General features: G+C 40.0%; 57 protein-coding genes, 2 tRNA genes and 2 pseudogenes (1 of these 61 cut by a window edge). 30 read left to right on the forward strand and 31 right to left on the reverse strand.

Going from position 1 to position 57,671, the window contains the following annotated elements:
* Positions 1-463 precede the first annotated feature (463 nt).
* From FTU02_RS16305 to atzF, 4 genes and pseudogenes are all read right to left on the reverse strand, one after another.
* Positions 464-874 (reverse strand): annotated as a pseudogene (locus FTU02_RS16305) (guanosine-3',5'-bis(diphosphate) 3'-pyrophosphohydrolase); the annotation flags it as partial.
* Positions 875-1,033: 159 nt separating this feature from the next.
* The gene (locus FTU02_RS04240; protein WP_180076839.1) at positions 1,034-1,720 is read right to left on the reverse strand and encodes a GntR family transcriptional regulator; all 687 of its coding nucleotides are present in this window, start codon (positions 1,718-1,720) and stop codon (positions 1,034-1,036) included.
* A 2-nt stretch (positions 1,721-1,722) separates the two neighbouring features.
* Entirely contained in the window at positions 1,723-5,322 is a 3,600-nt protein-coding gene (gene uca, locus FTU02_RS04245; protein WP_180156006.1) for an urea carboxylase, read from the reverse strand.
* Between the two features lie 19 nt (positions 5,323-5,341).
* Positions 5,342-7,156 carry an allophanate hydrolase gene (atzF, locus tag FTU02_RS04250; RefSeq protein WP_180156008.1) on the reverse strand — a complete coding sequence of 605 codons (1,815 nt, stop codon included), beginning with the start codon at positions 7,154-7,156 and terminating at the stop codon, positions 5,342-5,344.
* Positions 7,157-7,455: 299 nt separating this feature from the next.
* Here atzF and FTU02_RS04255 point away from each other — a divergent pair.
* Positions 7,456-8,389: pseudogene (locus FTU02_RS04255) on the forward strand (IS5 family transposase).
* Positions 8,390-8,872: 483 nt separating this feature from the next.
* Here the strand turns inward: FTU02_RS04255 and FTU02_RS04260 are convergent.
* Positions 8,873-8,948: transfer RNA gene (locus FTU02_RS04260), tRNA-Arg, on the reverse strand.
* 188 nt (positions 8,949-9,136) lie between these two features.
* On the opposite strand from FTU02_RS04260, the gene FTU02_RS04265 reads away from it, so the two are divergent.
* The 7 genes from FTU02_RS04265 (at position 9,137) to FTU02_RS04295 (ending at position 15,623) form a co-directional block, all read left to right on the forward strand.
* Positions 9,137-10,072 carry an ABC transporter ATP-binding protein gene (locus tag FTU02_RS04265; protein WP_180156010.1) on the forward strand — a complete coding sequence of 312 codons (936 nt, stop codon included), beginning with the start codon at positions 9,137-9,139 and terminating at the stop codon, positions 10,070-10,072.
* Entirely contained in the window at positions 10,069-10,842 is a 774-nt protein-coding gene (locus tag FTU02_RS04270) for an ABC transporter permease (RefSeq protein WP_180156012.1), read from the forward strand. Before FTU02_RS04265 ends, FTU02_RS04270 begins: the two co-directional genes overlap by 4 nt.
* Positions 10,842-11,660 carry an NADPH-dependent 7-cyano-7-deazaguanine reductase QueF gene (queF, locus tag FTU02_RS04275; RefSeq protein WP_111883994.1) on the forward strand — a complete coding sequence of 273 codons (819 nt, stop codon included), beginning with the start codon at positions 10,842-10,844 and terminating at the stop codon, positions 11,658-11,660. The genes FTU02_RS04270 and queF overlap by 1 nt, the downstream gene beginning before the upstream one ends.
* Positions 11,661-11,677: 17 nt before the next feature.
* Entirely contained in the window at positions 11,678-12,328 is a 651-nt protein-coding gene (locus FTU02_RS04280) for a hypothetical protein (RefSeq protein WP_078191986.1), read from the forward strand.
* A gap of 784 nt (positions 12,329-13,112) precedes the next feature.
* Positions 13,113-14,114 carry a lytic murein transglycosylase B gene (gene mltB / locus FTU02_RS04285; protein WP_078191987.1) on the forward strand — a complete coding sequence of 334 codons (1,002 nt, stop codon included), beginning with the start codon at positions 13,113-13,115 and terminating at the stop codon, positions 14,112-14,114.
* 286 nt (positions 14,115-14,400) lie between these two features.
* A complete protein-coding gene (locus FTU02_RS04290; protein WP_078190310.1) occupies positions 14,401-15,015 on the forward strand; it encodes a septal ring lytic transglycosylase RlpA family protein in 615 nt (204 codons plus the stop codon).
* Between the two features lie 152 nt (positions 15,016-15,167).
* A complete protein-coding gene (locus FTU02_RS04295) occupies positions 15,168-15,623 on the forward strand; it encodes a DUF962 domain-containing protein (RefSeq protein ID WP_180156014.1) in 456 nt (151 codons plus the stop codon).
* A 253-nt stretch (positions 15,624-15,876) separates the two neighbouring features.
* Here FTU02_RS04295 and FTU02_RS04300 read toward each other — a convergent pair whose 3' ends face one another.
* The 3 genes from FTU02_RS04300 to rpsB all read right to left on the reverse strand — a co-directional run bounded on the left by FTU02_RS04300 (position 15,877) and on the right by rpsB (position 18,326).
* Positions 15,877-16,386 carry a DUF3465 domain-containing protein gene (locus FTU02_RS04300; RefSeq protein WP_180156016.1) on the reverse strand — a complete coding sequence of 170 codons (510 nt, stop codon included), beginning with the start codon at positions 16,384-16,386 and terminating at the stop codon, positions 15,877-15,879.
* Positions 16,387-16,560: 174 nt separating this feature from the next.
* Positions 16,561-17,436: a translation elongation factor Ts gene (tsf, locus tag FTU02_RS04305; protein WP_180066391.1), complete on the reverse strand. Its 876-nt coding sequence runs from the start codon at positions 17,434-17,436 to the stop codon at positions 16,561-16,563.
* Between the two features lie 143 nt (positions 17,437-17,579).
* Entirely contained in the window at positions 17,580-18,326 is a 747-nt protein-coding gene (gene rpsB / locus FTU02_RS04310) for a 30S ribosomal protein S2 (RefSeq protein WP_078190314.1), read from the reverse strand.
* Positions 18,327-18,533: 207 nt separating this feature from the next.
* On the opposite strand from rpsB, the gene map reads away from it, so the two are divergent.
* From map to FTU02_RS04325, 3 genes are all read left to right on the forward strand, one after another.
* Entirely contained in the window at positions 18,534-19,361 is an 828-nt protein-coding gene (gene map / locus FTU02_RS04315) for a type I methionyl aminopeptidase (protein ID WP_078191991.1), read from the forward strand.
* A 270-nt stretch (positions 19,362-19,631) separates the two neighbouring features.
* A complete protein-coding gene (locus tag FTU02_RS04320; protein ID WP_180156018.1) occupies positions 19,632-20,858 on the forward strand; it encodes a pyridoxal phosphate-dependent aminotransferase in 1,227 nt (408 codons plus the stop codon).
* A gap of 322 nt (positions 20,859-21,180) precedes the next feature.
* Positions 21,181-21,615 carry a PaaI family thioesterase gene (locus FTU02_RS04325; protein ID WP_180156020.1) on the forward strand — a complete coding sequence of 145 codons (435 nt, stop codon included), beginning with the start codon at positions 21,181-21,183 and terminating at the stop codon, positions 21,613-21,615.
* 50 nt (positions 21,616-21,665) lie between these two features.
* Here the strand turns inward: FTU02_RS04325 and FTU02_RS04330 are convergent, their stop codons facing one another.
* A complete protein-coding gene (locus FTU02_RS04330) occupies positions 21,666-22,124 on the reverse strand; it encodes a hypothetical protein (RefSeq protein ID WP_180156022.1) in 459 nt (152 codons plus the stop codon).
* A gap of 251 nt (positions 22,125-22,375) precedes the next feature.
* Here FTU02_RS04330 and FTU02_RS04335 point away from each other — a divergent pair.
* A tRNA-Asn gene (locus FTU02_RS04335) sits at positions 22,376-22,451 on the forward strand.
* Positions 22,452-22,539: 88 nt separating this feature from the next.
* Entirely contained in the window at positions 22,540-23,613 is a 1,074-nt protein-coding gene (locus tag FTU02_RS04340; protein WP_180156024.1) for a hypothetical protein, read from the forward strand.
* 56 nt (positions 23,614-23,669) lie between these two features.
* Here the strand turns inward: FTU02_RS04340 and FTU02_RS04345 are convergent, their stop codons facing one another.
* The 12 genes from FTU02_RS04345 to FTU02_RS04400 form a co-directional block, all read right to left on the reverse strand.
* Complete coding sequence (locus tag FTU02_RS04345) at positions 23,670-24,494, reverse strand: DUF4198 domain-containing protein (protein ID WP_180156026.1); 825 nt, start codon at positions 24,492-24,494, stop codon at positions 23,670-23,672.
* A 136-nt stretch (positions 24,495-24,630) separates the two neighbouring features.
* Complete coding sequence (locus FTU02_RS04350) at positions 24,631-25,284, reverse strand: tRNA-(ms[2]io[6]A)-hydroxylase (protein ID WP_180003242.1); 654 nt, start codon at positions 25,282-25,284, stop codon at positions 24,631-24,633.
* A 16-nt stretch (positions 25,285-25,300) separates the two neighbouring features.
* The gene (pdxJ, locus tag FTU02_RS04355; protein ID WP_180101967.1) at positions 25,301-26,026 is read right to left on the reverse strand and encodes a pyridoxine 5'-phosphate synthase; all 726 of its coding nucleotides are present in this window, start codon (positions 26,024-26,026) and stop codon (positions 25,301-25,303) included.
* A 9-nt stretch (positions 26,027-26,035) separates the two neighbouring features.
* Positions 26,036-26,752, reverse strand: coding sequence for a DNA repair protein RecO (gene recO / locus FTU02_RS04360; RefSeq protein ID WP_180126509.1), 717 nt, complete (start codon positions 26,750-26,752; stop codon positions 26,036-26,038).
* 8 nt (positions 26,753-26,760) lie between these two features.
* Entirely contained in the window at positions 26,761-26,955 is a 195-nt protein-coding gene (locus FTU02_RS04365) for an NF038104 family lipoprotein (RefSeq protein WP_078192000.1), read from the reverse strand.
* Positions 26,956-26,986: 31 nt separating this feature from the next.
* Entirely contained in the window at positions 26,987-28,015 is a 1,029-nt protein-coding gene (gene era / locus FTU02_RS04370) for a GTPase Era (RefSeq protein WP_067765139.1), read from the reverse strand.
* Positions 28,015-28,713, reverse strand: coding sequence for a ribonuclease III (rnc, locus tag FTU02_RS04375; protein ID WP_111883979.1), 699 nt, complete (start codon positions 28,711-28,713; stop codon positions 28,015-28,017). The genes era and rnc overlap by 1 nt, the downstream gene beginning before the upstream one ends.
* Positions 28,685-29,056 (reverse strand): DUF4845 domain-containing protein, encoded by a 372-nt coding sequence (locus FTU02_RS04380; RefSeq protein WP_078192003.1) that lies wholly within the window; start codon positions 29,054-29,056, stop codon positions 28,685-28,687. The genes rnc and FTU02_RS04380 overlap by 29 nt, the downstream gene beginning before the upstream one ends.
* A gap of 20 nt (positions 29,057-29,076) precedes the next feature.
* Entirely contained in the window at positions 29,077-29,904 is an 828-nt protein-coding gene (lepB, locus tag FTU02_RS04385) for a signal peptidase I (protein WP_180156028.1), read from the reverse strand.
* Positions 29,905-29,925: 21 nt separating this feature from the next.
* On the reverse strand, positions 29,926-31,743 hold the full coding sequence (gene lepA, locus FTU02_RS04390) for a translation elongation factor 4 (protein ID WP_111883977.1): 1,818 nt from the start codon (positions 31,741-31,743) through the stop codon (positions 29,926-29,928).
* Between the two features lie 195 nt (positions 31,744-31,938).
* Positions 31,939-32,388: a thioesterase family protein gene (locus FTU02_RS04395; protein ID WP_180003252.1), complete on the reverse strand. Its 450-nt coding sequence runs from the start codon at positions 32,386-32,388 to the stop codon at positions 31,939-31,941.
* 119 nt (positions 32,389-32,507) lie between these two features.
* A complete protein-coding gene (locus FTU02_RS04400; protein ID WP_111883975.1) occupies positions 32,508-33,890 on the reverse strand; it encodes a Do family serine endopeptidase in 1,383 nt (460 codons plus the stop codon).
* 228 nt (positions 33,891-34,118) lie between these two features.
* On the opposite strand from FTU02_RS04400, the gene nadB reads away from it, so the two are divergent.
* Positions 34,119-35,765, forward strand: coding sequence for an L-aspartate oxidase (nadB, locus tag FTU02_RS04405; RefSeq protein WP_180156030.1), 1,647 nt, complete (start codon positions 34,119-34,121; stop codon positions 35,763-35,765).
* 54 nt (positions 35,766-35,819) lie between these two features.
* Here the strand turns inward: nadB and FTU02_RS04410 are convergent, their stop codons facing one another.
* The 6 genes from FTU02_RS04410 to pabC form a co-directional block, all read right to left on the reverse strand.
* Positions 35,820-36,686 carry a histone deacetylase gene (locus tag FTU02_RS04410; RefSeq protein WP_180156032.1) on the reverse strand — a complete coding sequence of 289 codons (867 nt, stop codon included), beginning with the start codon at positions 36,684-36,686 and terminating at the stop codon, positions 35,820-35,822.
* A gap of 11 nt (positions 36,687-36,697) precedes the next feature.
* On the reverse strand, positions 36,698-37,666 hold the full coding sequence (locus tag FTU02_RS04415) for a hypothetical protein (RefSeq protein WP_180156034.1): 969 nt from the start codon (positions 37,664-37,666) through the stop codon (positions 36,698-36,700).
* A 195-nt stretch (positions 37,667-37,861) separates the two neighbouring features.
* On the reverse strand, positions 37,862-38,281 hold the full coding sequence (locus tag FTU02_RS04420) for a PaaI family thioesterase (RefSeq protein ID WP_180156036.1): 420 nt from the start codon (positions 38,279-38,281) through the stop codon (positions 37,862-37,864).
* Positions 38,282-38,350: 69 nt separating this feature from the next.
* Entirely contained in the window at positions 38,351-38,956 is a 606-nt protein-coding gene (gene tmk, locus FTU02_RS04425; protein ID WP_180156038.1) for a dTMP kinase, read from the reverse strand.
* Between the two features lie 9 nt (positions 38,957-38,965).
* On the reverse strand, positions 38,966-40,018 hold the full coding sequence (gene mltG / locus FTU02_RS04430) for an endolytic transglycosylase MltG (RefSeq protein WP_180156040.1): 1,053 nt from the start codon (positions 40,016-40,018) through the stop codon (positions 38,966-38,968).
* 1 nt (position 40,019) lies between these two features.
* Positions 40,020-40,829, reverse strand: coding sequence for an aminodeoxychorismate lyase (gene pabC / locus FTU02_RS04435; RefSeq protein ID WP_180156042.1), 810 nt, complete (start codon positions 40,827-40,829; stop codon positions 40,020-40,022).
* 161 nt (positions 40,830-40,990) lie between these two features.
* Here pabC and FTU02_RS04440 point away from each other — a divergent pair, with 161 nt between their 5' ends.
* The 8 genes from FTU02_RS04440 (at position 40,991) to FTU02_RS04475 (ending at position 49,061) form a co-directional block, all read left to right on the forward strand.
* The gene (locus FTU02_RS04440) at positions 40,991-41,998 is read left to right on the forward strand and encodes a sulfate ABC transporter substrate-binding protein (RefSeq protein WP_078190339.1); all 1,008 of its coding nucleotides are present in this window, start codon (positions 40,991-40,993) and stop codon (positions 41,996-41,998) included.
* A gap of 176 nt (positions 41,999-42,174) precedes the next feature.
* A complete protein-coding gene (locus tag FTU02_RS04445) occupies positions 42,175-43,188 on the forward strand; it encodes a sulfate ABC transporter substrate-binding protein (RefSeq protein WP_111883967.1) in 1,014 nt (337 codons plus the stop codon).
* A 33-nt stretch (positions 43,189-43,221) separates the two neighbouring features.
* Complete coding sequence (locus FTU02_RS04450; protein ID WP_180007628.1) at positions 43,222-43,827, forward strand: alpha/beta hydrolase; 606 nt, start codon at positions 43,222-43,224, stop codon at positions 43,825-43,827.
* A gap of 85 nt (positions 43,828-43,912) precedes the next feature.
* A complete protein-coding gene (cysT, locus tag FTU02_RS04455) occupies positions 43,913-44,746 on the forward strand; it encodes a sulfate ABC transporter permease subunit CysT (protein ID WP_078190342.1) in 834 nt (277 codons plus the stop codon).
* Positions 44,743-45,630 (forward strand): sulfate ABC transporter permease subunit CysW, encoded by an 888-nt coding sequence (gene cysW / locus FTU02_RS04460; RefSeq protein ID WP_078190343.1) that lies wholly within the window; start codon positions 44,743-44,745, stop codon positions 45,628-45,630. The genes cysT and cysW overlap by 4 nt, the downstream gene beginning before the upstream one ends.
* An 11-nt stretch (positions 45,631-45,641) precedes the next feature.
* A complete protein-coding gene (locus FTU02_RS04465; RefSeq protein WP_180156044.1) occupies positions 45,642-46,703 on the forward strand; it encodes a sulfate/molybdate ABC transporter ATP-binding protein in 1,062 nt (353 codons plus the stop codon).
* Positions 46,704-46,759: 56 nt separating this feature from the next.
* Positions 46,760-47,683: a CysB family HTH-type transcriptional regulator gene (locus tag FTU02_RS04470; RefSeq protein ID WP_078190345.1), complete on the forward strand. Its 924-nt coding sequence runs from the start codon at positions 46,760-46,762 to the stop codon at positions 47,681-47,683.
* Between the two features lie 163 nt (positions 47,684-47,846).
* Positions 47,847-49,061, forward strand: a complete 1,215-nt coding sequence (locus FTU02_RS04475; protein ID WP_180156046.1) for an outer membrane protein transport protein — start codon at positions 47,847-47,849, stop codon at positions 49,059-49,061.
* A gap of 58 nt (positions 49,062-49,119) precedes the next feature.
* Here the strand turns inward: FTU02_RS04475 and carO are convergent, their stop codons facing one another.
* Positions 49,120-49,830, reverse strand: coding sequence for an ornithine uptake porin CarO (gene carO, locus FTU02_RS04480; RefSeq protein WP_078190346.1), 711 nt, complete (start codon positions 49,828-49,830; stop codon positions 49,120-49,122).
* 375 nt (positions 49,831-50,205) lie between these two features.
* On the opposite strand from carO, the gene dapD reads away from it, so the two are divergent.
* The 5 genes from dapD (at position 50,206) to FTU02_RS04505 (ending at position 53,567) form a co-directional block, all read left to right on the forward strand.
* The gene (gene dapD / locus FTU02_RS04485) at positions 50,206-51,027 is read left to right on the forward strand and encodes a 2,3,4,5-tetrahydropyridine-2,6-dicarboxylate N-succinyltransferase (protein WP_180083942.1); all 822 of its coding nucleotides are present in this window, start codon (positions 50,206-50,208) and stop codon (positions 51,025-51,027) included.
* Between the two features lie 113 nt (positions 51,028-51,140).
* The gene (gene queE, locus FTU02_RS04490; protein ID WP_180156048.1) at positions 51,141-51,851 is read left to right on the forward strand and encodes a 7-carboxy-7-deazaguanine synthase QueE; all 711 of its coding nucleotides are present in this window, start codon (positions 51,141-51,143) and stop codon (positions 51,849-51,851) included.
* A 29-nt stretch (positions 51,852-51,880) separates the two neighbouring features.
* Positions 51,881-52,552 carry a 7-cyano-7-deazaguanine synthase QueC gene (queC, locus tag FTU02_RS04495; RefSeq protein ID WP_078190349.1) on the forward strand — a complete coding sequence of 224 codons (672 nt, stop codon included), beginning with the start codon at positions 51,881-51,883 and terminating at the stop codon, positions 52,550-52,552.
* 13 nt (positions 52,553-52,565) lie between these two features.
* A complete protein-coding gene (locus FTU02_RS04500) occupies positions 52,566-52,973 on the forward strand; it encodes a hypothetical protein (protein ID WP_078190350.1) in 408 nt (135 codons plus the stop codon).
* Positions 52,974-53,108: 135 nt separating this feature from the next.
* Complete coding sequence (locus FTU02_RS04505) at positions 53,109-53,567, forward strand: peroxiredoxin (RefSeq protein WP_180156050.1); 459 nt, start codon at positions 53,109-53,111, stop codon at positions 53,565-53,567.
* 59 nt (positions 53,568-53,626) lie between these two features.
* On the opposite strand, the gene FTU02_RS04510 is transcribed toward FTU02_RS04505, so the two are convergent.
* Complete coding sequence (locus tag FTU02_RS04510) at positions 53,627-54,226, reverse strand: LysE/ArgO family amino acid transporter (RefSeq protein WP_180156052.1); 600 nt, start codon at positions 54,224-54,226, stop codon at positions 53,627-53,629.
* A 138-nt stretch (positions 54,227-54,364) separates the two neighbouring features.
* On the opposite strand from FTU02_RS04510, the gene FTU02_RS04515 reads away from it, so the two are divergent.
* Positions 54,365-55,252: a LysR family transcriptional regulator ArgP gene (locus FTU02_RS04515; protein WP_180156054.1), complete on the forward strand. Its 888-nt coding sequence runs from the start codon at positions 54,365-54,367 to the stop codon at positions 55,250-55,252.
* 17 nt (positions 55,253-55,269) lie between these two features.
* Here the strand turns inward: FTU02_RS04515 and FTU02_RS04520 are convergent, their stop codons facing one another.
* Positions 55,270-55,836, reverse strand: coding sequence for a YceI family protein (locus FTU02_RS04520; protein WP_180156056.1), 567 nt, complete (start codon positions 55,834-55,836; stop codon positions 55,270-55,272).
* An 86-nt stretch (positions 55,837-55,922) separates the two neighbouring features.
* The gene (locus tag FTU02_RS04525; protein WP_180156058.1) at positions 55,923-56,492 is read right to left on the reverse strand and encodes a nicotinate-nicotinamide nucleotide adenylyltransferase; all 570 of its coding nucleotides are present in this window, start codon (positions 56,490-56,492) and stop codon (positions 55,923-55,925) included.
* 106 nt (positions 56,493-56,598) lie between these two features.
* Between FTU02_RS04525 and FTU02_RS04530 the strand changes: the two genes are divergently transcribed.
* Together FTU02_RS04530 and FTU02_RS04535 are read left to right on the forward strand one after the other, a co-directional pair.
* Positions 56,599-57,399 (forward strand): enoyl-CoA hydratase-related protein, encoded by an 801-nt coding sequence (locus FTU02_RS04530; RefSeq protein WP_078192396.1) that lies wholly within the window; start codon positions 56,599-56,601, stop codon positions 57,397-57,399.
* Between the two features lie 95 nt (positions 57,400-57,494).
* Positions 57,495-57,671, forward strand: the 5' end (the start) of a protein-coding gene (locus FTU02_RS04535) for a nitroreductase family protein (RefSeq protein ID WP_180120733.1). The gene runs 597 nt beyond the window's last position; the window shows 177 of its 774 coding nt (coding positions 1-177); the start codon lies at positions 57,495-57,497; the stop codon falls past the right edge of the window.

A 57,671-nucleotide genomic window follows, 5' to 3' on the forward strand; every position in this document is an offset into this window, starting at 1 on the left:
CGCTCAGTAGCTCAACATTTAGATAAAATTCATCAATCAATGGTGACTTTATATTGTTGTATTGCCGATACAGTCTACAGTTTCTGTCTTAAGTTTCCACGCGATAAAAATGATTTTGCATAAAGACGCCAAACATAGAAGCAAATAATTGCCGATCTTGTTCAGCTTGAAAGATGCCCCCGAAATAGTCCCGATCTGTGGTTAAAATTAAATCTAAGAATGTTGCCTGCTTGGGAACGGCACCCTTTCTTTGGCAATATGCAAAATATGCACTGACATCTTCAAATAAAATCCACCACTCATGTGGACTTCCAATCTGAACGCCACCTAATGAATGCTCTAGATCAAACATCGCATTAAGCAGATATTGAAAATTTTGCTTTGAACTTTGAAATTGAAATCTCGGATAATCTGTTGTTAGATTTAAATCGATCAAATGTAAATGGACGCTCCGAGCACGCTCTAATCTACTTTTAACTTTTAAATATTGTTGATAACGACGTCGATCTTTTGCTGTGACCAAAGTTAAGCGAGACAAATCCATATTGTCGTGTAAATCACTGAGTTTTACTTCACACGCAATTGCATTTTTAGCAGTACGCTGCGCAGCTTGAAATCGGTTCTCACCGGCTGTTTTAGTCAGTGCTAGTATCGCGTCGATAATATGGGCTTGAAAACCCATAGCACGAAGCTCATCCGTCGTTGTCGCAGTATCTTCTAAAATGTCATGTAATACAGCGACGATTTTAGCATCGGGATGTTGCACATTTTGCATCACACGAAGTGGATGCTGAATATAAGCTTGACCCGCTTTATCGACTTGTTCGAAATGGCGTTCAGTCGCCAATGAAATCGCGTTTTCTAAAGTTGAAATAAAGAATCTCCCCTTCGTGGTCTTTTTTATTTTTCTCCATCATATTAACCAATGAATACATCTATTTATAGCTCTAAGTACGCCCCTAACGACACAGATTGACTCGTAAAATACATATCTACCGTGAATTATCGTGAGCTAGATCTTTTGCAAATAGTTCTATGCCATTCGCGCCAACATTTCCAAAGTAATTTTTTTCACCTCTTCTTTACTTTGCTGAATATGGCTGCGCATTTTCTCTAATGCCGCTGTCACATTATGCCCAAGGATCAATTGTAAAATCTGTTGATGCTCTGCATAAGTGGCTTCAATTCGATAATCTTTAGAAAAATCTAAACGGCGAATAATACGGATTTTTTCACTGACGTCTCGATGCACCTTTGCCATTTCACTATTACCGATTGCTTCAAGCAATTGGCAGTGAAATGCTTCATCTTGCATCGATAAAGTTTTTAAATCATGCAAAAACTGCTCAGGCGGAATACACCACACATTTACTAAGTCCTGTAAAGCCTGTTTGAGCTGCTCTGATTCCATTTTACAGAGCTGCTCAATGGCATAGCATTCCAGCAAAATCCGTAAATCGTACAGTTCTTCGTAGGCTTTAAAATTGAGTGGCTTCACTTCCCAACCGCTGCGAAAATGCACCCTTACATAACCATCTTGCTGTAAACGGTATAAAGCCTGCCGTACGGGTGTACGGCTGACTTCATACAATTCTGCAATTTCAGATTCGGTAAAACGTGCACCAGGTTTGAGCTGAAAATCAAAGATATCGTTTTTTATTTTTTGGAAAACCAGCTCAGACAAGTTGTCTGAGCTTTTCCCAACAATAGCTGAGCTCATGTTTATTCCATATAAACTAGCGGTTCACCGCTATGTACCGTTTGTCCTGCACGGCAAATAATCGCTTTCACGATACCATCATCATCGGCATAGACTGGAAGCTCCATTTTCATCGCTTCAATAATGGCTACAGTCTCACCTTTCTTCACAGACTGTCCAGCTTCGACAAAAATTTTCCAAATGTTGCCGGTCATCGATGCATTTAAAGCTGCATACTGGCTATAGTCGGTATCATCTTGCAGGATTTCCATTTCCGCAGGTGCATCAAACTCATCTTTCCAGCGTTCAACTTCAGTTGTAAATGCCTGCTGCTGCTGTGCTTTAAATTCGGCAATACTGTCCTTCTCTGTTTCCAAAAAGGCTTGATAGGCTGCAAAATCAAATTCAGTTTCTTCAATTTTGATTTCCGCCACACCATTGGCAAAGTCGGCACGGAATTGATCCAGTTCAGCTTCGGTTACTTCATAATATTTAATTTGATCAAAGAAGCGTAAGAACCATTGCTGATCGCCAAACTGTTTGTTCTTTTTAAACTTATTCCAAATAGGCAGTGTACGGCCAATCAACTGATAACCGCCCGGTGAGTCCATGCCATAGATACACATGTACATACCGCCAATACCCACTGTGCCTTCTGCAGTAAAAGTACGTGCAGGGTTATATTTCGAGCTGAGCAAACGATGACGTGGATCAATTGGCACTGCACAAGGTGCAGTTAAATACACATCGCCCAAACCTAAAATTAAGTAATTTGCATCAAAAAGAATGTCTTTGACTTGCTCACGACTGTCTAAGCCATTAATGCGCTGAATGAAATCGACGTTATTTGGCAACCAAGGCGCTTTGGCACAGACACTTTCTTGATAACGTTCCACAGCACCTAAAGTGGCCGAGTCCTCAAATGCCATCGGCAAGTGAATAATACGGGATGGAATCTTGATTTGGCTCAAATCTCCCATCTCATTTTCGAGTCCTAATAAGAACTGGATTAAATTCGCTTGGCTGAAACGCAATCCATCATATTTAATTTGCAGTGAACGTACACCTGGTGAAAGCTCTAAGATTCCATCAATATTCGCTTCACGAATGAGCTGCATCAGTCTATAAACACGTAAGCGCAATGCAAGATCGAGGACATTTTCGCCATATTCCAACAAGATATAACTGTCACCTGCCTGACGATAGACCGCTTTTGGCGCATGTGCATCCGCTTCACGCACAGCCAATATCCCTTCAGGCTTGCATTCAAAATTGACCAACGCTGACTTTTCAGGTGCTTGAGCAAAGTTTTGGATATCGGCAATTTGCTGAACTTCCAATGCATTGGCTTGTTCAACACTCATCGGATAGAAACTAATACTGTCATCTGCCTTAAGTTGACCAATTTTCCAAAGTTCAGCTTTGGCAATCGTCACTGGGCAAACAAAGCCACCGAGGCTTGGGCCATCTTTAGCCAAAATCACAGGGAAATCACCGGTGAAGTTAATCGCCCCAATAGCATATTCACAGTCATGCACATTGGATGGATGCAAACCTGCTTCACCACCATTTTCACGTGCCCAGCTTGGGGTTGGGCCTGTTAAGCGAATGCCTAAACGGTTTGAGTTAAAGTGTACATTCCATGTTGAAGCAAAAAATTCTTCAATATATTCAGGTTTAAAGAAATCTGGTGCGCCATGCGGGCCATAGAGCACACCAATTTTCCATTCTTTGCCATAGCTTGGAATACGGTCTGCAGCTAAAGCTTGCGGTGCTGCTGTTGCAATTTCCAATCCATCTAAAGGCAAGCTTGGATTGACCATTTTAATCATGTCACCTGCACGCAGCACTCGCCCTGCATGACCGCCAAAATTACCCAATGCAAAGGTTGAGCGGCTGCCTAGATATTCAGGTACATTTAGCCCGTTACGGATCGCAAGATAAGTACGGCAACCCGACTCAACTTGTCCAAGTACTAATGTTTGCCCTGCTTTGATGCTGATCGGTTGCCAAAAATCGACATTCACACCATCTAGAGTCGCGCTACATGGCGCACCTGCAAGGGCTACAATGTTGTCTGCATGAAATTTTAGACTCGGCCCTTGTAAGGTAAACTCAAAGCCTGCTGCCGATTTTGGATTACCGACAATTTGATTGGCCAACTGAAATGCATAATCATCCATCGGGCCTGATGGCGGTACACCAATATCCCAATAGCCCACACGCCCCGGATAGTCTTGAATCGAACTTTGCGTGCCCGGTTGCAGCACTTCAATTACATTTGGCACGTATTTAAAATCATCCAGTAGACGTGTCCAGATTTGCATATTTTCAAAGCGTGCATCTGAAACTACGGTATGTGCATAGTCTAAGTTGGTACTGATGCCATTCAGGCGGGTTTCAGCCAAGGCTGTTTTTAGCTTAGCAATCGCACTGTCTCGGTCTGCTGCATGCACAATAATTTTGGCAATCATCGGGTCAAAATATTGTGAAATTTCTGTGCCTGTTGACACCCAAGTATCCACACGAATATCTTCAGGGAAATATACATCCGTGAGTACACCCGGACTTGGCTGGAAGTTTTTCACTGGGTCTTCCGCATAGATTCGCACTTCAATGGCAGCGCCATTGGGCTGAATATTGCTGAGTTTGTCCCAATCTAAAGCATCACCTGCCGCCACTTTCAGCATGCATTCAATCAGATCTAAACCCGTCACCATTTCCGTTACAGGGTGTTCAACCTGCAAACGGGTATTCACTTCAAGGAAATACACTTCATCACGGGCAGCATCATAGATAAACTCAACTGTGCCTGCGCTGCGGTATTTCACCAATTGACCAAGCTCTACAGCAGCACGGTGCAATTTTTGACGTGTTGCTTCTGGTAAGTGCGGTGCAGGTGTTTCCTCCACCACTTTTTGGTTACGACGCTGCAAGGAACAGTCACGCTCACCAAAAGCAGCGACTTGACCTAAACCATCACCAAAAATTTGTACTTCGACATGACGAGCTTTATCGACAAAACGTTCGAGAAACACGCCCGCATCTTTAAAGAACTGCTCGCCTAGACGCTTTACACTTTCATACGCATCTTTTAATGATTGTTCATCATCACAGCGGGTTAAACCAATACCGCCACCGCCAGCGGTGCTTTTCAACATGATTGGATAACCAATCTCTGCAGCAGATGCGAGCGCTTCATCCAAACTGCCTAATAATCCTGTGCCCGGTGTCATCGGCACATTGGCTGCCGCAGCCAATTCACGTGCACGATGCTTCAAACCAAACTCTAAAATTTGTTCAGCCGTTGGCCCCATAAAGGCAATGTTATTTTCTTCACATGCACGGGCAAAGTCGGCACTCTCAGATAGAAAACCATAACCGGGAAATATTGCTTCAGCGCCAGTTTGTTTAGCTGCTTGAATCAATTTTTCAATACTTAAATAAGTCTCTGCAGGTTTGATGCCCTCAAGTGAAACCGCCACATCTGCATCTAAAACATGTTGTGCATAACGGTCTGTCTCTGAATATACGGCAACCGACTGAACACCGAGTTTCTTTAATGTACGAATCGCACGAACAGCAATTTCACCACGGTTTGCAATTAAAACTGTTTTAAACATGATTATTTCCCCGATTTTTTTAATTTGATTTTGCTGTTGTTGCTTGCAGTGATTGGATATAGGCGCGCCAGCCGCCAAATTCACTGATATTTTTTGCACCGTTTAGGCCATAAGGTTCACAAATAAAGCCTTTCACCCAACGTCCATCGGCAAGCTCGATATTGCCCATACCCAGTGGTGTTGGAATTTCGGCGACAAATTCACCAAAGCGTGCTTTTGGAATATCCCAAAGCTCGACAATAATTTTTTGACCCGCTTCCTGACGCGCTAAACCTGGTTTCGGCGGTACAGTGCTTGGCAATGCATAGAGGGCGTAATCAGCAGAAGTGGTTGTGGTTTCGACATGCACGGCTTGGCGTGTTGTCAGTTGGAAATTGAGTGGCATGCCTGTGAGATGTGCGCCTACGACTGCAACTCGAAAATGTTGCGCGGATGGTGCAGACATGACTGAATTTGCTTCAGGCAATGTTTTAGCTACTGCACCGAGTGGTAATTTCAAATGCTTTTGCCATTTTTCGGCAAAATCTGCTAAAGCCGTATCGTGCCAAGCCGGTGCAATGAATGTGATTCCAAAAGGCAGCCCGTCGGCACGAAAGCCTGCAGGTACAGCGATGGCACTCAGGTCTGCTAAATTGGTAAAGTTGGTATAGGTGCCAAAGTGGCTATTATTTTCAATTGGCGATTCAGCCATTTCTGCAAGTGTGTGTATGGTTGGCGAGCTTGGCACCACTAAGGCATCAAATTGCGCTAAGGTTTGCTGAATGTCTCGAGCCAATTCTTGCTTTAAATATTCGGCGTTATAAGCATCCACCGCAGTGTACTGCTGGCCTTTTTGAATAATTTCCAAAACTGTTGGATCAAAGTCTTGTACCGATGTTTCTAATAAATCTGCAACTGCAGCAGTACGCTCTGCGACCCATGACCCTTGGTAAAGTTGGCTCGCCAATTGACTAAAAGCACTGAAATCAATTTCTGTTAGTTCTGCGCCTAAGTTTTTTAATTCAGTCAGTGCTTGCTGGAATGCATCCGCCGATTGAGCATCACCAAAAAATTCTAATTGTTTTGGAATGGCTAAATTTAATTGTGCGCTGAACTTTGCAGGCGCTGTAGCAGGATTCACACGTGAATAACTGTCGGTTACATCAAAACCTTCCATAACTTCTGCCACTGCAGTTGCATCAACGACAGTTAAAGCAAAAATTGAAATGCAATCTAAGCTTTTACACGCAGGCAGTAAGCCAGTATTTGAAAAGCGACCTTTGGTCGGCTTTAAGCCAACAATATTATTAAATGCTGCGGGTATACGCCCTGAGCCTGCTGTATCTGTACCGAGCGCAATCGGGACTAAACCACGCGCCACCACACTGCCTGAACCTGAACTTGAACCACCGCTTACATAGTCAGGATTAAAAGTATTTGCCACTGTACCAAATGGTGAACGTGTACCGACCAATCCTGTGGCAAATTGATCTAAATTGGTTTTGCCAACAATGATGGCACCTGCTTGTTTTAATCGTTGCACCACAAAGGCATCTTCAGTTTTTATGTCCGTAAATAACTTAAATGCAGCGGTAGATGCAAAACCTACCACATCTATATTGTCTTTCACTGCAATAGGCACACCAAATAAAGGTAAGGCCGCAGAATTTTCAATTTGTTTTAAAGCGTCAATCTGTGCAGTTAATTGTTCTATCGATGCAATGGATATCCATGCTGGGTCTGCATGGTCAAATTGCTCAACCATGGCATATAAGTCTTCGAGTTGAATTATGTTATTCGCGTAGCCCGCTTTCCATTCCGCTAAGGTCCAGCCTAAAGTTTTTATTGAGTTCATTGATGTGCTCATTCTTGTATCCAAGTTTGAATACTGTGTTGCACACATCATGCCAACTCTAATTATTATTTATTTTTCAATATCTTAATATATTTTATCAATCATTTGCCTATTTTATTTAGCCAGTACAAAAGGATAAATGTTCTATTAAGTTTCCCATCTCCACTATTTTGGTGCATGACTTTTATAATCGTGTTTTCAATAGATTCTTTTCATTTAGATGCAGTATAAATATAGTGAACTTTGGCTTTGTTGCACAAACCTATCGTTAAGGGCTTATTCCACAATATAATTTTCAAATGAATAAGCCCACACTTAAAATTTACTGTACTCTCAATTGGTCTACATACAACCGCGCACTTATTAATCGTGGAAAATATTGCCATTTGGTTTGATTCAAAAACTCAGTGGTATGCACAAGCAAAGGGCAAACAAGGTCGAAATCAAACTTATTCTGATATAGCAATCCAATGTTGCCTAATGATTAAATCCCTATTTCGACTCTCTTTACGCATGGTTACAGGTTTTGTTCAAAGCCTGATTAAGCTTTGGGGATTAGATTGGACAGCTCCGGATTACTCCACCCTTTGTCGTAGACAAAAGCATATTGATATTGCGATTAGCTATCAAAAAAGTAGTGATGGGCTACATCTACTCGTAGACTCCACTGGCTTGAGATTTCTAGGTGAAGGTGAATGGAAACGTAAGAAACATGGACCTGAATATCGTCGTCAATGGCGCAAGCTACATATTGCTATAGATGCTGAAACCCTTCAAATACGTGCAGTACAGCTTACTACAAATAATGTGAGCGATTCGCAAGTACTCGATGATTTACTTTCTCAAATTCCCTTGGATGAACGAATTGATTCGGTCTATACTGATGGCGCATATGACACAAAGCTCTGCCGACAAGTCATTTCAGATCGAGATGCACATGCGGTGATTCCACCTAGAAAAAATGCGAAGCCATGGAAAGATAAAAAGACCAGCTCGCTAGAGAGAAATGAATTACTTCGTACTGTTAAACATCTAGGTAGGACGCTATGGAAAAAATGGGCAGGCTACCATCGTCGAAGTTTGGTTGAAACCAAGATGCATTGCATCAAATTATTGGGCGATAAATTAACAGCAAGGAGTTTTCCTAGTCAGGTGAATGAGATTCATGCACGTGTAGCAGTTTTGAACAAATTCACAGAATTAGGTCACCCTCATACCCAAGTTGTCACTTAAATTTGAGTTACTTAGAGAAACTCTATCTTTAAAGCCTTTATGCAACAAAGCCGGTAGTGGACAACTCTAGAGGTAATAAAGTAATAAGTTATTTTAAGTAATTGAATTAAATGATAAAAATACATTACATTTAAAGGTAATTTTTGAGGTAATATTTTATAAGATATTGATTTTATTAAAGTTAAATATTTATAAATATCACCTTTTTTCACAGTAATAAATTACTTAAATATTACCTCTAAATTACTTTTTAAAAATGATATAAGTTATTGTATTAAATAGGATTATAGAAAAATATTACTTTATTACTTCAAAAAAACGCTAGTCCCCAAATATTTTTTATTTTCCATAAATAGGGGGTTTTATATGTTTTTCACTTTGCTCTTATTATTTTCATGGGAGTGATATGGGAATTTCTTCCCTCAAAAACCAATTAAAATACACCCACAAATAAATTCAAGTTATTGATAAATAACAATAAAATGGTGCGCTCAGCGGGACTCGAACCCACGCCACAGGCTTCGGAGACCTGTACTCTATCCAGTTGAGCTATGAGCGCTTATTTTGGATTGCGCACATCATAACAAAAAAAACTGTAAGGTAAAGCAACTATATAGATGTTAGGTATTTTTCTGCTTAAGCTTTATACAACGTTCTATTTTTAAAATGCAGAATTCCATACGATTTACTTGGTTTATTTGCCCCGATATCGCACAATACTCACACTATTTATAGAGTGAATTATTTATGACTGATGCACTAACGTTAAAGCAGCTGTCAAAAACCTATAAAAATGGGTTTCAGGCGCTTAAAGGTATTGATTTAACAGTACCCGAAGGTGAATTTTATGCACTTTTAGGTCCCAATGGTGCAGGAAAATCTACCACGATTAGTATTATCAGTTCACTAACCCGTAAAACTTCAGGTTCTGTTGAAATCTTTGGGCACAATTTAGATACCCATCCCTCGCATGCAAAGCAGTGTTTGGGCGTTGTACCTCAAGAATTTAACTTTGGTCAATTTGAAAAAACATTTGATATTTTGGTGACTCAAGCTGGTTATTACGGTATTTCTAAAAAGATAGCAGAGAAACGTGCAGAGGAATATTTAGAAAAGCTTGGCCTTTGGGAAAAACGTAGCACCCAAGCACGCATGTTATCGGGCGGTATGAAACGCCGTTTAATGATCGCTCGTGCCATGATGCATGAACCTAAACTGCTGATTTTAGATGAGCCGACTGCTGGTGTTGATATTGAACTACGCCGTTCGATGTGGGATTTCCTCACTGAAATGAACGAAAAAGGCACATCTATTATTTTAACGACACACTATTTAGAAGAAGCTGAAATGTTGTGCCGTCGAATCGCAATTATTGATCGTGGTGTGATTAAAGAAGACACCAGCATGAAAGGTTTCCTCAGCCAGTTGAATGAAGAAACATTTATTTTCGATCTAGCCGAACCCATTGAACCGATCCATATAGAAATTATTGGTGTCCGTTTCAACTTAGTAGATCCTGTCACCTTAGAAGTCACTATGGATAAAGGCCATACCTTGAATGATTTATTCCAACTCATGGAATCTCAAGGTATTCAAGTTCGAAGTATGCGTAATAAATCTAACCGACTAGAAGAACTGTTTGTCCGTATGGTCGAAAAAAATCTTGAAGGTGCAGCACAATGAATTTTAACCAACTGTGTATCGCCCTCTACACCTTAGTGTATAAAGAAATTCGCCGTTTCATGCGTATTTGGCCGCAAACTCTTCTCCCACCTGCGATCACCATGAGTTTGTACTTTGTGATTTTCGGTAATTTAGTCGGTTCACGCATTGGGCAAATGGGCGGTTTTAGCTATATGCAGTTCATCGTGCCCGGCTTAATTATGATGGCGGTCATCACCAACAGCTATGCCAATGTGTCATCAAGTTTCTTTAGTGCAAAATTTCAAAAAAGCATCGAAGAATTAATCATGAGTCCAGTGCCGTTACACTTGGTGCTTTGGGGTTATGTGATCGGTGGCGTTTGCCGTGGTGTTTTAGTCGGCTTTATTGTTACTGCGATGAGCCTATTTTTTACTGAATTACACCTAACCAATATCTTCGTAACTATATATACAGTTCTCATTACTTCGCTGCTGTTTTCTCTTGGCGGATTTATTAATGCTGTTTATGCAAAATCTTTTGACGACATTTCGATTATCCCGACTTTCGTCCTGACTCCGCTGACTTATTTAGGCGGTGTTTTCTATGCCATCTCATCACTGAGTCCTTTTTGGCAAAATCTCTCTTTAATCAACCCTGTCGTGTATATGGTCAATGCTTTCCGCTACGGTATTTTGGGCCATAGCGATGTGAATGTCGGCATTTCACTGACAGTTATTACTGCATGTTGCGTTGTACTTTATGGCGTGGCGTATCATTTACTTTCTCGTGGTTCAGGAATGCGTGAATAATGAGTGTAGAACAATCCCTTTTAGGTAAAGACACCAACTACCCAACAGAATATCAACCCGATATTCTGTTTCCGATTGCACGTGCCACTGCACGTGAACAATATGCCCATGTGGAAGGCATCCGCCAAGGTACAGACTGGTGGCATGTTTTTGAAATTTCTTGGTTAAATGCTTCTGGTGTGCCTCAAGTCGCTATTGGCCGTTTAACTTTGCCTGCAAGTTCAGACAACCTCATCGAATCGAAATCTTTAAAGCTCTACTTTAATAGTATGAACTTTACCAAATTTGATTCTCAGGCAGCGTTTAAAGCAACCGTTGAAAAAGACTTATCTGCTGCAGCCAATGCCGCTGTGACTATTGATCTATTTCATGTTGATGAAGTTGAAATTTCAAAACCGCAAGGCATCTGTATTGATGACTTAGAACCCACCCAGTTAGAAAATCATCCAAATGCAGCTTTACTCTCTTTAGATGAAGATGCAGCGCAAGAAGAAGTTGAAATTCAACTTTATTCACATTTATTAAGAAGTAACTGTCCAGTCACGGGTCAACCTGATTGGGGAACGGTATTTATACGGTATAAAGGTACTAAGCCTTGTTATCGTAGTATTCTGGCTTATATTATTTCTTACCGTCAGCATAATGGTTTCCACGAACAATGTGTGGAGCAAATGTTTGCCGATATTTGGCAACATTTAAAACCAAGTCAGCTGATGGTATATGCTGCCTATACACGCCGTGGTGGATTGGATATCAACCCTTGTCGTGTATCGGATTTAACATGGATGCCTCGCCCCATTCGATTGGCGCGACAATAAAAAAATTGAGGTTAGTGATGCCATTTTTTGGTTTTATTCCTTCTGAGGAACTTCTAAGCAGTATCCAAAATGGTCACGCGAAAAAAAATTCGAGTGAACCCCTTTATCCTTTACGTGATAAAACAGCTTTGCTGATTAATGAAGAAATCATTGGTGCAACTATATTAGCTCCTGTTCATCTGTTTCCTGCAAGCGATAAGCGCGACACAGCAGAAAAACTGGCTGGCTATGTCAAATCAACAGTCGCTGTATTGTTAAAGCAGCTATTGGGTAAATCTCCGAATGATGTGGTGAAACAATCCATTGAATTTTCAGAACGAAGTTTATTTCAAGACGCGACTGGCACTTATCGTGTTGGTCTGAGCTTAGATGCAGGATTGGTCACTAACCTTAAGAACAGTTATGCCGAAATTAAATCGGGCGCAGATATAAATAAAGCTGCTTTTGGTGAACTGTATAAACAGTTTGCTGAAGCTGCAGTGCGTCATTTTATGAATGACTTTAATAAAACTCTCGATTTAGGCATGATTAAACGTAAAGCAGCCGATATCGGTTCTTCTGCTGTGATTAAAGCTATTCATATTGCAATTGATAAGATTTTCCCAAATTTAACCAAAGAAGAGCTAAGTGCCCTTGCAGAAGCACATGATGCGATGTTTAACAAATAAATCTCGCTTTTCGTCAAAACCTAGCTTTGGCTAGGTTTTTTTATGGCTAAACGCATAAAATCGAATCCCGATACAATGACTATATATAGTCATGCAAACACAGTTCTAGAATTGAACAGATTTTTATTAAAAGACAGTGCATTTAATGTACTATTTTTAAAAATACACACAGAAAAGAAAGAACCTGATTACAGATCATATTTTAATGTTAGCTGTCATTTTGGCTTAAATTTCAATGCGTCCATTTTAATATTCAATCTCTTTCTTTTTTATCATTCAGTCTATATTTCTACTTTATATAGCAACGTTTTCAACAGCATTGAAGCGTTAGCGAAAAAAACTATGTAATGAATAAACCACTGCTTGCATATGGGTGTTTTAGACCGGTACCTTTTTAATCCTATCCCTTTATTTTTAGATATAACATTGCAACTTTTGTAGCTTCTAAACAGTATTTCGCAACGCGATAAAGTTTACTCGTTCTGCGTTTTTATGACGCATGAGTTTTAGAGTCATCTTTATTTCAAATGATTTGTGAATATTTGCAAGTTATGTAAATGAATATGTCACTTTTCAATATGTTAACTGCGAAAAAACCCTTTGCTTTGTCTTTTTTTGTATATCTATTTATGAAAGCATGCGCTGTCAGTGGTATCTTAGTTGCTATTGGTAACGTTTACCTTTAATGAGCTATGAAACCAGAAGGTCATCACAATTTTCAGGATCTTTTCCCCTCGAAATTTTGTTCATACTCATCGCTAAAGCAACTGGAAATTTTTTATTTATGCTAAATCGAAATTTTTATAAAAAACTATCACATATTGCCATTATGGCCGGTTCAATTTCACTGACCAGTTTTTGTCAGGCTAACGACTTCCAATCTCATCCGGCATATGCAAGCTTTAAACAAAATGCAATGCAAACCTATGGTCTGAGTGAAAATCAAATTGATTGGGCAATGCAAGGCAGTAAAAACCTACCCAACATTATTAGCATTATGAATAGACCTGGTGAATCAAAGCCTTGGTACCAATACAAAACCAATTTTTTAGCTGAAAGTACAATTCAACGCGGCGTTCGCTTCAAAAATCAATATGCCGACACTTTAAATCGTGCAGAACAACAATTTGGTGTGCCTCAATCCGTGATTTTAGGCATTTTGGGTGTTGAAACAGGCTATGGCAGCAATAAAGGTAATTTTATCACCCGTGATGCTTTGGCGACCCTTGGTTTTGGCTATGAACGCCGTGCGCAATATTTCCAAGATGAACTTGCTGCACTGATTGCTTGGTCATATAAAGATGGTGTTCCAACCAACTCTGTCGTCGGTTCATATGCAGGTGCTGTGGGTTATCCTCAATTTATGCCAAGTAACATTCCAAAATTTGGTGTGGACTACGATGGCAATGGTCATGTTGACCTGCGTAATTCAGCTGTCGATGCCATTGGTTCAATTGCAAATTATTTAGCAAATTATGGTTGGCAGCGTAATCAACCGATTGCTTTTGCTGCTCGCTATAGCGGAAACAACCCAGATGCTATTATTGCAAAGGATTTAAACCAGCCAACACCCTATGGTGTACTCAAGGCTCAAGGTGTAACCCCTATGAATCCATTGGTAAAAATCGATGATCTCGATTTAGTCAATGTCATCCAATTGCAAGATAGTTATGGACCAATTTATTACATCACTTATCCAAATTTTCAGGTCATTACAACCTATAACAAAAGCCGTATGTATGCGACTGCACTATGGCTTTTAGGCACTGAAGTTACCAGTCGATAAGACTGGTTTTTTCTTATAGAGCAAAAAAGTCAACAAATATTTTCACCAAAATGAGCATTTATTCGACATTTTACACACATTGTTACATTATTGATTATTTTTTAACCAACTATTGTTAATTTTTTAGACATTTTCAAAGTATTTTAATTAAACACTAGACAGCCTATTGATGGCATGAATATTATCCATCTCGTTAAATATAGTTGCAAAAGTGAAATATCAGACGTGTTTACATGGATATCAGCGACTTAGTTGAACCAGTAAATATGCCATTGGGAGATAAACAATGCAGTCATCAATTATTAAATATGCCTTAGCGGTTGCCACGGCAGTTGCGCTAAGTCAGTCACAAGCTGAGATGGTTCAGTCATCATCATTCAATCATGATAATGACAACTCGCGTCTTGCAGCTCGTGTATTGAATAAAGAAGCTCAAAGCTTCAATTCAAACTTTACGAATTTAAGTAGCCTTTCAATCACTGAGCGTTCTGGCGATAAAATTCGTCGTCAAACAATCGCTGCTAAAATCGAAATTCCTGAAGATGAGCCTTCAGTGATTGAAAAGTTAAATACTGTTGCATCGAATACTGTTCGTAAGTTCACTCAAACAGGTACTGCTTCTTGGTACGGTCGTCAATTCCACGGTCGTAAAACAGCAAGTGGTGAAACGTTTGACATGAACGCACTTACAGCAGCACATCGTAGCCTGCCACTTAATTGCTTTATTCGTGTTACGAATCGCAATAATGGTAAAAGCGTCGTGGTGAAAGTAAATGACCGTGGTCCATTCCATGGCAATCGTGTTCTCGATTTATCTTATGGTGCTGCTAAGCAACTGGGTATTACCAGTGCGGGTACTGCAAATGTGAGCATTGAGCGCGTAGACGGTCCAAATTCTTAATTCTCCCATGAAGTGACTGCATTTAACAGACCACGCCTAGCGTGGTTTTTTATTTGAAGCCTCTTAGTCTTTCAAATCATCAGTAATCCTGATTTTGACCCTTCCCGCATTCTTGTTTATATTGGAGTCCTTCCCCATGATTAAGGACTATCATGAAAACAATCAACGAATGGTTTGATGAATACAGCGAAAGTCATCAAAATAAAACCAATAAAATGATTCACTGGATTTGCGTACCCACGATTTATTTTTCAATCGTTGGCATATTGGCGCATTTTAGCGCGCTACTTACTGCTGTCTTACTTGCCTTAGCATTTATCTTTTACGCACGTTTAGACATTGTGCTTGCTGTTGCAATGGCCGCGTTAACGTTAATCATGGCATGGCTAATTTGGGTGTTACCAGTTGGATATGGCTTTTATATCGCACTCTTTGTATTCGCATGGATTGGTCAATTTTATGGTCATAAAATTGAAGGTAAAAAGCCCTCTTTTTTCAAAGATCTCCAATTCCTCCTCATTGGCCCTATTTGGTGTTTAGATACATTTGCAGGCAAAGTACTTGGTAATTGGAAAACACGCCATAAATCGCAAATAAAGAGCATTTAAAGCATGATTAATTTCATAGATCTCTTTTTCACTTCTTCCACATCAGTTTTCTTCATATTCGATGCTTAAAACCCTATTGTTTATAGGTGTATTTATCTTTAGTTTTTCCAATCATTTTTTCTATTTATACGACCAAAAAGCCAGTGTTTAAACACTGGCTTTTACTCAATATGATTAATCCAATTTTATGTTGATAGCATCATCTGAATCATGATCATTTAAATGGCTAAAGTTAAAAATGACTACGTGATTTTTATTGATACGTTTTACCTTGATGCTTTAACCAACCATCCTGATGACGTCCATTCGGATCGTGATGTGTCCAATGCATCACACCACCCTTATCTGAATATTCGTATTCACCGTAAAATTGAACTGTATCGCCTTTTTGCAAGTTATCAATTCGTGGGGCTAGATCGATATTATGTGCAACTAAAAGGGTTTGACCATTATTTAAGGTCAAAATGAACTTTTGATGGCGACTACCTTCATTATCATCTCGAAGTACCGCTTTCACTCGACCTGTACCCTCAACCTGAACATTACTGAGTTTATTTTTAAATGCATGCGCAATAACATCTTCAGCACTCTGCCCTTTTTGTTGAGCATCTACAGGTTGTACTGATTCTATTTGTGGCTGTGCGTTTTGTTCCGCTGTCGTCTGAACTGGTGCAGATTTTTGTTGTTGTAAATCGATTCCGAAATAAGCGGCTGTAAGCGCAACAATAATTCCGCCGATGGTTAAATTTGTTTTGTTTGCCATAAGATAGTTTAAATCTAAATTTTCAACTCATTATAGTCATTAATATGGATAAAAATAGAATCTATGCACAAGAATGCACACAATATAAAGTTTAAATAGCTTTGAAATCAGTAAAGCTACAACCATAAAAAAAGCCCTCTAAAACGAGGGCTTTTTTCTACAAATAATCAGAGATTATTTTGCAGCAGCTTGAGCAGCAGCAACTTCTTCAGCGAAAGAAAGTTCAGCTTTTTTCTCAATACCTTCACCAACTTCGAAACGTACGAAGTTAGCAACAGTAGTACCAGTTGCTTTAAGAACTTCTGCAACTTTCTTATCGTTGTCGATAACGTACATTTGGTTCTCAAGAACAACTTCGTTCAAGTATTTCTGAACTGAACCAGTTACCATTTTTTCAACGATGTTTGCTGGTTTACCAGATTCAATTGCTTTCGCTTCAGCAATTTCTTTTTCTTTAGCGATAAGTTCAGCAGAAACGCCAGCTTCGTTTACAGCAACTGGGTTGAATGCAGCGATGTGCATAGCCAAACCTTTACCAGTTTCAGCATCACCAGCGTATGCAACTACAACACCGATTTTTAAACCGTGTTTGTAAACTGCAAGGTTGTCGCCTTCAACGATTTGAGCACGACGTACTTGGATGTTTTCACCGATTTTTTGAACAAGCGCGATACGAGCTTCTTCAACAGTAGCACCATCTTCAAGTTTCAATTCAGCAATTTGAGCAACGTCAGTTACACCAGCAGCAAGCGCAGCAGCAGCAACTTTAGCAGAGAAACCAGCAAAGTTTTCGTCTTTAGCAACGAAGTCAGTTTGACAGTTAACTTCTAAAAGAATTGCTTTATTACCTTCTTGAGCGATAGTGATCGCGCCGTCAGCAGCAATGTTACCTGCTTTTTTAGCAGCTTTAGCTTGACCAGATTTACGAAGGTTGTCGATCGCTAATTCGATGTCACCGCCCGCTTCTGTTAATGCTTTTTTACATTCCATCATTGCAAGACCAGTACGATCGCGCAATTCTTTAACCATGCTTGCTGTAACTGCAGTCATGTTAATCTCCTAAATACGGTAGAAAATGAATTCTTTTTTTAGAACAGAAACGGCCCAGAGCTGTCTCTTGGGCCGTCTGCATACATGACGCTTACTTTGCCACCATCACGTGTCGCAAAAATGACAAGCTTACGTCAAACGCATTAAGCCTCAGAAGCAGGAGCTTCTTCGCCTTTAGCTTGTGCATTTGCTTGTGATTGAGCATATTCTTTACCAGCAAGAATCGCATCAGCCATAGCAGAAGCGTAAAGAGTAACTGCACGGATCGCATCGTCGTTACCAGGGATAACGTAGTCTACGTTGTCTGGGTTAGAGTTTGTATCAACGATACCGATAACAGGAATACCAAGGTTTTTAGCTTCTTTAATTGCAATTGCTTCGTGATCAACATCGATTACGAATAATGCGTCAGGTAAACCACCCATGTTTTTAACGCCGCCAAGAGCGCGTTCAAGTTTTTCCATCTCACGAGTACGTTCTAAAGCTTCACGTTTAGTAAGTTTAGCGAAAGTACCGTCAGTAGATTGAGTTTGAAGGTCTTTTAGACGGTTGATTGACTGGCGAAGAGTTTTCCAGTTAGTCAACATACCACCCAACCAGCGGTGATCAACATATGGTTGACCTGCACGTTGAGCTTGTTCACGGATGATTGCAGAAGCTGCACGTTTTGTACCAACGAACAAAACTTTGTTCTTTTTGCTAGCCAAGTTGTTAGCAAAGTTCAAAGCATCATTTAACGCAGGAACAGTGTGCTCAAGGTTGATGATGTGAATTTTGTTGCGCGCGCCGAAGATGTATTCGCGCATTTTTGGATTCCAAAAACGTGTTTGGTGACCGAAGTGTGCGCCTGCTTGAAGAAGGTCGCGCATGCTTACGTTGTAATCTGCCATTTTCTTTACCTTAAAGTTTGGGTTAGGCCTCCATATACCCGCATTCTCCACCTAAAAAGGCACCCAGAGAAATGTGTCGATATATGTGCGGATTTTATTGCCCCATCGCACAAAGCTCGTGAAAGATATTCACGAAAAAGCATTTGATAAAATGGGCGGCTATTTATACCATAGTCACATACAAATTTCCAAAAGTTTTTAGAGATCATGAACAGTACTTACGAAGCTCCACGTCGATTAATTAAAACGCCTGACGAAATTGAAAAAATGCGCGTCGCGGGTCGACTGGCGGCAGAAGTTTTGGATATGATCAAACCGCATATTGTTCCAGGTGTGACTACCCTCGAACTTGATACGATTTGTCATGACTATATTGTCAATAAACAAGAAGCTATTCCTGCATGTCTAGGTTATGGCGCTGCGCCAGGTCGTCCAGCATTTCAGCACGTAATCTGTACTTCAGTGAACCATGTGGTGTGTCACGGTATTCCATCTGAAAGCAAAAAGTTAAAAAAAGGTGACATTTTAAACATCGATGTCACTGTGATTAAAGATGGTTACCACGGTGATACCAACATGATGTATATCGTGGGTGGTGAAACATCTATTTTAGCGAACCGTTTATGCAAAGTTGCCCAAGAAGCCATGTACCGTGGTATGGCGGTGGTAAAACCAGGCGCAACCATGGGTGATATCGGCCATGCTATTCAACAATATGTTGAATCAGAACGTTTTGGTGTTGTACGTGAATATTGTGGTCATGGTATTGGTACCGTTTTCCATGACGAACCACAAGTTTTACACTATGGTCAACCAAATACAGGCATGATCTTAGAAGAAGGCATGACATTCACGATTGAACCAATGGTGAATGGTGGCGACTGGAAAACCAAACTTCTTGGCGATAAATGGACTGTCGTGACTAAAGATCATAGCTTGTCTGCACAGTACGAACACACGCTACTTGTAACAAAAAATGGTGTAGAAGTGCTAACTGCTCGCCCTGAAGAAGATTTATCGCGTTTTGTTCAATAAGCAAAGTATTTGAAGCACAAAATTTTATTAAAAATGGTCACACATGTTGTGGCCTTTTTTATGCCCTATTTTTGTCCGTGACTTTAAGAATTTGCTATAAAATTTGATTAAAAATTTAAGTAACTCAATGTAAATTTTCTCAATTATAGGGTTAGGATGGAATATCACACTTTTTTGCACATTGTTGATTTTGCCACTCCCCATTACTGTGCATTTAAGCTAAGATAGTGTGCTTTTTATTTTTTAATCCCTATAAGAAGGAATACTGCCGTGGACGTACGTCTGTCTGATCGTGTAAATAGCATCAAACCGTCCCCTACACTTGCTGTTACTAACAAAGCTGCTGAATTGAAAGCTGCTGGTAAAAACGTAATTGGTTTAGGCGCAGGTGAACCGGATTTCGATACCCCACAACACATCAAAGATGCTGCAATTGCTGCTATCAACAATGGCTTCACTAAATATACAGCTGTTGACGGTACTCCAGGTCTTAAAAAAGCAATTATTGCTAAATTAAAACGCGACAATAACCTTGATTACGCTGCAAACCAAATCTTGGTTTCTTGTGGTGGTAAACAATCTTTCTTTAACTTGGCACTTGCTTTGTTAAACAAAGGTGACGAAGTAATTATCCCTGCTCCTTACTGGGTAAGCTACCCAGACATGGTGATCATTGCTGAAGGTACTCCTGTAATCGTGAAATGTGGTGAAGACCAACGTTTCAAAATTACGCCTGCTCAATTAGAAGCTGCAATCACTGACAAAACTCGTTTAGTGGTTCTAAACAGCCCTTCTAACCCAACAGGTATGATCTACACTAAAGAAGAATTGCTTGCTTTAGCTGACGTACTACGTAAATACCCAGAAGTTTTAGTTGCTTCTGATGACATGTACGAACCAATCCGTTGGGACGACGAATTCTACAACATCGCAACAGTTGCACCAGACCTTTACGATCGCGTAATCGTTCTTAACGGTGTATCTAAAGCTTATGCAATGACTGGCTGGCGTATTGGCTACGCAGCGGGCCCTGCTAAACTGATCGCTGCGATGAAAAAAATCCAATCTCAATCAACTTCAAACCCAACTTCTATTTCACAAGTTGCTGCAGAAGCTGCATTAAATGGCCCTCAAGACGTTCTTGAGCCAATGATTGAAGCATTCAAACGTCGTCACGACTTAGTTGTAAAAGGTTTGAACGACATCAACGGTATTACTTGCCTTCCAGCTGATGGTGCATTCTATGCATATGCAAACATTCGCCCATTGATTCGTGCGAAAGGTTTAAAATCTTGCACAGAATTCTCAGCATGGTTATTGGAAGAAACTGGTGTTGCCGTAGTTCCTGGCGATGCTTTCGGTCTAGGTGGTTACATGCGTATTTCTTATGCAACTGCAGACGAAGTGCTTGTAGATGCGCTTGCACGTATCAAGAAAGCTGCTGATTCAATCGAAGGCGTAGATGCTGCGATTGCTTCAATTGCTGCTGAAAAATAATTTGATCTAAAGATCAAATCAAAAAAACCCGCGATATTCGCGGGTTTTTTATACTCATCAAAAGAATAAATACGCTTCACTTCAACATGCTTTTGATCAATTTTTTTTCGCGGCTCAAACTAAATAACAAAGCTCATCCAGCCCATTTGACTCCCTTCAAATCGACTTAAATATTAAAAAGCCAAACGATAAAACCTAAAACTAACCTTCATATTCAAATCTTTGGTTTGCATTCTTTTTACGTTTTCAGCTATGTTATTTAAATAAGTTCCATTTTAGAACCCAAAATAACCACAAAACTAACCTATCCAGAGATCTACCAATGAACATCAAAGAAATGACTGGACTAGAAATTTTAAAGGCAATGATGCAAGGCCAAATTCCACCTGCAAGCATTAGTGAAATTATTCCAATGCAACCCAAAAAGATTGAGCAAGGTAATGTAGAGTTTGTTGTAAAAGCCGATCAGCGCCATTTAAATCCCCTTGGTGGTGTGCATGGTGGCTTTGCAGCAACAGTCTTAGATACAGTTACAGGGTGTGTCGTACACTCGGCATTAGAAGCTGGTATAGGCTATGGCACCATTGATCTCAATATAAAAATGTGTCGACCTATCCCTAAAAATCAAGATTTAACCGCAATAGGCCATTTAATTAATATCAGCAAAAATTTAGCAATTTCAGAAGGCAGAATTATGGATAACAATGGAAAGATATATGCTCATGCAACAGCGACAAGCATGATTATACGTCCTTAATATTTTGTTTTTCTGCTCGCAATTCAATGCGAGCAGATGATGGTTCAAACTTAAATTGCTGAATGTAAGGCGCGAATTAATTGGCCTTCACTTAGATCAATGCGATTACTGCCCTTTTGAAAGCAGTAATATTTTAAAGCACTTTCTAACTCAACACGAAGTTCTTGTTGTTTTGAAATAGACCATACTTTAGAACGATTTGAGCCTGATAACGCATTACCTGCCAATTGGTATAAATACAAATCTTGCTTGCGTTGCAAAGGCACACGACGGCCATCATCTTGATGTTCAAAACGTAAATGACATGGCGTGTTGATCAACCATTTTTCACTAAACCACAGTTGTAATAAATCACCCAATGCCAAGTCACGTCGACCCAAAGGCCAAACGTCAACGTATGCACCTTCGACAGGTGTTTGATATTGCTCTTGGTTACTAATAATGGAAAGATAGTTTTCTTGGTAAAAAGAAAAATTTGAAAAAATCTGAGAAATAGTCAGCGTATTCATTCGCTTTCTCCTGTTTAGCCATTTTAGTGCTGGCAAGTTGGGTTTAAATCCACACTGTTTAAACATATGTTTAAACGCTCTTTTGTTGTATTCAGACTATCAATTGAATTTTTTCTTTGCAAGCCTAAGATTCATTTTTTCTAAAAAATCCTTCTTTTTGTTCAAATAAAAAACATCTATCACGCATTTCTCCTCATATTGGTATTTTTAGCTTGACCCTCTTCAAAATCTGCTTATAATCGCATTCAGATTCTCCAATAGCTCAGTCGGTAGAGCGACGGACTGTTAATCCGCAGGTCCCTGGTTCGAGCCCAGGTTGGAGAGCCAAATTCTAAAGCCCATTTATTTAAATGGGCTTTTTTAATGCCTATGATTTACATATAATCTATAAGTCATTGTCATTAAAATAAAAAAAATGTTCATTCAAGTTGATGCTGAATCAAATAAAACTGCCTTAAAACACTATCTCACTGCATTCATTTTTCTTTTAATTTTTATCAGCCCATTTGCAATTTATTTGGTGAGCTGCACACCCGAAAGTGAAATTGAGCAACATTTCAAAACGCCACCCAATTTATATAATAGTGAAACCAACACCCTTCTTGACAGCAGCCTACAATGGTTGATTCCACCTCAGCAGATTCAAAATCACAATACTATTCCGGAAATATCTGAATCTGTATTGAACGAGATGACAGAAGGACAATATTGGGCGAGCACACCGATTACACTGCAAAACCAATCTGATCAACTGTATGTTCGTATTGATTTTGCAGGTCAGCAACAAACACGAAAAGATCTTGAAATTTCAGTACTTCCGTTATGTATTGTTCACGAAAAAGAAACACCATGTATGAAAGCTGGGTTAAATGCAAGTGGACAACTCTTTAACATCTCAACTCAAAAAAATACGCAATATCACACATTGGAAACCAATAAGTCTTGGATGTTTTATGGCCATGATTTCCAAGAAAATTATATTATTCCACCGCAAGCCACACTCAAATTTTTAGGTAAAGCCAACACCCCTGAACACTTAACCCTTCAATGGCTTCGCCTAAGCATCAGTACTAGCCCCATTGTTGAGAAACAGCAGAATTATATGCTCATGACGCAAAACAGTATGAAAATAAAATATGCACTTGCTCTATTGCCACTCTTCATTTTAGCTTTGATGCACATTTTTCAAGGGTTTGAAAGCCTTCGTAATTTATCTATCGGCGCACTTTCAGCACTTTTATTTGTAATCAACACCATCATTTGGGATATCCACTATATGGTGATTGGTTGTCTGATTTTATGTTTTGCAAGTGTCTGTTATTGTTTTGAGAGCCGATATTATCGATTGCTTTATTTAACGGGTTATTTACTAATTGCAGGCTATTCGCAGCAATATTATGGTGGTTTTAATAAACACTTCTTCACCCAAACCAGTTTAATTTTATTGATAGGTTTATCGATGTTTTATCTTGAACCTAAAGATAGCTAAATCATTTTCATAAAAAAGCTCTGCAAATCGCAGAGCTTTTTCTCATTTAACTACCCTTAGATTACATTAAAGCTCAAAGTATATTTATATCGTTTTAATGCGTCTCCCTTCATTTCAAAAGGCTGCTGATAGTCAATTTTCAGTAAATACTGACCACGATCTGCTAGGTTTAAATTCAAGTTTCCTTCTTGATCAGTTTTAAGCGTTTTATAAACTTTTCCTTCACGGCTGTAATCCGTTGTTTGCTGCAAAATTTCAATCTGCAAACCCGCAACCGCTTTTTTCTGATCTAGCACTTTCAGTTGTACTGGCTCATTTTGCATAATGGCATTCGGATGGGTTCTAAATTGCACATCAAAACCATCATGCAAATAATTCACTACATTTGTAGACGTTACACGGCGCGATACAAAAGTTTCAATGATTTCTTGGGTTTGAATACTTTTGATTTGCGACTTTTTAGTCAACTCGGCTGTATAAATGACATTTGCATTCGCAGTTTTTTGAGGATCACGTACACCATTGATTAACGCTTTCCACTGCTTTTGATCATAAGCAAAACGCGCTGTACTTCCCTGCTTTTCACCACGAATACGATACGTGCCATCCTGCTTATTTTCTAAACTATAACTGCTGACTGTTTGAGTTTTTGCCCAATCAGCATCCGTTAAATGCAGCTTTTCACCTGACGGTGTATGTACATGGAAATTAAAATTTTTAATGGCTATTTCAGAAACAAACGGATTGTCATAAAAACCAGAAAGAATGGCACTATGATTATTAAATGTTTGATAGTTTAGAGGTGCAACATAAGGATAATGCGCTTCAGCCTGACCAACCGCACACAAAGCGATACAGAGTAAAGTGAATTGTAATTTCATATTGAATAAGTGAGCTTAAATTGTTTGATTCATAGAGATCGTTTCATTTTAGATTCACCCAAGACAATTGTAAATAATTCTTATTATCGTTTATTTTAAGTGCATAAAAAATCCCCCATTTTGGAGGATTATTTTATCAAGCTGCTTTGACTGGCACACCACTATGAAAGCGGAATAAATCATCTGGGCTGCTAATCAGATTTTTTTCAACTTCACGAATATGCTCAATACGCATCTGAATATCTTCTTTCGGGTTCTTTAGCTTATTGGTCATCGCCACATCCATGGCTAATGCCAAATAGTCCTCATAATGGCGTGATTCAGACTTTAGCAAATAGCGGTAGTAACGCCCCAACTCTTCATCCACATGTGGTGCAAGCGCATAGAAACGCTCACATGACCGTGCTTCAACAAATGCGCCAATCACTAAGATATCAATTAACGCTTCTGGCTCATAAGTCCGCACTTCTTTGCGTAGACCACCTGCATACCGACCTGCACTGATTGCAGTCCATTCCTGACCACGTTTTGCCATCAGTTCCAGCACTTGCTCATAGTGCAGCATTTCTTCACGTACTAGCTGTGCCAGTTTGATTTGTAAATCCGAGAAAAAACTATAACGAAACATCAAATTCATTGCTGTACTTGCTGCTTTCTTTTCACAATTGGCATGATCCTGCATCAGGATATCCAAATTATTTAAAGCTTCATCTAGCCATGCTTTTGGTGTTTCACACCCCAAGAAGCCAATGACTGGCTTCATTAGGGCATCATAATCAATATTTGACATATACTTTACTTAAAAATTAACGTGCAGATTTAATCGCAGCTTTCATTTGTTTTACAGACTGTGCCAATCCAATAAATACAGCATCAGCAATAATCGAGTGACCAATATTCAATTCATGAATTTGAGCAATGCGCGCAATCGGAGTGACATTGTCAATATTTAAGCCATGGCCAGCATTCACAATCAAACCTTTAGATGCGGCATATTCTGCACCTTGAATAATGCGTTCCAGCTCTACCTTCTGCGCTTCAGGTGTTTCAGCATCTGCATATGCACCTGTATGCAACTCAATCGTAGGCGCACCACAGGCAATCGCTGCATCAATTTGAGCAAAGTCAGCATCAATAAATAATGAAACTTCGCAACCAATCGCCGCGAGTGCTTGAGTCGCGTTTTTTACATCTTCAAAATGCCCAACCACATCTAGACCGCCTTCAGTCGTGACTTCTTCACGCTTTTCAGGAACAAAGCATACATGATGCGGCTGAATCTCTTTGGCAAATTCAACCATTTCATTGGTCACTGCCATTTCAAGGTTCATATGGGTTTTTAATACAGAACGCATACGACGTACATCATCATCTTTAATATGGCGACGATCTTCACGTAAATGCAGCGTAATCCCTTCCGCCCCCGCTTGCTCACAAATAATTGCGGCATTCACAGGATCTGGATAAGTTGTCCCACGTGCATTTCGTAGTGTTGCCACATGGTCAATATTTACACCAAGCAAAGCTGCCATAATTCTTTCCTAATGACGTTGAGTTTGATAATTCTGTATCCACAATTGACGACTTTTTAATGGACGATCGCCAAGCAAGGAAGTAATCATTTGTCGGTACAACTTAGACAGTAATTGTAACTGTTCAGAATTAAATTCCCCACCTTTTTCATAATCACACATACTTAAAATATGTTGACCTGACAATGTTGCGCGTGAGGCTTTAATGACAGGTTGAAAACCTTCGTTTAAATGAAATTGATAATTTTCATGAGGCTGAATTTGCTGTTGATTTGCATCAGTTGAAAAATCCAACGCAAAACCCAACTCTTCAAGCAGCACATGCTCAAATTGTCTAAGGATTTGCCGTAAGAATAGATCAGGGTTGGCCTGGACAGACATGCATTGAAGTTGTTCCAAGGTGTGTGCATATTGAGCAAATGTCTCATGCATCTCAACCTCTAACGGACATAGCCTCAATAAGACTTCATTTAGATAAAATCCTGAAAAAAAAGCATCCCCAAAAAAGAAAATCGGTTGATTTACAATTTCGAGTTTACTAAAGTTTTTAAGTTCGGACTTACCAGATGCTTGCAAGCAAATTGGTTGATACTGGGGAGGTGGCGTTTGCCTGAGAATACCATCAATTCGACCATGCTCCTGAGTAAACAAGTGCACAATATGACTTTTTTCACGATATTTACGATGGTGAATTAAATAACCATGCAGTATCTCATTACGCATGATTTGAAATATTAATCCTTGTCTTTCTTTTTCTTGTCGTCTTCATCTTCATCCCCATCTGGAATGACTGCACCCACAACTGCAGCAGTACCTTTAACCACGCCTTTTGTGGTTTTATAAGCCACTTTGACAGGAACAGTAACGATTTTATGAATACACCCTTGTAGAAACAAAACACATGCAACTACGGCCAATACTTTCATCATTACTCTTCCCTCAAAGTTTGTTATTTAACGATTAGATATCGCTATAACCTAAGCTTTTCAATGCACGCTCATCATCAGACCAACCGCCTTTGACTTTCACCCAAAGCGTCAACATGATCTTTTGCTCGAACATTTTTTCCATATCCACACGTGCATCCATACCGATTTTCTTCAGTTTGGCACCCTTCTCACCAATAACAATGGCTTTTTGGCCAGAGCGATCGACAAAAATCGTCGCATCAATATAGGTACACGCCGCTTTAGGACGACCAGTTTTTGGATTAACTGTTGCTTCTTCTGTTTTAAACGACTCAATTTGAACGGTTAGATCATAAGGAAGCTCTTCCCCCAATTGACGCATGATTTTTTCACGGATAATTTCAGAGGCAAGGAAACGCTCTGAACGATCAGTCAATTGCTCAAGTGAATACAGTGGTGGTTGAAATGGTAAATATTTCTCAATCGTGCTGCGCAAATGATCTAAATTTGCACCGCGCAACGCTGATACAGGAACAATTTCTGCAAAATTCATCAATTTTGCACGCTCTTGTATCAAGGGTAATGCATGGTTTTTATTTTCTAGCGTATCAATTTTATTGATCACAAGAATAACCGGCATATCGGCATTTTTTAGCTTTTCTAACACTAAATCATCATTCTGTGTCCATTTGTCTGCATCAATCACAAACAAAACTAAGTTCACATCACGAAGTGCAGAATGTGCCGCACGGTTCATCATTTTATTGATGGCACGGACTTCTTTTTTGTGCATCCCCGGGGTATCTACAAATACCGCTTGAGATTTTTCGCGTGAGTCAATACCCACAATTTTATGACGTGTGGTCTGTGGTTTACGAGAGGTAATGGAAAGTTTTTGACCCAAAATATGGTTCATCAACGTTGATTTACCCACGTTTGGACGACCAACAATCGCCACAAACCCACTTTTAAAATCGGCAGGAATTTCAGTGCCTTGTGCACTAAAAAACTGACTAATTAAATCGTTACTGTCGCCTTGCGACTCGTGATCAGCATCTACGTGATCGGAATGAGTAGTCATTAAGACTTTTTCTCCAAAATTTCTAAGATTTCTGCCGCTACTGCCTGTTCAGCAAAGCGACGGCTTGAACCTTCACCGTATTTAACAGGGAGCCCTTCAACTGTACATTCAACTTTAAAATGTTGGTTCGGAGCATCACCCTGAATATCTACAACCTCGTAAACCGGGAGAGGTTTTTTACGTGCTTGTAAATACTCCTGCAAACGTGATTTAGGATCTTTCAGTTGATCAGTTGGTTCAATATGATCTAAATATGGCACATACCATTTAAGAACAATCGGTTCCAGAATTTTTAAATCCTGACAATCGACATAGATTGCACCAATGATCGATTCAACGGTATCCGCAAGTATAGACTCACGATGATGACCGCCAGATTTCAACTCACCTGTACTCAAGATTAATTCTTGACTGAGTTTTAAGTCATTGGCAATTTTTCCTAGCGCTTCCTGACGAACCAGTGTCGCACGCATACGCGTTAGACGCCCTTCATTTTCATGCGGGTAGGCATGGTACAGATAATTGGCAATTATCATACCCAACAATGAATCGCCCAGATATTCTAGGCGTTCATAATTGTATTTATGGCTCACCGATCGGTGGGTCAAGGCCAGTTGTAACAATTCAGGTTGTTTAAACTGATAACCGATACGACTTGCTAAACGAGCTTCATTTAGCTTGGACTGAGCTTTGATCAAAACTTTTCTCGAACTTCAACACAATATCAATATTCAATAAGAAAGGTTTTCTTATTTCATAATCTGTTTTCACTTGTAGACCATCTACATTAGTGACTTGAGCAATATCTTTAAAATTTAAATCACGTACACCATTCATATCTAAACGCTGTGACATTTGTGACTCAAACTTACTCGGAGCAATATTTTTAGGACTGCTCTTCATCAATTCTTCAATTTCATTGTTGACGAGACGGTCGTCAACATACGGTCCCCAAACCGCAATTAATGCTTTTGCTAAAAAAGCAAAACCAATCACAGCAATTAAAATTGCGATATAAGACGTTCCCCGTTGATGTCTCATTTTATTTTCCTGATGTAAGACTAATCAATACTGCCATTACGGCTAAACGAAGGCAGTTTTAAACCAGGTTCCTTATGCATCCACTTGTAAAAAGCCCGTCCAGTGAGGTTTTCTTCAGGCACAAAGCCCCAAAAACGACTGTCCGCACTTTGATCGCGATTATCCCCCATCGCGAAATAGTGACCTTCAGGAACCTTAACTTCCCAATATAAACCATTTTCTGTTGAATATTTACCATTTTCAACATAGTTGATAAATGGTGCTTGGCGCGCAACATTGACGCCTTCAAGCTCACGCATGGTAAACGTATGCTTACCCATGGTTTCTTTATGATAAATCGATGCAGGTGTATCGAGTTGATCTTTTTCACGGCTAAATTCAACTGGAACTTTTGCCACTTTCTGACCATTCACACTCAGTTGACCATGATCATAAATAATATGATCACCTGGTAAACCGACCACACGTTTAATATAGCTAATGGTTGGTTGTGGTGGATAACGGAATACAATGACATCACCACGCTCAGGTTCACCGACATCAATAATTTTTTTATTTATAATAGGTAATCGTACGCCATACTGATATTTATTCACCACAATAAAATCACCTGTCTCTAAAGTTGGAACCATAGAGTCTGATGGAATATTAAATGGCTCATATAAGAATGAACGCATCACCAAAACTATCGCTAGAATCGGCCAGAAGTCATAAGCCCATGCGATAACGACATTTTCATTCCCTTTACCTTTGGTCTGCCGTTGCTTCCAGACAAACTTATCCAACAGCCAAATTAAGAAAAAAATGACTGTGGCAGGAACAAGGATCAAATTAAAGTCAAAATCCATAAGCTCATAAACCTCTATTTATTATCTTTCTACTTTCAATACAGCAAGGAACGCTTCTTGTGGGATTTCGACGCTGCCCACTTGTTTCATACGTTTCTTACCTTCTTTTTGTTTCGCAAGAAGTTTCTTCTTACGCGACACGTCACCACCATAACATTTAGCCAAAACGTTTTTACGCATCGCTTTTACAGTTGAACGTGCAATGATTTGTGCACCAATCGCTGCTTGAATAGCCACATCGAACATTTGACGTGGAATTAAATCTTTCATTTTTTCCACAAGTGCAATACCACGATGGCGAGCATCTTGTCGGTGGCAAATCATGGCCAAGGCATCAACTTTTTCACCGTTGATTAACACATCCACCTTAACTAGAGATGAACTCTCAAAACGCACAAAGTTATAATCTAACGATGCAAAACCGCGTGAACATGATTTCAATTTATCAAAGAAATCCATAACAACTTCAGCCATTGGGATTTCAAACGTAATGGCCACTTGGTTCGCCATAAACTTCATATTCTTTTGAACGCCGCGACGTTCAACACATAAAGTCATCACATTACCCAAGTATTCTTGCGGTACTAAAATGTGACATTCAGCAATTGGCTCACGTAAGTCTTCAACTGTTGAACCATCAGGCATTTTAGAAGGACTGTCGATATAAATGGTTTGACCATTTTTCATAACCGCTTCATAAATTACGGTTGGTGCTGAAGAAATCAGGTCCAGATCATACTCACGTTCTAAACGTTCTTGTACAATTTCCATGTGCAGCATACCCAAGAAGCCACAACGGAAGCCAAAACCAAGTGCATCTGAACTTTCAGGCTCAAAGAACAACGCTGAGTCATTAATTTGCAGTTTGTGCAGCGCCTCACGGAACGGTTCAAATTCACTTGAATCGATTGGGAATAAACCTGCATAGACCTGTGGTTTCACTTTTTTGAAACCCGGTAAGCTTTCAACTTCTGGTGTAGTTGCCAAGGTAATCGTATCACCAACTGGAGCACCAAAAATATCCTTAATACCCGCGATCACGAAACCAACTTCACCTGCTTCGAGCATGTCAGTTTCTGTATGTTTAGGATTAAAAATACCTACTGAGGTGATGATGTGCGTTTGACCAGTTGATTTCATCAACATTTTATCGCCTTTACGCACACGACCTTCTTTAATACGAACTAAAGAAACCACGCCCAAATAGTTGTCGAACCAAGAGTCAACAATTAAGGCTTGTAATGGTGCATTACGATCGCCTTCGGGTGCAGGAATGACATTGACTAGTGTTTCAAGCACCCCTTCAATGCCTAGACCGGTTTTAGCTGAACATGTAGGTGCTTCAGTCGCTTCGATACCAATAATGTCTTCAATTTCTTGAATAACACGCTCTGGCTCTGCTTGCGGCAAATCAATTTTATTTAAAACAGGTAGGACTTCTAAACCTTGTTCAATTGCCGTATAGCAGTTAGCAACAGACTGTGCTTCGACACCTTGTGCAGCATCGACCACCAATAATGCGCCTTCACATGCAGCCAGTGAACGTGAAACTTCATAAGAAAAGTCAACGTGCCCAGGTGTGTCAATAAAGTTAAGCTGATATTCTTCACCGTTAGGATGAGTGTAATACAAAGTCACAGACGTAGCTTTAATCGTAATACCACGCTCACGTTCTAATTCCATAGAATCTAGAACCTGTGCCTGCATTTCACGATCTTGCAGGCCACCACAAGTTTGAATAAATCGGTCGGCAAGCGTCGACTTACCATGGTCGATATGCGCAATGATCGAGAAGTTACGAATGTTTTTTATATCAACAGATTTTTTAGCTTGCGCCATGGGCTACCTTGGAAAAATAAAAGCGCTATGCATGCAATTCTTTATGCATAGCAAAAGCCGAATAGAAATTGCCGAGGATTATAGCAGATGGATTTTTCAAAGTATCGAAAATAATGCATTGCTTTTATGCTAAGCACTTATCCTGGCTGTAGAACTTAACTAGTCTTCGCTTTAATATGAGGTTTCAATTAAAAATCAGAAATCATAAGCACTAAAATCAAGCGGATTTATGCTATCTGCGATGGGTTGATAAGCTTGGGTAAATGTTGGCGACATGCGCTTTGGACGGCCTGTAGCAATTTCAATGCATGCCCACTGTGTATTGCCTGTAAATAATATCGCTTTGTCTTTAGGGCGATAAAATACGTACTGCCGAAACGAATACAATGCATTGATATCATTTAGCCAAGTTCGTAAAATAATCTCCTCACCTTCGAGCGCTGCTTTACGATATTGCACATGATGCTCAACAGCGACCATGGCATGCTTCAATTCAATATATTCTTTTAAGCCTAAACCCAAAGCTTCAATATGTGCTGTCGCGACATCTTGCATCCAACTGACGTACACTACGTTATTCACATGATTTAATGTGTCGATATGTTCAGCTTGAACTGTAATTTTTAAATCAAAGATATCGCTCATAGCGTCCTGCAAATTTTAAATTGTGGCCCACAGTCTACCCATTTTTATCTAAGGGTGAATTGCAAAAACGCTAAAGTTAAAAAACCACTCGCTTGGAGTGGTTTTCATTTAGTAACTCATTACTGAATACGCATGCCCACAATCGCACGCTGTCCCTGACGAATCAAAGAAACACGTGCAATGCTACCATTTTTCAACTCAGAAATAACTTTCACAAAATCTTCAGCATTGTTTACGACTTTATTATTAACTTGGGTGACAACATCCCCCGGCTGAATTCGTGCTTGTGAAGCTATACCTCCTGCACGTACATCTTGAATTAAGACACCGCCTTTTAGACTCAGTTGTTTTAATTCATCTGCGTTTAAGTTGCGAATTGACACCCCAATCACTGGACCTTTTTTCACAGATGTCGTTTCAGCTTTTGCAGGCGTATCATCTGGTGCTGTGATCAAGGTTGCTGAAATATTTTGGCGTTTATCATCACGCAGTACTTCAAGCTGAATACTTTGATTTGGACCTGTACGATTAAGATAATTCAGCAGTTCGCCTGTACGTGAAATTGGTGTGCCATTAAACTTCAAAATGACATCACCCACTTTAAAGCCAGCTTTTGCAGCAGGTGAATTTGGTGCAACTTGAGTAATCAAAGAACCTTCTGGTTTTGAAAGGTTATAAGACTCTGCAAGATTACGATCGATATCTTGTAGCATGACGCCTAAATAAGCACGTGTTACCTTGCCGTTTTTCTTTAATTGGTCTGCAACATCCATTGCAACATCAATGGGAATCGAGAACGATAACCCCATATAACCGCCTGTACCACTAAAGATACGAGAATTTACCCCGACCACTTCACCAGACTGATTAAATAATGGACCACCAGAATTACCCGGGTTCAATGCCACGTCAGTTTGAATGAATGGAACCGAGGTTTCTCCCATCATATTACGCATTTTAGCACTAACGATTCCTGCCGAAGCTGAATAGTCGAAGCCAAATGGTGAACCAATGGCCAACACTGGCTCACCTACACGTAAACGGTCAACATTGCCTGTGCGTAGCTCAGGAAAATTTGAACCTTTGACCTTTAACAAAGCCACGTCAGTCCGCTCATCACTACCCACCACTGTGGCATCAATTTCACGGCGGTCATTCAGTACGATGGTGACTTTCGAGGCATCTTCTACCACATGGTGATTGGTTAACAGATAACCATCTTTACTAATAAAGAATGCGCTTCCATAACCGGTCTTTTCTTGCGGCATTTTTTGCTGCGGAATAACCACCTGATTACCGAAAAAGCGTCGTAATATTTCTGGGACTTGTTGCTGCAAAAGCTCTTCTTGACTAAGCTTTTTAACCACATTCACGCTTACGACAGCTGGGCTGACTTGTTCAACCAAATTGGAAAAATCAACAGGACCCGCTGCCTGAGTCTGCACGCTAGCAACCGTAAACACAGCTGCATAGAGTCCCTTTTGTAAATACGATTTATTCATTGTTAGCATTCACTCAATTGTGCTTATCATTTGAAATACGTTAGTTTTTATCACAATGCAAGTCTAAGCTTCGTAATAAAATGTTTGATGATTATTTATGATAAACAATCTTAAACATTCCTTAAATATTACAGATCTATGAATATTTTTCATTATTTAGTTAATTTATAGTCATTGCGTTTTTAGGCAAAAACAGTTGTGATGATCGGACATTTTTAAAATTAGCTGATGGACATGTCTAATTTAAACACGACACATCAATTTGATGTGATTATTGTGGGAAGTGGCGGTGCAGGCCTAAGTTTAGCCCTATCGCTACCAGATCATTTTAATATTGCTGTTTTAGCTAAATCGACGCTGACGGATGCCAGTACATATTATGCCCAAGGTGGTGTTGCTGCCGTCCTCGATAAAACAGATTCTATTGAACAACATATCAATGACACCATGATTGCCGGTGCGCATTTATGTGAAATGGCAGCGGTAAAACAAACCGTTGAAGGTGGTAAATCTTCTGTCGATTTTCTACTGAATCAGGGTGTGCAATTTACTTTAGACGACCAAGAACAGTTACATCTGACACGTGAAGGTGGTCACTCTCACCGGCGGATTATCCATGCAGCAGATGCCACAGGTCGTGCTATTTCCACAACATTGGTTGAACGTGCGCAAGAAAAAGCCAATATTCATATTTTTGAAAATTTTATTGCAATCGATTTAATCACGGCACAAAAATTAAATCCTGAAGCTGAAAACCGTGCTCTCGGTCTGTATGCTTTAGATGAAAAAACCGAAAAAGTACATACCTTTTTAGCACCCTTCACTGCCCTTGCCTGTGGTGGTGCCATGAAGGCATATTTATATACATCAAATCCCGACATTGCGACGGGTGATGGTATTGCCATGGCGTATCGTGCAGGCTGCCGTGTTGCCAATATGGAGTTTAACCAATTCCATCCAACCTGCTTATACCATCCTCAAGCTCGCTCTTTCTTAATTACCGAAGCGATGCGTGGCGAAGGTGCCTATTTACGTCTTCCAGATGGTGAACGCTTTATGTTGCGCTTTGATGAGCGTGCCGAATTAGCACCACGCGATATCGTAGCGCGCGCTATTGATTATGAAATCAAACGTCTAGGAATTCGTCATGTTTGGCTTGATATCACCCATAAACCTGCAGAATTTGTCAAAGAACATTTCCCAACATTGTATGAACGCTTAATGGAACTCGGTATTGATATTACCAAAGAAATGATCCCAGTGGTTCCTGCAGCACACTACACCTGTGGTGGCGTTGTGGTTGATGAAAACAGTCAGACCGATATTCCAGGCCTATATGCCATTGGGGAAACCTCTTATACCGGCCTACATGGTGCAAACCGTATGGCGAGTAACTCCTTACTGGAATGTTTTGTCTATGGTATGAGTGCTTCAGCACATATCACAGCACAGCATCAAGGAACTTATCAGGCGCCTCATGTCCCAGAATGGGATGACTCGCAAGTGACCAACCCTGATGAAGACGTGGTGATTTTGCAGAATTGGGATGAACTTCGCCAAACCATGTGGAACTACGTCGGTATTGTCAGAACAACCAAGCGACTTCAACGTGCGCTCCATCGTATTGAAATGCTTAAGCGTGAAATCACCGAGTATTATCAAGATTATCAAGTCAGTAAAAATCTGATTGAACTCCGTAACTTAGTATTGGTATCAGAAATGATTGTGCGCTGTGCAATGGAACGTAAAGAGTCTCGTGGCTTACATTTTACTTTGGATTATCCAGAACAAGCAGACGAACTACGTAAAACGGTGTTAAGTCCACCCGATTTCACGGTTGATTGCCCTGTAGTTAATACTGAGTTAGTCTCTTAAAACTTTTAAATTAAAAAAGAAGCCGCACATGATGTCGGCTTTTTTTTGATTTTACTACCCATAAATATGTAATGCCGCTTTGAAAGTTTCTAAGTGCAGATTTACAAGATCATTCATATTTTGATAGCCCCCAGCCAATACAAACATCAGCGGAATATCTGCACGTTTAGCCAAGTTAAAGACCATTTCTTCACGTTTTTGTATCAAAGCGGTGCTAAACCATGATGAGCCAAAAGGGTCAGCGTGATGACAATCCATCCCTGCTTGATAAATAATTAAATCTGCACCCCATGCTTTAGCTTGCTGAATTCCTTCATGTATAGCCAAAGTATATTGTGCGAAATTTCCACAATCTTTATGCACATGCCGTGTTAAAGAACGTTCATAAGTAGGACAACCAAAATGTAGCCCATAAATACTAAAATTAAAAAGGTTCTCTAACCGTCTAGTAAACTCAGCTGTGCCGTTCCCCCCATGTTGATCGCAATCGAGTACAAAGATTTTTTTATTCGGATTCTGCTGTGCCACCAAAGCCAAACCATTGAATGTGCAAAATGATCCGCCATATTCATACACTGCATGGTGAAAACCTTGTGCAACATTCGCTGCGATACCTTTTTGTAAAGCCAAATCTGCAGCCATCAACTGCCCTGCATTGATTCTCAGCACGGCATCTCGAAGCTGAGTATTCCACGGCTTAAAACCTGAAAAGGTCGCAAGCTTAGCGGGCTGCCCTGTCATAAAAGCATCCACATAAACAGGATCATGTACTTGGCTTAAAATTTCAGCGTCGATACACTCAGGCTCATGTATTCTGATGTTCTGCCATTGTTCTAAAGCTGTTCCAACTGCTAATAATTTTTCCATACTATTGGTATGGGTATGAGCAAAATATTTTGGCGAAAAGCATACATCTAACATGATGGAAATACTCAAAGTTGCGCTATCGCCACATCTATTAATTGCTGAAGCTCAGTCGTACCTGGACTATACAGACCATTATCCACTTGCTGCTGAAAATGTGTACTGAAGGCACGCTTTCGATTTTGAGGCGACACTGACAAAGTCGTTAAACGTAAAAACCACCACCCAGAAATAGCCTGATAAGGAATCACAAAGCCTTTAAACTCACGATTCCCCCGTTTTTCAACTAATTGTTCTGGATCATAATCGACGGAAAAAAGTGAACCGGCTGGAATACAGACACCATTCATGAGTACAGGTTTCAAGCTGATACAAGAATGGTTATCCCCCATATTTAACTTTTCCATAAATAAGGGCTGACCGTATTCATCTACAAAAATATTAATTTCACCGCTACGAAATACACGTCGATGTGCAATTTTTAAAAAGAAATTTTCAGCCATTGGACAAGAGCCAACTTTTGGCTTTTTAGCCAGTGCTTGCACTTCAACGATTTGGTTTTCAGTTGATGATTTTGGCAAAATCAGATCTTCAATCAAGGCACAAATAAGCTTACTTTCTTCCAAATTTGCATGTTGCTGAATTTGACGCAAACTTTTTTGAAGATGTAATTCTTTCTGTAAAACCTCGTAAAAGTCTGTAAATTGTTTCAATTGCTGAATGTTTTGATTTAAATTTTGATTTAAATCTAGATGACGCCAACCTGACAAATCTAAATGATAAGCACGACTTTGATCTAAAATTTTGCGTAAACCATGCGTGTCATATTGATCAAAGAGTTTGAGATCTTGAAATTCATGTGATGCACGCGGCAAATTAATATATTCAGCTAATACACGTGTGGCTTGAGTATATCCACAGCCACGTCGTTCTGTTTGATGTGAGTAATGCTCATTCAGCATTTCTGTCAATTTTTCTGACAAAGGATATGCATGCTCCTGAAAGAGCCGAACAACTTCATGTGCAGTAGCAGTCATGTATTTAACCAATCAAATCTGTGATTCAATTATAGATTTAAAATAACACTTATGAGTTGATTGACTTCTACTAAACTATTGAAATTATGCAAATAAAAATACACTAAGCAGAAAATTCACCAACCATTGCACAATTTATTTAGACAGACTGCTGCATTTTAATCCAATCTAATGGATCAACTGCATATTTTCAGTTCAATATCGCTGCGGAGGAATCGAATAACTCCCTGTTATATGTGCAACAGGCTCATCCACACCTGCTGAATACACCAACACCTCACCATAAATTATACTTTTACCCACTTTTAACAATCGACACTCGCCTATTAAGTCTTTATTGGCTTCGGGCTTTCTTAAAAAATTAATATTCATATTGGTCGTGACCGCAAGTCCCACGATCCCAATCTCCCCCAATATTGCCACATATAGCGCAAAGTCAGCCAAAGTCATCATGGTTGGGCCAGAAATCGTATTGCCCGGTCTTAGATCTTGTTCTGTGACATGCCAAATTAAGGTCGCGGTTTGCTGTCCAACTTCTTGAATCGTGCAGTTTTTTAAACTTGGGGCAAATTCACGTTGTAAAAAATCAATAATCGCCTGCTTTCGATGCGGCATAAAAAAATCATCCATCACTTATGCTATGAATGATTTTTAAATCAATTACCTAACAAATACTATTGCATTTTAGATCTGCTGTAGTTGCGATAATGCCTGTTGGAATACATGCTCAGGTGTTTGGGTTGCGTCAAGGCGTTTCATTCGTTCAGGGTGCGTTTGATGAATCTCAGCAAAACCTGATCTTACTTTCTCAAAGAAAGTTGCTTTCTCTTGTTCAAAACGGTCTAAAGCACCACGCTCTCTTGCTCTTAACATTCCTGTTTCAATCGGTGCATCAAGCCAAAAAGTAATATCCGGTATACGCGCAACAAAACTTGCATTTAAGACATTGAGCTTGTCACGATCTAAACCACGTCCTGCACATTGATAAGCAAAACTCGAATCGGCAAAACGATCACATAAAACGATTTTACCTTCTGCCAATGCAGGTAAAATCACGCGCGCCAAATGCTGTGCGCGTGCCGCATACATCAGCAATAACTCAGTGTCATTACTCATGGTTTCTTCGTGGTTCACCGAAAGTAACAGTGAGCGAATTTGCTCTGCCATAGGTGTGCCACCCGGCTCACGTGTAAGTACGACATTTTTACCCAAATTTTGGAAATGATCATGTAATTTACGAATGAGTGTAGTTTTACCCACACCTTCCGTGCCTTCAAAGCTAATAAACATGCTCACTCCTTAGTTTTTCGCACGAATTACAGATAAATATTCTTGTACCGCGCGGTTATGGTCTGACAAATTACTGCTAAATTTATGACCACCGTTACCTGTTGCCACGAAATAGATGTTATTTGACGCATCTGGATGCATCGCGGCTTCAATAGCTTTTTGACTTGGCAAAGCAATCGGCGTTGGTGGTAAACCATTAATCGTATAAGTGTTATATGCTGTAGGTGTACGTAAATCTTGGCGAGTGATATTGCCTTGGTATTTATCGCCCATACCGTAAATCACAGTTGGATCTGTTTGCAAACGCATCCCTTGTTTGAGACGACGCACAAATACACCAGACACTTGTTCAAGCTCACTATCAATACTGGTTTCTTTTTCAATAATCGATGCCATGATCAAGGCTTCATATTTATCTTTATACGGTAAATTTTGAGCTCGATTGTTCCAAGCCTGATCTAAGGCTTTGATTTGTCTGTTATACAAATCCTTCAAAATTTTGCGATCAGACTCGCCTTTTGCAAAGAAATAAGTATTCGGAGCAAATAAACCTTCAGGATGTGAATACGGAATGCCGAGCTCTTTTAAAATTTGTGCATATGGTAAATGACTGATGTCATGTGTCACCAAAGGGTCATTTTTTAAAGCATCTATCAATTGCTTAAATGTCGTCCCTTCGATCACTAAAATTCGATTCATTTGCGCATTTTCAGAGTTAGAAATCAGTTTCATGACTTCACGCACGCTCATGCCTTCATGGATTTCATATACACCCGCTTTCAGGGTGTCATTGATCATGAACTTTTGGTACAACTTCAAAATAATAGGAAAATGAACTTGTTTCTCTTTGGCCAGTCGGTCAATAAGTCCTGAATAGGTATCCCCTGCACCAATCGCCAACATTTGCTTTTTGCCTTCCACGGGATAGGCTTTAAATAAACTCGACCACAGTAAAATCGCCACAAGTACAACGATACCAAGTAGCACAACCAAACATGCTTTAAATGGAAAACCTGCTTTGGCAGATTTTTTCTTATTTGTTTTTTTAGACACGGTGGACATATTAACGAATCTGACTTAATTGAAGTGTTCGGAAAAGTTCAATACAAGCTTGAACATCTAACTCAACTCCATTCAGAGTTGATGCAATTTTCATGGGACTTAAGGCATTACAGAAAAAAACACTCTGAAAATGCGTAATTTCATCCATATTGACGTGACGTTGAGTACATGGAATCTGAAGCTGCTGCATCCGTTTTAAAATTTCTGCACGCATGACACCATGTACGCCATTATAACGAAGTTCGGGCGTAATCCATCCTTCATTTGTGCGAATAAAACAATTACTGCTCACACCTTCAACAACTGTACCTTGTACATCCGTCACCAAAGCTTCGCCCCATGGGGTTTGATCCAACTCTGCTTTGAGCATGACTTGTTCTAATCGATTTAAGGACTTTAAGCCCACCAAACTTGGCATGGTTAACCCAATAGCTTGATGTAATACACCACTTTCGACAGTTTCGTACTCAAAATCTGCAACGGTTTTAGGGTAATAAAACACCCAAACATCTGCTGGATGCTTAGGCAAACTATAGCCACGCTGACCGATACCACGACTCAACACAATTTTTAAAGTGCCATTAACGACATCTTGTTTACGTAACAATTTTAAAGTGTCTTCAATAAGGTTTAAATCTGCATTTAGCTTTAATCGCTCATTGCTCAATTTTAATCGTGCAATATGCAAAGCTAAAAGTTCTATTTGTCCTTGGCGAATACGTGCCGTGCTAAAACAACCATCGCCATAGTGAAAGGCTCGATCAAGTAAATTAACTTGTTCTATTTGCTGCGCATTTTTAAAACACTGCATACGTCGTCATCCCAATTACATCACTTTATTTTAAAAAATAATCGCTCAGCATATATTTCTTTTTTGTTCATATTAAATTCTTTTTTAATTATTTTTTCTGCATAAAAACTACAGATATTCTTGCCTCATCCAACAAAACATGTATAAAAATTGAGGACAACATGAATCTATCGAAATTAAAACTTGGGGTTTTGGCTGCATTCATTTCTGCCACAGCATTCAGTGCATCTGCCAAAGATTTCTTAAATGTGTCATATGATCCAACCCGTGAATTGTATGACAACTTCAATAAAGACTTTAGTGTTTACTGGAAAAAAACCACAGGCCAAGACATTAACTTTAAACAATCTCATGGTGGCTCAGGCAAACAGGCTCGTGCAGTTATTGATGGTCTAGATGCAGATGTAGTTACGTTGGCTTTGGCTGCAGATATTGATGAAATTGCTGCACGTGGTTTAGTTGCAAAAGACTGGCAAAAAAAATTCCCACAAAACTCAACGCCATATACATCGACTATTGTGTTCTTAGTGCATAAAGGCAATCCGAAAGGCATTAAAGACTGGGGCGATTTAATTAAACCGGGTGTCGACATTATTACCCCGAACCCAAAAACATCGGGTGGTGCACGCTGGAACTATCTAGCAGCGTGGGCTTGGGCCAAACACCAAGCAGGTGGTAATGATACAAAAGCCCAAGAATTTGTCCGCCAAATCTATAAGCAAACCAAAGTCCTCGACTCAGGCGCACGTGGTGCAACAACTACATTCGCAGAACGTGGTATTGGTGACGTGTTATTGGCTTGGGAAAATGAAGCACATTTGGCAGTTCGTGAACAGCCGGGTAAGTTTGAGATTGTGACCCCTTCACTTTCTATCTTGGCCGAGCCACCTGTTGCGATTGTAGAAAAAAATGCCAAGAAAGATGGCAATGAAAATTTAGCCAAAGCGTATTTAAATTATTTGTACTCACCTGCGGGTCAAACCATTGCAGCGCAGAACTATTATCGTCCACGAAATGCTGCAGTATTGGCAAAATATAAATCCGTCTTTAAACCTTTAAAATTAGTGACTATTGATAAAGAGTTTGGTGGTTGGAGCAAAGTACAGAAAAAACATTTTGAAAATGGTGGCGTCTTTGACCAAATCGTGAAGACCAATAATTCCAAATAATGCTTTAAATACCGAAAAGCATCTTCCTTTCGCATAAGGTCGATGCTTTTTTTTCGTAGATACGCATATTATCTTTTTTATTCATATAAAATTCGTTTTTAATTATTTTTTATGCATAAAGATTGGCGCTATTCTTCACCCATGTTACAGACAAAGTAAAAATTATTGAGGTTCACATGAGTATTTCCGCAAAATTAAAATTGGGTGTTCTTGCTGCCGTCATCTCGACAGTTTCTTTTGGCGCAGCTGCAAAAGACTTTTTAAACGTATCTTACGACCCAACGCGTGAACTCTATGAAAGTGTGAATAAAGACTTCAGTAAATATTGGGAAAGCCGTACAGGTCAAAAAATTAATTTTAAACAATCTCACGGCGGTTCAGGTAAACAAGCGCGTGCCGTCATTGATGGCTTAGATGCCGATGTGGTGACTTTAGCACTGGCAGCAGATATTGATGTGATTGCAGAAAAAGCCAAACTTTTACCTGCAGATTGGCAAAAGAAACTTCCGCAAAACTCAACGCCATATACCTCAACTATTGTGTTCTTAGTACGCAAAGGCAACCCAAAAGCGATTAAAGATTGGGGCGATCTAGTTAAACCAGGCGTGGGTATTATTACCCCAAACCCGAAAACCTCAGGCGGTGCGCGTTGGAACTATTTAGCAGCATGGGCTTGGGCAAAACATCAAGCGGGTGGTAATGATACAACGGCTCAAGAATTTGTCCGTAAGATTTATAAAAACACCAAAGTACTCGATTCAGGCGCACGTGGTTCGACTACGACCTTTGCTGAACGTGGTATTGGTGATGTATTGCTGGCTTGGGAAAATGAAGCACATTTAGCGATTCGTGAACAACCGGGTAAGTTTGAAATTGTGACTCCTTCACTTTCAATTTTAGCTGAGCCCCCTGTTGCTGTTTTAGAAAAAAATGCAGAGAAAAAAGGTAATCTTTATTTAGCCAAAGGTTATTTAAACTTCCTTTATTCACCACGTGGTCAGCAAATCGCAGCTCAGAACTTTTACCGTCCACGTAACGCTACAACGCTTGCACAATACGCATCAGTCTTTAAGCCACTTAAACTCGTAACCATTGATAAAGAATTTGGTGGTTGGGATAAAGTCCAAAAAGCACACTTTGAAAATGGCGGCGTGTTTGACCAAATCGTCAAAGCCAACAATGGAAAATAAGACCATTCATTGACTGAATCAGGAGAACTTGACATGACACATACAGTAATTGTCCCGGGTGTAGGCGGTAGTGAACACGCACATTGGCAATCTTGGTTACAACGTCAGCTCATGTCTAGCTCTCGTGTTCAGCAAAAAGACTGGAATCATCCTGTACTAAAAGACTGGATTAAACAATTTGTTCAAACCGTACGACCTTTACAGGGTGAAATTCAAATTGTGGCGCATAGCTTTGGTTGTTTAACCACGGTGGCAGCATTGGCCTTGTATCCAGAACTCAATAAAAAAATCAAAAATTTAGTTTTGGTTGCGCCAGCCAATCCAGCACGCTTTGGAGAAAACGGCTTTGCACGCGACAGTACGACGGATTACAAAGCATTTTTTCATCAATTAAGTATTCGTGTGCCGACAACGATGTTGATTAGTGAAAATGATCCTTGGCTTGGCTTTGAAGATGCAAAACAACTTGCTGATGCTTGGAAGCTTTACCCTGTGAATATGGGTGCTGTGGGTCACATTAATGTTGCATCAGGTTTTGGACCGTTTCCTGAAATTTTCAATTACTTAATTTCAGAAAACCACATGAAACATATCAGCTTTACTGATGAAAACAAGTATTTATTTCAATTTGCTTTTTAAGTACTGAGCATTAAGCTTGTCGCAAAATCATTTATTCAATTTTGCTGACCTTTTAAGTCAGCTTTTCTCATTTTGAGGAGTCATCATGTCGCAGCGATCCCGAGTGCTGCCAGGATTTGGTCTTTCTCTAGGCTTTACCCTAGCGTATTTATCCTTAATTGTGCTCATTCCCCTTTCGGCCGTATTTATTAAATCTTTAGGTATCGGTTGGGATGGACTATGGGAAATTTTAAGCTCAGAACGTATTTTAAAATCGTTACAACTGAGTTTTAGTGCCGCCATTATTGCTGCGTTAGTCAATGTGGTTTTTGGTTTGCTCTTAGCATGGTGTTTGGTTCGTTATACCTTCCCGGGTAAACGTATTGTCGATGCATTGGTTGATTTACCTTTTGCATTGCCAACTGCCGTTGCGGGTATTGCATTAACTTCGTTATATGCACCGACTGGTTGGATCGGTCAGTACCTTGAACCTATTGGCATTAAAGTCGCATATACCCCGATCGGTATTACCTTGGCTCTCATCTTTATTGGTATTCCTTTTGTGGTTCGTACTGTACAGCCTGTACTGAGTGATCTAGAAACTGAACTTGAAGAAGCAGCTTCGGCACTGGGCGCAAACCGCTTTCAGATCGTGACCAAAGTGATCTTACCTATTCTATTTCCTGCGCTGTTAACAGGTTTTGCTTTGGCCTTTGCACGCGGTGTGGGTGAGTATGGTTCGGTGATTTTTATCGCAGGAAACCAACCCTTCAAAACTGAAATTGCCCCATTGATGATCATCTCTCGCCTTGAAGAATATGATTATGCAGGTGCGACCACGATTGCGGTTGTGATGCTGGTGATTTCTTTTGCCATTTTATTCTTAATTAACTTGGTTCAAGCATGGGCAAGTCGCCGTACAGGGAGAACTGCACGATGAATACGAACAGTAATGCGCTTGCGGAAAAATTACAGTCGCGTGATGCAACGCGTGAACCGACATGGGTTCGTTATACCCTGATCATCATTGCTTTAATTTTCTTCTTAAGCTGCCTGATTCTGCCATTGGTTTTGGTTTTCGTTGAAGCCTTTAAACAAGGTGTTGGCGTTTACTTCCAAGCACTGGTTCATCCAGATACATTATCTGCGGTGAAACTAACATTACTAACAGCTGTGATTGCCGTACCGCTAAACGTGGTCTTTGGTGTAGCTGCGGCATGGTGTGTTGCCAAGTTTAATTTCCGTGGTAAATCTATTTTAACCACGATAATTGATATGCCATTTTCAGTCTCTCCGGTCATTGCTGGCTTAATGTTGGTACTGATTTTTGGTACTCAAGGTTGGTTAGGCGGCTGGCTAATGGATAACGACATCAAAATTTTATATGCCGTTCCAGCCATCGTCCTTGCTACTGTGTTTATTACCGTTCCTTTTGTGGCACGTGAGTTGATTCCATTAATGGAAGCTCAAGGAACAGAGGAAGAAGAAGCAGCAATCGTATTGGGTGCTTCAGGCTGGCAGACATTCTGGAAAGTGACACTTCCAAATATCAAATGGGGCTTAATCTACGGCGTGATTCTATGTAATGCACGTGCAATGGGTGAGTTTGGTGCTGTTTCTGTGGTTTCAGGTCACATTCGTGGCGAAACCAACACCTTACCGCTACACGTAGAAATCCTTTATAACGAATATACCTTTAGTGCTGCTTTTGCTGTGTCTTCACTATTAGCGCTCTTGGCGATTGTGACCCTGATTTTAAAAACATGGGTTGAACTACGTCAGGAACGACAAGACAAGCGTAAAGAAGATTCACAAGTTTCTTAAGGAATGACCTCATGAGTATTCAAGTAAAAAATATTGAAAAACACTTTGGTGCATTCCATGCACTTAAAAATATCTCTTTAGATTTCCCTGATGGCCAGCTCGTTGCGTTGCTTGGCCCATCAGGCTGTGGTAAAACCACCCTGCTCCGTATCATTGCAGGACTTGAATCTGCTGATGGCGGTCAAGTCATTCTAGAAGGTGAAGATGCCACTAAAGTTCATGTCCGTGAACGTGAAGTTGGTTTTGTATTCCAACATTATGCACTATTCCGTCATATGACCGTATTTGACAACATTGCTTTTGGTTTACGCGTACGCCCACGTGCAACACGCCCATCTGAAGCCGAGATCAAAAAACGGGTTACTCGTTTGCTTGATCTTGTTCAGCTTGGTTTCTTGGCTGACCGTTACCCAGCTCAGCTTTCAGGTGGTCAACGTCAACGTATTGCCTTAGCACGTGCATTAGCGGTTGAGCCGCGTGTGTTATTACTGGATGAACCTTTTGGTGCATTGGATGCCAAAGTTCGTAAAGAATTACGCCGCTGGTTACGTACCTTACATGACGAACTCCACATCACCTCTATTTTCGTGACCCATGACCAAGAAGAAGCGCTTGAAGTGGCCGATCAAATCATTGTGATGAACAAAGGCAACGTAGAACAGATTGGCTCGCCACGTGAAGTTTATGAAAAACCTGCAACACCGTTTGTATTTGACTTTTTAGGTCAAGCCAACCGTTTTGAAGGTCAAAATAGCAATGGCCTTATTCAAATTGGTGAAGACCGAATTTTGTTGCCACAAAATGCCAATGCACCGCAAGGCAATGTCATTGCCTTTGCCCGTCCGGATGAACTGCATATTCATGCACAGCCGCAAGAAAATGCCATCCAAGCGACTTTTGTACGTGAGCTTTGGATTGCAGGTAAAGTCATTGCTGAACTGCATGACCGCCAAGGCAATTTGATCGAAATTTCATTAACGGCAGATGAAGCGAAAGCGCATCAATTCCGCCCAAATCAAACGGTATGGTTAAGTGCAACGAACTTGCATTTATTTGAAAACCAAGTTGCATAAAACAAAAAAGTTGGGGCCTTCACAAGCCCCACTTGCTTTTAAGGTAAAATAAAATTATGAATTTCCAACAATTAAGAATTATTCGAGAAACCGTACGTCAGAATTTTAATTTAACAGAAGCGTCTGCTGCACTTTACACCTCGCAGTCTGGCGTGAGTAAACACATCAAAGATCTAGAAGATGAACTTGGTGTACAGCTGTTTATCCGTAAAGGTAAACGTCTACTCGGTTTAACCGAACCAGGCCAGTCATTATTGGGTATCGTTGAACGCATGCTCGTAGATGCAGATAATATTAAACGTCTGGCAGATGACTTCAACAAAGTAGATGAAGGGACATTGACGATTGCGACCACACATACGCAAGCACGTTATGTCTTGCCGCCGATTGTGAACCAATTTAAAAAAGAATTTCCAAAAGTTCATCTAATTTTGCAACAAGCAAGCCCTGTTGAAATTACAGAAATGCTCCTTCAAGGTGAAGCGGATATAGGGATCGCAACCGAATCATTAACCAATGAAGATAACCTGGCAAGCGTGCCTTACTACAACTGGCAACACAGCATCATTACGCCTAAAGAGCACCCACTGACCCAAAAATCAAATATCACCATTGAAGATTTATCGAACTATCCAATTATTACCTATCACGGTGGTTTTACAGGTCGTTCAAAAATTGATAAAGCCTTTGAAGATTCAGGCTTTGATGTTGATATCGTGATGTCTGCACTTGATGCAGACGTTATTAAAACCTATGTTGAACTCAATATGGGGGTTGGTATTGTCAACGATGTGGCATACGACCCAGAGCGTGACTACCGTTTAAAACAAATTCCAACGGATATTTTTGGGGTTAATACTACTTGGATTGCTGTTCGCAAAGGACATTTGCTACGTGGTTATGGCTATGAATTTATTTCTTTATGCTCACCTGATGCCGACATCAAAGCGTTGAAAAAAGTCGCTTACCCAGAAGACTGATAGGCCAATTGACGAATTAAAGAGGACACCTGCTGTCCTCTTTTTTTTGGTAAATTCATATTTTATCTAAGTTTTCTTGGCTTTATTTTTAATTTTGATTAAAATACGCTCAACACAATAAAAATTAAAAATTCATTACTTCCGACCCATACGCCAGGACTTTATGAAAAATCAATTCGTCGCAGTGGCAGTCGGTATCGTCTGCCCCATACAGATCATTTATGCAGCAGGAATAGAAAACTCAGATCAATCGATCTCGGCCTTTCTTGAACCCGGAAATTATACTGAAGCCAGCTTCGCTTACGTCGATGCTCAAATTGACGGGAAAGTACAGAACCAAGTTTTAATTAGTGAGTTGGGCATTACTGATTTTTCTACAGGGAATCTCGCCCATCAACAATTTTCTGGGAAATTTGCACTTAAAATTCAACCGCATGAAAATATTTCTGCGGGGGTAATTTATGAGCAACCCTTTCATACCGATATCAGTTATCAATATAGTCCTCGCTTACCCGATGGCTCAAATATCGATATTGAAAGCGCCGATATTAACTTTAGAACGCATAACCTAACTGGACTGGTAGGCTATCAACCCAATAAAAATTGGAATATTTATAGTGGTTTAAGCCTACAAAAATTTAAGGGTGATTTAAAAATATCTGGGCAACAATATGCTGCTCTCAATGGCTACCATGTTGATCTAAAACAAGATGAAGCGCTAGGCTGGCTGCTCGGTTTCAGCTATCAAATCCCTGAATACGCTATTAAAACCAGCCTAACCTATCGTTCAAAAGTCAAACATAACAATAAAACCTCTGAATCAACTTTGTATTCAAATGGTCCTTTTCAGTTAGTCCCTGACACCCATACATCCATTCAAACACCACAAAGCGTCAATTTTGAATTTCAAACAGCTGTTAGCTCACATAATGTTGTATATGGCACAGTTCGTTGGATAAATTGGAAAGATTTTAGCATTCAACCACCGCAGTTTAATGCTGTGCTTCAATATGCAGCACTCGATCCGCAATACCGTGATTTAGCGGATATCCAATTGGTGGAATATCAAAAAGATCAATGGTCAGGAAAATTGGGGATTGCACATCAATTTAATCCCAGCTGGCTCGCTGCAGCAGAGTTTATTTGGGATAACGGGACAGGAAATGCGGCGTCTACCTTAAACCCGAGTGATGGCTATCGAGGTTTAGGTTTAGGTGTGATGCACGAATTTAACCCGAACAATTTTCTAGCGAGTGGCCTGTATTATATGAAGTTCTCAAAACCATCGAATACAGAAACATCGCATATTTCAGGTCTTGCTAGTGTCTCAGACAATGATGCCATGATCTATGGACTGAAATTTGGTCACAGATTTTAAACGCAGTCTAAAAACAAAAAAAACGAGCCGAAGCTCGTTTTTTTATTTCAGTAAGAACTTACCAATGGTAGCTCACACCTACTTTACCTACTGGAAGCCATTCGTATTTGTCATCTTGTTCAATGCTACGTTCATGGTCAGCAAGTAATTCACGGTCAGCAGCAGTACCACCAACAGCCGTTAATTTTGCAGTTGGGTTACCAGTGTAATAAGCACCCACTTCACCGAATACGCCCCAGTTTTTATTCAATTTTGGTGCAAAACCAAGACCTAGGTATGGTGCGATATCGTTATCGTAAGATACTTTACCGTTTAGACGTTCGAAAGAAGTTTCTTTACCATCAATTTCGATTTCACCGCTTTTCGCTGTAGATTTCAAACCATATTCAGTGTCGATATAACCTACACCCGCAGCAACATAAAGACCTTGAGCCCATGGATTAGCACTTGCACCCCAAGGACGTACTTCTGCATTTAAGTAACCAACTTTGTTATCCATATCCATGTCGTATTTTACGCCATCTACAGATAAGTCATCTGACCATGAAATATCACCACCGTTATAACCTAATGCAAGGCCGACGTATGGGTTCGCAGTCCAAAGTAACGCACCACCATAACCAGTCGTACCCACTTCTAGACGAGCGCCAGTTGGGATAAGTTGGTTTTGATCAAATGCATAGCCATCATGAACTACAGAGGTATCTGCCATTGCAGTACCTGCAGCAGTAAGTAGAGCAGCTACTGTTAATAAACGTAATGATTTCATGTGTTTCTCCTCAAAATAAACTGTTATTCAGATTTCTACAGTCTTGTTATATGGCACATGTTAAAAGGAAACTCCGCTTAACTTTTATGCAAATTTACTGATTTTTTGTTAACTTTTGATACATTTAGATTTTAATATTGATTAATAAAGAGTTTTTGTTTGATTTTTTTAAACATAATAATGATGCTTGAGAACAATTCTGTATATTTTGCGTATTTTTTATACAAATTTTATGAAAGTGCTACATCTATCACCCTTAGTTTCTTGGTTTTAGCGCTTGCTTAATAATTAATTCCGATCCTAGGCCGATTTACCATCTATTTTTGACTCGATTTAGTGTAAAATCTTGGAAAATTTTTTTCTGGATGGAAGAACATGTCTCAGCTTTCAACAATCATTGAACAAGCGTTTGAAGACCGTGCTAATTTCACTGCAGCTGACTGTCCTGCTGAAGTACGTGCAGCAGTAGAAGAAGTGATCGCTGGCCTAGATAACGGTACATTACGTGTTGCTGAAAAAATTGATGGTGAATGGATTGTTCATCAATGGGTGAAAAAAGCCGTTTTGCTTTCATTCAAATTGAACGACAACAAACCAATGGAAGCTTGTGACTTACGCTTCTATGACAAAGTTGATACTAAGTTCTCTGACTGGACTGAAGAACAATTTAAAGCTGCTGGTGTACGTGTAGTACCACCTGCTGTGGCGCGTAAAGGTTCTTTCCAAGCGAAAAATGTTGTATTGATGCCTTCATATGTCAATATTGGTGCATACGTTGACGAAGGTACTATGGTTGATACATGGGCAACTGTTGGTTCATGTGCTCAAATTGGTAAAAATGTTCACTTATCTGGTGGCGTTGGTATTGGTGGTGTTCTTGAACCGCTTCAAGCAAACCCAACAATCATTGAAGACAACTGCTTTATCGGCGCGCGTTCTGAAATCGTTGAAGGTGTAATCGTAGAAGAAGGTTCTGTGATTTCAATGGGCGTATTCATTGGTCAATCGACTAAGATTTATGACCGTGAAACTGGCGAAATCCATTACGGCCGTGTTCCTGCTGGTTCTGTTGTGGTTTCTGGTAGCTTGCCGTCTAAATGCGGTACATACAGCCTCTACGCTGCAGTAATCGTGAAAAAAGTTGACGCGAAAACTCGTGCGAAAACAAGCTTGAACGAATTATTACGCGAAGACTAAGTCTTTATTTAAGCGGAGCATTCGTGTTCCGTGGAGCCTCTATCGCTCCTCGTCTCTACGGTTAGCAATGATCGTAGAGATTTTTTGTTTTTTTATATCTGGTTAATTTTGTTATGAGTACCCTTCGATCTTCCGCTATTCCTGTTTCTGATCCGTCTGCGGGTTTACGTATTACGGAGATTTTTTATTCATTGCAAGGTGAAGCCAATACCGCAGGTTTGCCTACGGTCTTTATTCGTTTAACGGGCTGTCCTTTACGTTGCACTTATTGTGATACAACCTATTCATTTGAAGGCGGTGAACGCCAATCATTAGAAGAAATTATTCAAACCACTTTAGATTTTAAAACCCCTTATATTTGCGTGACGGGTGGTGAGCCACTTGCTCAACCGAACGCCCTTCCTCTCATGACTCGTCTGGCCGATTTAGGCTGCGAAGTCTCTTTAGAAACCAGTGGTGCTTTAGATATGTCTAAAGTTGACCCGCGTGTTTCAAAAGTTATGGATTTAAAAACCCCGACATCGGGTGAAGTTGCACGAAACTTGCTTAGCAACTTCGATCATTTAACACCACATGATCAAATCAAATTTGTGATTTGTAATCGTGAAGACTACGAATGGTCAAAACAGCAAGTTGAGCGCTATCAGCTAAACGAAAAAGTCAGCACCATTTGGTTCTCTCCTGCCTTTGCCGTTGAGAAAGGCGCTGTTCGCTTACCTCAACTTGCACGTGATTTAGCACAATGGATTTTAGAAGACCATCTCCCTGTTCGCTTCCAATTGCAATTACATAAGTTGCTTTGGAACGATGAAACTGGTCGTTAATTTTTAAAGAATTATTTGGAGTAATGCATATGCGCCCTCGTGCCATAGTTTTATTGTCTGGCGGCTTAGACTCAACCACTTGTTTAGCTTGGGCTCAAGCACGTTATGAATGTATCGCCTTAAGTTTTATGTATGGTCAACGTTCTACGACAGAACTGGATGCTGCTCGTGAGTTAACTAAGCAGGCTGGTGTAGAACATCGTGTCATTAATATCGATTTAGGTAACTTAGGCGGCTCTGCGTTAACTGACCATAGCATTGAAGTTCCTGATCATGAACAAGCCGGTATTCCTGTAACTTATGTACCAGCGCGTAACACGATTTTCTTGTCATATGCTTTAGCTGCGGCGGAAGTTTTTGGTGCAGAAGCGATTGTCATTGGTATTAATGCAGTTGATTACTCAGGCTATCCAGACTGCCGTCCAGAGTTTATCGAAGCATTTGCCAACATGGCTCGCCTTGCAACAAAGGTTGGCGTTGAAGGAAAACCACTTAAATTTGAAACACCTCTGTTACATTTATCCAAAGCAAATATCATTCGCTTAGGTATAGAACATGGCGTAGACTACAGTCAAACGGTGTCTTGCTATCAAGCAGATGACCAAGGTCGTGCTTGCGGTAAATGCGATAGCTGTCGTCTTCGTAAACAAGGTTTCGTTGACGCAGGTGTTGAAGATCCGACACGTTACATACCGAAATAACAAGGTAGGGTTTATGAAAAATTTAAAATCAAACATTATTCTTTCTGCTGCTTTCTCTGCAGCTGCATTGTTTGCTTCAGTTGCACACGCTGACAACGACAAGCTTCAACAAGCATATAAGAGCACTAACGTAAAATCTTCGTTAATTAATGTTTGTAAAGAAGAAACTGGCAAAGGTAAAAAACTAACTGCCGCTGAAGTTAGCAAATACTGTACTTGTGCTGTTGAAGCAGATGGTCGCTTAACCAATGCTCAAAAATGGGAAATCCAAAGCACAATCAACCAGAAGAAAAGCCCTGCAACACTCGCTTTTGTTCAAAAACAAAATAAAGACCTTCAAGCATGTTTCGGTCCTCAGTTAACAGGTAAATTAAAAACCTTAACTGAAGAAGCAATGAAATCTGCTCAAGCGAAAAAATAATTTTTCGTCTTAGAAAAGCCTGCAAATGCAGGCTTTTTTATTGCTTTAAGTTCAAAGTAAATTCTGTATGATGGTCATATTTCACATACTTTGTTTAAGCCCGTTTAGGGATAAGACATGAAAAAGGAAATCTTCATGACTGAAATTAGCTTACCAAATCAAACCTTCCCAACCACCTCAGGTGAAGTCAACCTTGCCGCACTTAACAATGACTGGCTGATCGTCTACTTCTACCCTAAAGATTCAACACCAGGATGTACGACGCAAGCTATTGGGTTTTCATGCTTAAAAGATCAGTTTGATGCGCTTAATACACCAATCTACGGTATTTCTCGTGACTCGGTTAAAGCTCATCAAAACTTCACTGAAAAGCAAAATCTAAGCATTGATTTAATCAGTGATAAAGAAGAAGTGCTATGTCAGCATTTTGATGTAATTAAAGAAAAAAATATGTATGGCAAAAAGGTTATGGGCATCGAACGTTCAACCTTTATTTTCCATGACGGTAAGCTGGTAAAAGAATATCGTAAAGTCAAAGCCGCAGGCCATGCAGAACAAGTCCTAGAAGATTTAAAAGCATTACACGCTGCATAAAAGTAATGATTTGAGCCTGCTCCTATAGGATTGGGCTCAAATTTAATGAGGACATCTAACTAGAGCAATAATGAAATTGCAATTCCCCACATCACAACGCCAATAATAAAGTCTAAAACTCTCCATGCCTTTGCACTTTGGAAGAACGGTAATAAATAGCGCGCGCCAAATCCAAGGACAAAGAAAAACACCCATGAAGCTGTAATTGCCCCAATCGCAAAATATACTGCGGTTGACTCAAACTTCGTGGAAATAGACCCAATCAGCACAACCGTGTCGAGATATACATGTGGATTTAACCACGTTAAAGCCAAGCAAATCAGTACCAACTTCAATAATTTGGTTTCATTCTTTTCACTAGGCGCTAAACTGCTCGAAGTTTTAAAGGCTTGCAGAAAATGCTGTGCCCCATAAACTGCTAAAAACGTTGCGCCCAGATATTTCGCTCCATTAACAATTTCAGGGTGACTTTCAACCAATTGGGAGAATCCGAGCACACCTAGTAAGATGAGTATCGAATCAGAAGCAGCACAAATAGCGCAGAGCCAAAAGACATACTGCTTTTTTAACCCCTGCTTGAGAATAAACGCATTTTGCGCACCAATCGCGATAATTAGGCTAAATCCAATTGCGAGCCCTTGCATATAACTGTGCAACATTTTTAACTACACTTTCAAAGCTTTAAATGAATGTTGCTATTATCCAAGCTTATTGCTAAAAATAAGTATTTATAAATAAATATCAATATAACTGAGTTTTTCTTAGTTTATAGAATTTCTAATGCTTATAGGTGACTCATGTTACAAAGCAAACATAGTGAAGCTTTTCTTGCGGTTGCTGAAACAGGAAGCTTTGAACAAGCAGCACTGCGTTTAAACATTACGGCATCTGCGGTCACGCTCAGGCTGCAAACCTTAGAAAAGAAATTAGGTCATGTACTCATTGTACGTGAACGACCCTGCCGCCCAACGCTTGCAGGTCAATCTTTATTGCATTATTTACAACACAGCAAATTACTAGAACATAATTTTCTGCAAAATCTAACAGGACAAACAGCGAATGCTTTCTATCAAGTCAATATTGCAACCAATGCTGACTCACTTGCGACATGGTTGCTTCCGCTACTCAAAGATCTCTTAATTGAAGAAAAAATCATGATTCATTTTCAGGTCGATGATCAGTCACAAACACATCATTTATTAGAAGCTGGTTTGGTCAATGCCTGTGTCACAACAGAATCGGAAGCCATGAAAGGCTGCGTTGCAGAATATCTGGGAGAAATGCATTATCGGTTTGTGGCAACCCCTGATTTTATCCAAAGGTGGTTCGGTCAAGGCGTGACGCGAAATGCCTTAAGGGCTGCACCTGCACTGATTTTCAATGAGAAGGATGACCTGCATACGCAATCGATTCAAAAAAATTTCGGACTCAATCCTTCACAATATCCACATCATTTCATTCCCTCTTCAACAGCATTTTTTGATGCCATTACGATGGGCTTGGGCTACGGATGGTTACCCGACTATCAAAGTAAAGACTTATTGGCAGCAGGAAAATTGATCGAGCTTTCAACAGAACTCAGTATTGATTTAGCCTTGTATTGGCATCATTGGAACCAACAATCAATTCAATTACAGAAAATAACTGCTGTTATGCTACAACACGCCAAAGATCATATGTGTTAAACCCTGTAAGACTACGGTTATTCAAGCCGCCATTGGCCTTTGAGTTGTATTAATACTTGCTCACCTACTCCACCAAGTGCTTTACGCATACCAAAATCACTACGTTTAATGGTTGCTAAAGATTGAACATCCAACACTTTTGGATTTTGTGGACTAGGGGCAAGTGTGGTATCAAAGATCACAGGTTTAGTGATGCCACGAATGGTGAGATCCCCTCGAATCATATACTTGGCATAAGCGACTGGTTCGATTTGTTTACTGAAAAACTTCACGTGCTTAAATTCAGCAGCATCAAAATATTCGCTCCCCAAGATTAATCCTTTCAAGCTTGGGTTACTAAAACTGATGCTATCCACATCTAACACTAAATGCGCTGAACCTTTATGCGGAACTTCAGGATCAAACTTAAGATTCGACTGAACCTTATTAAAGCGGCCTTCTACAATAGACAGCCCCACAGATTTAATACCAAAAGTGACCTGACTATTAGGCGTTAGCGTCCATTCAGCAGCATGTAGGGGAAATACGCAACATAAAGCGAAGGCTCCCATATATTTTGCAAACGTTCCCTGACGCAAATTCATGTTTTTCTCCTGAATAAAATACAGCCTAAAAGCACTACAATGTTTATTTTTTTACTCCATTGTGGTGCTAGAAATTTAGCGTTTTTTTATAGCAGATTTGTTTTATCCTGAGTCATAAATTTGTGTTGAAGTTGTTTATAAATGTCTGTCTGTTGAAATTTTTGCAAAAAATCAATGGTACCTTTAGGAAAGGCATCTCGTTCAATTTCACCACGAAAATACGCTTCACGTACTGGTGTCGCAGAAATCGCCCCTTCTAGACTATCCAGCTCAACCATTTCCCACTCGGGGAAGAATTTTAAATAATAAGAAGAATCATCTTTAAAATGCCCGATCAAACCGACTTTTGCATTCGTTTCAACTACATCATCTACCAAAGATTTGACTAACTTTTGCCATTTTTCATCGTTATATACATCTATCACATGCACAAACTTGATTCGCTTCTGATCTTGCTCTGAAAAATTCGACAGGATCATCTGCTCACGTTCTACAGCCAAAAATGGATTTTTGATATTACGTTCATTTTGCGCCGAACCCAGTGCTAAAAGCACATATTGACTTTGTTGCAAGGCAATTTTAATGGTTTGCAGATGTGCTAAATGGAACGGCTGAAAACGCCCAATGAAAACCAAATAATCAAATGTATATTTCATATCAAATCAAACTTTTTATGAACTGAGCAGTTGTGCCACAGGCTGAAATATGCGACATAATGTCGAGCATAAAATCAAAACGAAACTTTTACGCAAGGATAGTACGATGACACTGAGCTGTATTCAACAACCCCATGAACATTTGAATGCGAATTTGGACAATGGCGTACTGACCTTAGCCATTAACCGACCTCAGGCGAAGAACGCGCTGTATACAGAATTATATTTGTGGATTGCAAAAGCATTAGATGAAGCTGATCAAGATACTTCAGTGCGTGTAGTTGTACTCCGTGGTCAAGATGCGGACTTCAGTGCGGGCAATGACATGCAAGATTTTATGAAATCCGCTGCTCAAAAAGGACAAGCTCCAGCTTCTGAAGGCGCACCGTTCATATTATTAAAATCTGCTGCTCAATTTTCTAAGCCGCTGATTGCTGCGGTTCGCGGTGTTGCCATTGGGATTGGTGTTACGATTCTGCTTCATTGCGATCTTGTCTACAGCGACAATACTGCCCTATTCCAAATTCCGTTTGTGAGCCTTGGTCTATCGCCTGAAGGTGCATCGAGCAAGCTATTGGTTCAACAAGCCGGCTACCATAAAGCGGCGGAATTACTGTTAACTGCTCAGAAGTTTGATAGTGCGACAGCGCTTTCAGCAAATTTGGTCAATAGCATTGAAGAAGATGCTTATGCGACAGCTGCGAAAAAAGCAGCACAGTTATCTGCACTTCCACTAGCATCTTTGGTTCAATCAAAAGCATTAATGAAACATAATGTAGATGAAATCGTGGCATGGATTGACCATGAAGCTGAAATTTTCATGGATCGAGTAGGCTCTCCAGAAATGATGGAAGCTGTTGCCGCCTTTATGCAAAAACGCAAACCTGACTTCTCTCAGTTCAATTAATGTTTTAATGGAACTAAAAAACCACTCATATTTGGGTGGTTTTTTTCATCTCAGCCCCAATCTATTTTCTAAATTAAAAAACTGGATGTTTCCACATGACTGCAGTATCACAAACTGAAACTAAACCTGAAAAGAAACGCTACTACGAGCCTGCGCCTGAAGGCATCGATATCGAGAATTTTAAAAAAGTTGTACAAAGCCGTCGTTCTGTACGTAAGTTTACCGACAAGGCCATTCCAAACGACGTTTTAGATGAATGCTTAGACCTCGCC

Origin of the sequence: Acinetobacter sp. YH12045 (genome assembly GCF_013419925.1) — a bacterium.
Taxonomy (GTDB): Bacteria; Pseudomonadota; Gammaproteobacteria; order Pseudomonadales; family Moraxellaceae; genus Acinetobacter; species Acinetobacter amyesii.

Coding starts and splice junctions, on each gene's coding strand:
- FTU02_RS04525 (WP_180156058.1), bottom strand. CDS start 56,492: ATGAAATATACATTTGATTATTTGGTTTTCATTGGGCGTTTTCAGCCG.
- tmk (WP_180156038.1), bottom strand. CDS start 38,956: ATGTTTATTAGCTTTGAAGGCACGGAAGGTGTGGGTAAAACTACACTC.
- FTU02_RS04440 (WP_078190339.1), top strand. CDS start 40,991: ATGAATCTATCGAAATTAAAACTTGGGGTTTTGGCTGCATTCATTTCT.
- FTU02_RS04410 (WP_180156032.1), bottom strand. CDS start 36,686: ATGTTAGATGTATGCTTTTCGCCAAAATATTTTGCTCATACCCATACC.
- FTU02_RS04265 (WP_180156010.1), top strand. CDS start 9,137: ATGACTGATGCACTAACGTTAAAGCAGCTGTCAAAAACCTATAAAAAT.
- FTU02_RS04380 (WP_078192003.1), bottom strand. CDS start 29,056: ATGAGACATCAACGGGGAACGTCTTATATCGCAATTTTAATTGCTGTG.
- FTU02_RS04395 (WP_180003252.1), bottom strand. CDS start 32,388: ATGAGCGATATCTTTGATTTAAAAATTACAGTTCAAGCTGAACATATC.
- rpsB (WP_078190314.1), bottom strand. CDS start 18,326: ATGGCAGATTACAACGTAAGCATGCGCGACCTTCTTCAAGCAGGCGCA.
- FTU02_RS04530 (WP_078192396.1), top strand. CDS start 56,599: ATGACACTGAGCTGTATTCAACAACCCCATGAACATTTGAATGCGAAT.
- FTU02_RS04340 (WP_180156024.1), top strand. CDS start 22,540: ATGTTCATTCAAGTTGATGCTGAATCAAATAAAACTGCCTTAAAACAC.
- FTU02_RS04280 (WP_078191986.1), top strand. CDS start 11,678: ATGCCATTTTTTGGTTTTATTCCTTCTGAGGAACTTCTAAGCAGTATC.
- FTU02_RS04475 (WP_180156046.1), top strand. CDS start 47,847: ATGAAAAATCAATTCGTCGCAGTGGCAGTCGGTATCGTCTGCCCCATA.
- tsf (WP_180066391.1), bottom strand. CDS start 17,436: ATGACTGCAGTTACAGCAAGCATGGTTAAAGAATTGCGCGATCGTACT.
- queE (WP_180156048.1), top strand. CDS start 51,141: ATGAGTACCCTTCGATCTTCCGCTATTCCTGTTTCTGATCCGTCTGCG.
- FTU02_RS04290 (WP_078190310.1), top strand. CDS start 14,401: ATGCAGTCATCAATTATTAAATATGCCTTAGCGGTTGCCACGGCAGTT.
- FTU02_RS04365 (WP_078192000.1), bottom strand. CDS start 26,955: ATGATGAAAGTATTGGCCGTAGTTGCATGTGTTTTGTTTCTACAAGGG.
- FTU02_RS04300 (WP_180156016.1), bottom strand. CDS start 16,386: ATGGCAAACAAAACAAATTTAACCATCGGCGGAATTATTGTTGCGCTT.
- era (WP_067765139.1), bottom strand. CDS start 28,015: ATGACTACTCATTCCGATCACGTAGATGCTGATCACGAGTCGCAAGGC.
- dapD (WP_180083942.1), top strand. CDS start 50,206: ATGTCTCAGCTTTCAACAATCATTGAACAAGCGTTTGAAGACCGTGCT.
- lepA (WP_111883977.1), bottom strand. CDS start 31,743: ATGGCGCAAGCTAAAAAATCTGTTGATATAAAAAACATTCGTAACTTC.
- FTU02_RS04500 (WP_078190350.1), top strand. CDS start 52,566: ATGAAAAATTTAAAATCAAACATTATTCTTTCTGCTGCTTTCTCTGCA.
- carO (WP_078190346.1), bottom strand. CDS start 49,830: ATGAAATCATTACGTTTATTAACAGTAGCTGCTCTACTTACTGCTGCA.
- pdxJ (WP_180101967.1), bottom strand. CDS start 26,026: ATGGCAGCTTTGCTTGGTGTAAATATTGACCATGTGGCAACACTACGA.
- queF (WP_111883994.1), top strand. CDS start 10,842: ATGAGTGTAGAACAATCCCTTTTAGGTAAAGACACCAACTACCCAACA.
- FTU02_RS04515 (WP_180156054.1), top strand. CDS start 54,365: ATGTTACAAAGCAAACATAGTGAAGCTTTTCTTGCGGTTGCTGAAACA.
- FTU02_RS04520 (WP_180156056.1), bottom strand. CDS start 55,836: ATGAATTTGCGTCAGGGAACGTTTGCAAAATATATGGGAGCCTTCGCT.
- FTU02_RS04240 (WP_180076839.1), bottom strand. CDS start 1,720: ATGAGCTCAGCTATTGTTGGGAAAAGCTCAGACAACTTGTCTGAGCTG.
- FTU02_RS04295 (WP_180156014.1), top strand. CDS start 15,168: ATGAAAACAATCAACGAATGGTTTGATGAATACAGCGAAAGTCATCAA.
- cysW (WP_078190343.1), top strand. CDS start 44,743: ATGAATACGAACAGTAATGCGCTTGCGGAAAAATTACAGTCGCGTGAT.
- FTU02_RS04445 (WP_111883967.1), top strand. CDS start 42,175: ATGAGTATTTCCGCAAAATTAAAATTGGGTGTTCTTGCTGCCGTCATC.
- FTU02_RS04465 (WP_180156044.1), top strand. CDS start 45,642: ATGAGTATTCAAGTAAAAAATATTGAAAAACACTTTGGTGCATTCCAT.
- FTU02_RS04345 (WP_180156026.1), bottom strand. CDS start 24,494: ATGAAATTACAATTCACTTTACTCTGTATCGCTTTGTGTGCGGTTGGT.
- lepB (WP_180156028.1), bottom strand. CDS start 29,904: ATGGATTTTGACTTTAATTTGATCCTTGTTCCTGCCACAGTCATTTTT.
- uca (WP_180156006.1), bottom strand. CDS start 5,322: ATGTTTAAAACAGTTTTAATTGCAAACCGTGGTGAAATTGCTGTTCGT.
- FTU02_RS04415 (WP_180156034.1), bottom strand. CDS start 37,666: ATGACTGCTACTGCACATGAAGTTGTTCGGCTCTTTCAGGAGCATGCA.
- mltG (WP_180156040.1), bottom strand. CDS start 40,018: ATGTCCACCGTGTCTAAAAAAACAAATAAGAAAAAATCTGCCAAAGCA.
- FTU02_RS04420 (WP_180156036.1), bottom strand. CDS start 38,281: ATGCCGCATCGAAAGCAGGCGATTATTGATTTTTTACAACGTGAATTT.
- FTU02_RS04325 (WP_180156020.1), top strand. CDS start 21,181: ATGAACATCAAAGAAATGACTGGACTAGAAATTTTAAAGGCAATGATG.
- FTU02_RS04400 (WP_111883975.1), bottom strand. CDS start 33,890: ATGAATAAATCGTATTTACAAAAGGGACTCTATGCAGCTGTGTTTACG.
- FTU02_RS04330 (WP_180156022.1), bottom strand. CDS start 22,124: ATGAATACGCTGACTATTTCTCAGATTTTTTCAAATTTTTCTTTTTAC.
- queC (WP_078190349.1), top strand. CDS start 51,881: ATGCGCCCTCGTGCCATAGTTTTATTGTCTGGCGGCTTAGACTCAACC.
- FTU02_RS04270 (WP_180156012.1), top strand. CDS start 10,069: ATGAATTTTAACCAACTGTGTATCGCCCTCTACACCTTAGTGTATAAA.
- FTU02_RS04470 (WP_078190345.1), top strand. CDS start 46,760: ATGAATTTCCAACAATTAAGAATTATTCGAGAAACCGTACGTCAGAAT.
- FTU02_RS04505 (WP_180156050.1), top strand. CDS start 53,109: ATGACTGAAATTAGCTTACCAAATCAAACCTTCCCAACCACCTCAGGT.
- FTU02_RS04510 (WP_180156052.1), bottom strand. CDS start 54,226: ATGTTGCACAGTTATATGCAAGGGCTCGCAATTGGATTTAGCCTAATT.
- pabC (WP_180156042.1), bottom strand. CDS start 40,829: ATGCAGTGTTTTAAAAATGCGCAGCAAATAGAACAAGTTAATTTACTT.
- nadB (WP_180156030.1), top strand. CDS start 34,119: ATGGACATGTCTAATTTAAACACGACACATCAATTTGATGTGATTATT.
- map (WP_078191991.1), top strand. CDS start 18,534: ATGAACAGTACTTACGAAGCTCCACGTCGATTAATTAAAACGCCTGAC.
- mltB (WP_078191987.1), top strand. CDS start 13,113: ATGCTAAATCGAAATTTTTATAAAAAACTATCACATATTGCCATTATG.
- cysT (WP_078190342.1), top strand. CDS start 43,913: ATGTCGCAGCGATCCCGAGTGCTGCCAGGATTTGGTCTTTCTCTAGGC.
- FTU02_RS04350 (WP_180003242.1), bottom strand. CDS start 25,284: ATGTCAAATATTGATTATGATGCCCTAATGAAGCCAGTCATTGGCTTC.
- FTU02_RS04450 (WP_180007628.1), top strand. CDS start 43,222: ATGACACATACAGTAATTGTCCCGGGTGTAGGCGGTAGTGAACACGCA.
- atzF (WP_180156008.1), bottom strand. CDS start 7,156: ATGAACTCAATAAAAACTTTAGGCTGGACCTTAGCGGAATGGAAAGCG.